This window comes from Micromonospora sp. NPDC051300 (genome assembly GCF_044455315.1).
In the GTDB taxonomy this organism is placed as follows: Bacteria; Actinomycetota; Actinomycetes; order Mycobacteriales; family Micromonosporaceae; genus Micromonospora; species Micromonospora robiginosa.
On sequence record NZ_JBITEP010000015.1, the window covers coordinates 60,998 to 114,462 of the forward strand.

Genomic DNA, 53,465 nt, shown 5'->3' on the forward strand with positions numbered 1-53,465 from the left:
GGGACGTCCTCGCCGTGCCAGAGCACCAGCCGGCTGCCGTCGCAGACGACGACCTCCTGCCACACCCCGTTGACCTCGTTGACGAAGCGTTCCAGAGTGAAGCCGAGCACCGAGGCGCCCCGCAGCACCCCACCGAGCGCCTCCAGGGCGATGTCCGGGTCACGCAGGTAGGCCCGGGCGGCCGACTCCAGGTCGGCGTAGGGCGACCAGTCGGGGAAGACGGCGGGCATCTCGCCGTTGCCGTAGCCGGGACTGCTCACGCCACCTCCCGTCGGCCCGCGCCGCCGTCGCCGGGGCGGACGCCCCGACCGCCCCGCGCCCCGATCCGCTCCCTCATGCTTACCGTCTCCGGTGTCGTCGTCCCCACGGGCACACATGATTCCCCCGCCCGCGGTGGTTCGCGCGCCGGGGGTCAGGACTCCTCGGGTTCCTCCGCCGACCGGGCCGCCGCGGCGGCGCGCAGGGCGTCCCGGCGCTGCGCGTACGCCTCGGCGCCCTTGCTGGGCTTGCGGCGGCGCGGCGGCGCGGTGACCCCGGGGGCGAGCTTGCGCGCGGAGACCAGGAACGCGGTGTGCGCGATCATGCGGTGGTCGGGCCGGACCGCCAGCCCCTCGGCGTGCCAGTCGCGGACCATCGACTCCCAGGCGCGCGGCTCGGTCCAGCCGCCGCGCTCGCGCAGCGCCTCGACCAGCTCGGAGAGCTGCGGGGTGGTGGCCACGTAGCCGATCAGCACGCCGCCGGGGACCAGGGCCCGCTCGACCATGTCGAGCATCTCCCACGGGGTGAGCATGTCCAGGATGATCCGGTCGAAGCCGGTCTCGGCGCAGGTGGCGACGTCGCCGACGTGCAGCCGCCACGCCGGGTGCGGGCCGTTGAAGAACGCCTCGACGTTGCGCCGGGCGATCTGGGCGAAGTCGTCGCGCAGCTCGAAGGAGTGCAGCTCACCCTCGGTGCCGACGGCGCGCAGCAGCGAGCAGGACAGCGCGCCCGAGCCGGCGCCGGCCTCCAGCACCTTGGCGCCCGGGAAGATGTCGCCCATGGCGACGATCTGCGCGGAGTCCTTCGGGTAGATCACCTGGGCGCCGCGTGGCATGGAGAGCACGTAGTCCGACAGCAGCGGCCGCAGCGCGAGGAAGGCGGTGCCGCCGCCGGCGGTGGTGACCACGCTGCCGTCGGGCAGGCCGATCAGCGTGTCGTGCTTGAGGATGCCCCGGTGGGTGTGGAACTCCTTGCCGGGCTCCAGCGTCACGGTGTGCATCCGGCCCTTCGGGTCGGTCAGCTGGACCCGGTCGCCGGGCCGGAACGGCCCGCGGTGCACCGGAGGCAGCGCCGGGACGGTGGAGAGCTCTGCGGTCACGTGTTCGTCTTCCGTTTCGGTTCGAGGAGCTGGGCGAGATCCGCGATGTGCAGCACGCCGACCACATCTTCGCCTGCCGTCACCGGGTACTGCGCGCCCGGGTGGGTGCGGACGGTCTCCAGGACCCGTTCGCCGTCCGCCGCGACCGGCAGGGTGGGCAGGTCGGCGAGGCCGCGGGCCACCTCGTCCACCGCGAGCCACGGCCGCCGGTCCGGGGGTACGGCGGCGGCGCGGGCCGGGTCGACGAGTGCCAGCGTACGGCCGGTGGAGTCGACGACGGCGAGCGCCGCGTCGGGTGTGCCGGCCTCGTCGCGGCGGCGTTGCGCCTCGGCCAGCGGGGTGCCGGTGGGCACCGGCAGCAGCGGGCGGGCCAGCCGGGACAGGTCGACCAGGTGCAGCCGGCGGCCGATGCGGGCCAGCCGGATGGACTGCCCGGCGCCGCGCCACAGCGTCAACGCGACAAGCAGGAGCAGCGGCAGGGCCAGCGGGGCGAGCGCCCGCCGCAGGGTGAGCACCACCACCAGGGCGAGCGTGCCGAGGGCGACCGCCCGGCCGACCCAGCCGGCCACCTCGGTGCCCCGGTGCCGGTCGCGGGTGAGCGCCCAGACCGCCGCGCGCAGCGCGCGCCCGCCGTCCAGCGGCAGGCCGGGCAGGCTGTTGAAGATCGCCACCACCACGTTGCTGACCGCGAGCTGGAAGGCGAGCTGGTGGCCGAGCGTGCCGGCGGGCAGGGTGAGCGTGGCGGCGACCGCGCCGGCGCCGAGCACCGCGGACACGGCCGGCCCGGCCAGGGAGATCAGCAGCTCGATCCGGGGGGTCGGGGCGTCGCGGTCCATCTCGGTGTAGCCGCCGAGCAGCTCCAGCGTGATCCCCCGCACACCGATGCCGTAGCGGCGGGCGGTGAGCGCGTGGCCCAGCTCGTGCAGCAGCACGGAGCCGAGCAGCGAGACCACGAAGCCGAGGCCGACCAGGTAGCCGCCGAGCTGCCCGAGGTCGAGCTGGCGGCGGGCCAGGGCCGCGTAGAGCACGGTGACCACGACCGTGAGCAGCAGCATCGAGGCGTCGGCGCGCAGCGGCACGCCGAAGACCCGGCCGAGGCTGAGCCCGCGCCGGCGCGGTCGTCGGGTCCGCCGCTGCACTCCGGCGATGCTACGCGGGACGGATCATGACCCGGTGCGGCGACCGCGGCGGTGTCACACCGGTGGCCTAACCTTCCGGACATGACGGCGGAATCGGTGATCGACGCGCAGGGCGAGCAGACGGTGGCGCGGGCGCCGGGCACGGTGCGGGCGTCGCTGTCGCCGTCGCGCGCGGCCGACTTCAAGACCTGCCCGCTGCTCTACCGCTTCCGCAGCATCGACCGGCTGCCCGAGCGCCCCACCGTCGAGCAGGCCCGGGGCACGCTGGTGCACGCGGTGCTGGAGCGGCTGTTCGACCTGCCGGCCCCGGCGCGCACCCCGGAGTCGGCCGGCGACCTGGTCTCCCCGCAGTGGGATCGGCTGGTCACCGAGGAGCCGGAGCTGGCGACGTTGTTCGCCGACGGCGACGCGGTCGGCCTGGACGGTTTCCTCCGCTCGGCGGCCGGGCTGTTGGAGGGCTACTTCGCGGTGGAGGACCCGCGCCGGCTGGAGCCGGCCGAGCGCGAGGCGCTGATCTCCGCGGTGGTCGACGACGAGCTGCTCATCCGGGGCTATCTCGACCGCCTCGACGTGGCGCCGGACGGCGCGCTGCGGGTGGTCGACTACAAGACCGGCGGCGCGCCGCGCGAGGCGTTCGAGGCGCGGGCGCTGTTCCAGCTCAAGTTCTACGCGCTGGTGCTGTGGCGCACCCGGGGCGTGGTGCCGCGGGTGCTGCGCCTGCTCTACCTCAAGGACGCCGAGGTCTGCGACTACGCCCCCGACGCCGAGGAGCTGGTCCGCTTCGAGCGCACGGTGGTGGCGTTGTGGCGGGCGATCGAGCAGGCCACCGCCCGGCAGGATTTCCGGCCCCGGCCGAGCCGGCTCTGCGACTGGTGCAGCCACCAGTCGCGGTGCCCGAGCTTCGGCGGCACCCCGCCGCCGTTCCCGGTGGCCGCCGCGCCCGACCCGCTCGTCGACGCCCGCTCCCGGCCGGCCACCCCGGGGGCCGACGAGTGAGGCTCCTCCTCGGGGAGGAGACGGGGTTCGGCTGCGGCGACGACGAGGCGGGCGGCGCGGCGGCCTAGCGTCGCAGGCATGACCGACCGGTTACCGGCCCGGCGGATGCGGGACACGCTGCTCACCGCCGCGCTGGCCTACGCGCTGGGCCGCGCGACGCAGGCCCGACGGGCCGCCCGGGCGCGCTCGCGGGCCGGCGCCGGGGCGGGGGTGCTCGCCGAGGAGCGGCGTCGGATCGCCGGGGAGCTGCACGACCTGGTGGCCCACCAGGTCGCCGCGATGGAGGTGCTGGCCGCCGGCGCGCGCCGGGCGCTGCGCCGCGATCCCGGTGCGGCGGACGGGGCGCTGGCCGCGGTCGAGGACACCGGCCGGGCGGCCCTGCGCGAGCTGCACCGCCTGCTGCGCGTGCTGCGCGCCGACGCCGGTCCGGCGGCCGACCTGGCGCCGCAGCCCGGCCTGGCCGGCATCGCCACGCTGGTCGGCGCGGCCCGCGACGCCGGGCTGCCGGTCACGGTGCGCACTCGTGGCGCGCTCGGGCCGGTGCCGGACGGGGTGGCGCTGGCCGCGTACCGGGTGGTGCAGGAGGCGCTGCGCAACGTGCTGCGGCACGCCGGCCCGGCCACCGCGCTGGTCCGGCTCGCCGCCGGCGAGGGCTCGCTGACGGTGGAGGTGACCGACACCGGGCGCGGCCCGGGACCGACCGACCGGATCGGGCACGGCCTGGTCGGTATGCGGGAGCGGGTGGCCCTCTACGGTGGGATCCTGCGGACCGGCCCGACGCCGGGCGGCGGTTTCCGGGTGTACGCCCGGATCCCGCTGGACCCGGCCGGCCCGGTCCCGGCCCGACCGCCCGGCCCGACGAGGGGACACCCATGACCGACGCCGCCGCGACCCGACCGGTGCGGGTGCTGCTCGCCGACGACCAGCCACTGCTGCGGACCGGGTTCCGGATGGTGCTCGGCGTCGAGGACGACCTGGACATCGTGGGTGAGGCCGGCGACGGCGCGGAGGCGGTGGAGCTGTCCCGGCGGCTGCTGCCGGACGTGGTGCTGATGGACATCCGGATGCCACGGATGGACGGGGTGGCCGCGACCCGGGCGATCGTGGACGCCCGGCTGCCGGTGCGGGTGCTGGTGCTGACCACGTTCGAGCTGGACGAGTACGTGGTCGGGGCGTTGCGCGCCGGGGCGAGCGGGTTCCTGGCCAAGGACGTGCCGGCGGAGGACCTGGTCACCGCGATCCGGACGGTGGCGGCCGGGGAGGCGGTGGTGGCGCCGCGGATCCTGCGCCGGCTGCTGGACCGCTTCGCCGACGTGCTGCCCGACCCGGCGACCGCCGCGCCGCCGGTGCTGGACGCGCTGACCGACCGGGAGCGGGAGGTGCTGGTGCAGGTGGCGCGCGGGCTGTCCAACGCGGAGATCGCCCGCGAGCTGTCGGTCAGCGAGACCACGGTCAAGACCCACGTCGGGCACATGTTGACCAAGCTGCGGCTGCGCGACCGGGTGCAGGCCGTGGTGCTGGCGTACGAGACGGGGCTGGTCCGGCCCGGCAAATAGGTGGCGGCGCTCACGTACCGTGACCAACGGCGGCGGTACGGGGTTGACCATGACGCGACGTGAGGTCCTACCGTCGGCGCCGCCGGCCGGTCAGGGATCACCCTGACCCGTTCTGGGGGGCGACCCCCACCAGAAGTTCGGCACGGATTCCGCCCGGGGTCGGACGGATTCCCGACCGGCGGCACCGAGGATGGAACCGCCGCACCGACCAGCGGGGGCGGTGCGGATCTCGAAGGCAGACGGAAGAGGTAGATGACGTGACCGCGACGGTAGGCCGGCAGGCGCAGGCCGCGGCCCGGGCGAACGACGTGTGGAAGGTGTACGGCAGCGGCGAGGCGCAGGTCATCGCGCTGCGGGGGGTGAGCGCCGAGTTCGAACGCGGCCGGTTCACCGCGATCATGGGGCCGTCCGGCTCGGGCAAGTCGACGCTGATGCACTGCCTCGCCGGCCTGGACTCGGTGACCCGGGGCACCGTGATGATCGGCGAGACGACGGTGACCGGGCTGAACGACTCCGGCCTGACGAAGCTGCGCCGCGACAAGGTGGGCTTCATCTTCCAGCAGTTCAACCTGCTGCCCACGCTCACCGCGCAGGAGAACATCCTGCTGCCGCTCTCCATCGCCGGGCGCAAGCCGGACCCGGCCTGGTACGACACGGTGATCGACACGGTCGGGCTGCGGGACCGGCTCGGGCACCGCCCGGCCCAGCTCTCCGGCGGCCAGCAGCAGCGGGTGGCGTGCGCGCGGGCGCTCGTCGCCCGACCCGAGGTGATCTTCGCGGACGAGCCGACCGGCAACCTGGACTCCCGGTCCGGCGCCGAGGTGCTCGCCTTCCTGCGCGACTCGGTGCGCGAGCACGGCCAGACCATCGTCATGGTCACCCACGACCCGACCGCCGCCGCGTACGCCGACCGGGTGGTCTTCCTCGCCGACGGGCAGATCGTCTCGGAGCTGGTCGAGCCGACCGCCGAGACGGTGCTGGACACCATGAAGAAGCTGGACGCCCCGGTCGAGGTGGGCAACTGATGTTGCGGGCAACGCTGAAGAGCCTGCTGGCGCGCAAGCTGCGCCTGCTCCTGTCCGGCCTGGCGGTGGTGCTCGGCGTCATGTTCGTCTCCGGCGCGTTCGTGCTCACCGACACGCTCGGGCGCTCCTTCGACGCGGTCTTCGCCGACGCCTACGCCGACATCGACGTGAACGTGGCGGCGAAGCCGAAGGTCGAGGTCTCCGAGGCCGAGGGCGAGCAGGTGGCCGCCCCGGTGCCGGCGTCGCTCGTGGACCGGGTGAAGGCGGTGCCCGGCGCGGCGGACGTGCGCGGCGTGGTCGCCACCGACGGCGCCCGGCTGATCGGCAGCAACGGCAAGGTGGTCACCTCGTTCGGGCCGCCGCAGCTCGGCGAGAACTGGCTCGGCGAGGGTGACCTGGTGAAGCTGCGCGAGGGGCGCGGCCCGCAGGCCGACGACGAGATCGTGGTCAACGCCGCGCTGGCGAAGGCGGCGAACGTGAAGGTCGGCGACCGGGTCGGCGTGCTGACGCTGGCGCCGAAGAAGGAGTTCACGCTGGTCGGCGTGTTCGGCTACAGCGGCGGCCGGGACTCCGTCGGCGGCGCGAACGAGGTCGCCTTCACCACCCCTGTGGCGCAGCGGCTGATGCTCGGCAAGCCGGACGTGTTCTCCAACATCAGCGCGCGGGCCGCCGACGGCACCACGCCGGAGGCGCTGCGCGACGAGGTGTCCCGCGCGCTCGGCGGCGCCTACGACGTGAAGACCGGCAAGCAGCTCGCCGACAGCGCCTCGGCCGGGTTGAAGGAGGGGCTGTCCTTCTTCAACAAGATCCTGCTCGGGTTCGCCGCGGTGGCGCTGCTGGTGGGCACGTTCCTGATCCTCAACACGTTCTCCATCATCGTGGCCCAGCGCACCCGCGAGCTGGCCCTGATGCGGGCCATCGGCGCGAGCGGCCGGCAGGTCATCGGCTCGGTGGTGCTGGAGGCGGTGGCGGTCGGCCTGATCGCCTCGGTGCTCGGGCTGGCCGCCGGCATCGGGGTGGGCGCGCTGCTGGCGTACCTGTTCGGGAAGCTGGCCGGCGGTCTGAGCCTGGCCGGGCTCGGCGTGCCGGCGGCGGCGGTGATCGGCGCGTTCGGCGTCGGTCTGGTCATCACGGTGGTCGCGGCGCTGTTGCCGGCGCTGCGGGCCGCGCGCATCCCGCCGATCGCGGCGATGCAGGACGTGGCGACGCCGGACCGGCCGCTGACCAAGGTGACGATCGGCGGCGCGGTGGTCACCGGCATCGGCGCGGTGCTGCTCTTCCTCGGCCTCAGCGGCAACGCCGGCGGCAACACCCTCGCGACGATCCTCGGCGGCGTGCTGTTCGCGTTCATCGGGGTGGCGCTGCTGACGCCGGTGATCAGCCGGCCGGTGGTGTCGCTGCTCGGCACGATCTTCTCCTGGTCGGTGCCGGGGAAACTGGGCCGGCTCAACTCGGGCCGCAACCCGCGCCGCACCGCGATCACCGCCGCCGCGCTGATGGTCGGCATCGCGCTGGTGACAGGCGTGACGGTGATCCTGGACTCGGCGAAGGGCAGCATCAGCGCGCTCGCCGAGGACACCATCAAGGCCGAGCTGGTGATCTCCGGCGCCTCGTCCGGGCCGCGCCCGGCGAGCTTCGACGCGGCGGTGCTGGAGAAGACCGCGGCGATCCCCGGGGTGCGGCTGGTCGACGGCGAGTACGGCGACATGGCCACCGTCGGCGGCGAGCGCACCTGGGTGGCGGCGTCCAGCAACGTGGCCGCGCTGGAGCAGATCTTCGGGGCGAAGGCCACCTCCGGTGACATCGGCCGACTGGCCCCGGACCAGATGCTGCTCAGCTCGGACACCGCGAAGGCGCGCAAGCTGACCGTCGGGTCGTCCGTGCCGGTGCAACTGTCGCGCGGCGACACCCGCACCTACACGGTCAGCGGCATCTACGAGAGTTCCCAGCTCACCAACCCGGTGGTGCTGCCACCGCAGGCGACCGCCGACTTCGCCATCCCGCAGCCCATCCAGGGCTTCGTGCAGCTCGACCCGGGCACCTCGGTCGGCGCGGTGCAGCCGCAGGTCGAGCGGTTGCTGGCGGACAGCCCCGAGGTGTCGGTGGCGGACCGGGCGGCGTTCATCAAGCAGCAGACCAGCCAGCTCGACACCCCGCTGCGGATGATCCAGATCCTGTTGGCGCTGGCCATCGTGATCGCGGTGCTGGGCATCATCAACACGCTCGCGCTGTCGGTGCTGGAGCGGACCCGCGAGCTGGGTCTGCTGCGGGCGATCGGCCTGCGCCGGGCGCAGACGATGCGGATGATCACCGTCGAGGCGGTGGTGATCTCGATCTTCGGCGCGCTGCTCGGCGTCGTGGTCGGCACCGGCCTCGGCGCTGCGGTGGTCCGGGCGCTCAAGGACGAGGGGATCACCGACCTGGTCCTGCCCTGGGGCCAGATGGTGACGTTCCTGGTACTGGCGGCGATCATCGGCGTGGTGGCGGCGGTGCTGCCGGCGATCCGCGCCGCCCGGATCAACGTGCTCGGCGCGATCGCCCACGACTGAGGTGCAAGGAAGGGCCCCTTCTTAACGCCTGGCGTTGAGAAGGGGCCCTTCCTTACCGGTCGAGCAGGGCGGCGAGCAGCTCCAGGTCCGCCGCGGTGAGGCTCTCCAGTTGGTGCACGCCGTCGGTCGGCGGCAGCGGCACCTCGGCCGGTACGGCCAGCACCGCCGCGCCGGCGGCCAGCGCGCTCGCCACCCCGGTCGGCGAGTCCTCGATCGCCACGCACCGCTCGACCGGCACGCCGAGCAGCTTCGCGGCGGTCAGGTAGGGCTCCGGGTGCGGCTTGGCCTCGCCCACCTCGTCGCCGCAGACCACCGCGTCGAAGCTGTCCCGCCCCAGCGTGTCCAGGGCGACCTCGACAAGCGGCCGGCCGCTGGAGGTGACCAGGGCGGTGGGGATGCCGGCGGCCCGCACCGCGCGCAGCAACGCCAACGCGCCGGGGCGCCACCGCAGGCCGGTGCGGAACAGGTCCAGGATCCGGGCGCTGATCCAGTCGGCGCTGGCCTGCGGGTCCCGCTCCGGCTGCCCCAGGTCGTCGTGCACGATCCGCATGGCGTCGGCCATCGAGGTGCCGATGATCGCCTGCCGGGCCGCCTCGGACAGGGTGCCGCCGTACACGGCGGCCAGCTCCTGCAACGCGACGTCCCACAGCTTCTCGCTGTCGACCAGGGTGCCGTCCATGTCGAAGAGCACGGCGGCGGGGTGTGGGCTGCTCAGCGGGGGCCTCCTTCGATGGGCGTACCCCGCCGATCCTGCCAGCCGGCCCCGACCCGGCCGGCGCCGTACCCGATCGGGGTGACCTGCGGCATCACCGGAGGCCGCAGGCGTCCAGCGAGTTCTCGTAGCCGGCGAAGAACTTCTCCGAGCGCTGTTCGGCGGTGCCGTGCGCGCCCTCGGCGAACCAGGGCTGATCCGGGTCGTCACCGACCGCCAGCAACCCTTCCCGGAACTCGTCCAGGTCGCCGTCCTCCAGCTTCAGCGTCCCGGCGCGCACGCTGTCGCCGAGGTACGCCCCGGCCATGCAGTCGGCCTGCAGTTCCTGCTGAATGGTGAAGTTGTAGCGGATGCCGAGGCGGGTCTGCACGCCGTGGGCGTACTCGTGGCCCAGCAGGTAGAACAGGAACGCGTCGCCGATCTGCCGGAACGCCGACACCGACCAGTTGACGTCGTAGGCGATGAAGTCGCCGGCGGAGCAGTAGACCGCGTTGTTGCGCGGCAGGCCCTGCCCGCCGCAGGACACCTCGCCGGCCCGGGTGTAGGCCACCACCCGGCGGATCGGCCGGAACTGTTCGCCGGAGGCGCGGAACTGCGCGGTCCAGTACTGCTCGGCGCCGGCGACCGCGTCGGAGAAGTCCTGCTTGAACTCGGCGACGCTGGTGGTCCCGTCCGCCCGGGTGGTCTCCGCGCCCGGTGACGCCGGTCGCCCGCTCTGCCGCGGCGCCGGCTGCTGCGGCTCACCCTGGTCGAGCCCGCCGCCCATGCACCCGGCCGCCACCACCGCGGCCACCAGCAGCCCGGCGAGCGGCCCGAGCCGCCGTCGTCCCGCGCTGTCCCCCACGACCACCTCCGGTTGTCCGAGCCCGTGTCCCGCCGCAGTACCCCGGTTGCCACCCGCTCTCACGCATCGGCGGGGGCGATCGTTCATCAGGTGTCCACGGCGGTGAACAGCAGCAGCGCCCGACCGGGGTCGAGGAACACCTCGGTGGTCCCCGCGTCGTGGTCGGCGCTGCGCTCCCAACGCACGCCGTCCGGCACGTACCCGGCAAGCGCCGGCCAGACCGCGGGCGCCGCGCCGGTCACCGGCGCCCAGGTGTACGCGGCGGCCAGCGCCCGCGCGTCGGCCGGCGCGAGCCGCACCACGCCCTGGTAGCGCCGGTCGGTCGGGCCGGGGGCGCGGGAGCAGGCGAAGCTCGGGTAGTCGACCTGCCAGTGGATCTCGGGGTAGGCCCCGATCCCCGGCACGTCCTGCTCGGTCCACCGCCGGTCGGTGCGGACCTCGGCCTCCTCGGCGGCGACCCGCGCCGCGCAGGCGGTGTCCTCGCCGTCTCCGGCGCGCAGCAGCCAGAGCACGCCGCCACACGCGGCGAGCAGGGCGACGGCGAGGCCGGCGGCGAGCACGAGGAACCAGGATCGACGGGTCACGGCGGCAGGGTAACCGCCGCCGGCCACCCTGGACCCGCCCCGGTACAGTCCCCGCCGTGAATCCTGACGTGAGCCTCGCCAGCGTCGTCTACTGGCGACGCAGCCTGTGGAACGGCACACGCTGCGTACCGGTGCTGATGACCCTGGACCAGGGCTGGCTGCGGGCGCGCGACCGTGCGGGCGCCGAGGTGTTCGCCGTGCCCGCCGGTCAGGTGCAGGGCCGGTTGAGCCGGCTGGGCACGCTGCTGCTGACCGTGGCCGGCCGGCGGTACGCGATAGTCGGGCGCGGTTCCGACGTCTCGCCGTCGCCCAGCGCCGACCAGCGGCGCGCGCGCGACGAGTTCTGGGCCCACCGGCCGGAGCCGGGCGGCGACGGGCCGGGCTTCCTCGACGCGGTGTTCAACGGGGCCGCCTCGTTCCACACCCGGTCCTGGCGGGACGCGCTGGCCCGGGCGGGCGCGGCGGTGCGCTGACCCGGGCGCTCCGCCCGGGTCAGTCCAGTCCGCGCATGATGTGCGGCTCGCCGTCGTCGTCGCCGAAGCAGCGGTGCAGCACCTGGGCGCGGGCCCACAGGTCCAGGCTGCTCGGTGGGCCGATCTGCGCCGGCCGGGGCGGCCCGGTCAGCGCGTGCGCCTGCTCCGGCGGCACCTTCGTCGTCACCTGGTCGGCCATTTCCGCCCCTCTCGTCGCACCCATGCTCGCCCGGCGGCGTCTCGGCCGCGTCAACCGGACGGCGCGGACGGGGACGCGGCGCTCGGCGGGCCGGCGTCGGCCGTACTCCGGTGACGGTAGCCCGCCGCACCGGCCGGCACACCCCTTATTCCCCACGCCGTCGCAGGTAGTGGGGGTGATGGCCGGTGAATGTTCACGGAAACCGGACTGGACCTTCACTTCCATGTCTGTCTATATGGAGGGACTGGAGCGTCAATCCCGTCCGGATGGAGTCCCATGTCCCGCACCCTGCGCGCCACGGCCACCAGCCTCGCCGCGATCACGGCCGCCACCCTCGGCCTCGCCCAACCCGCCCCCGCCGCCGGCTACTCCGCCCCGCTCACCACCGCGGTCGCCGGCCTGCCGGTCGCCACCGAGGTGCGCACCGGCTACAGCCGGGACCTCTTCCCGCACTGGATCGACGCGGACGGCGACGGCTGCAACACCCGCAACGAGGTGCTCTACGCCGAGGCCACCACGAAGCCCACGATCAGCGGCACCTGCACGCTCTCCGGCGGCCGCTGGTACTCCTACTACGACAACGCCACCTGGACCGCCACCGGCGACCTGGACATCGACCACATGGTCCCGCTCGCCGAGGCGTGGGACTCCGGCGCACGGAACTGGTCCACCAGCCGCCGCCAGGCGTACGCGAACGACCTGGGCGACGCGCGCGCCCTGGCCGCGGTGACCGACAACGTCAACCAGTCCAAGGGCGACCAGGACCCGGGGACCTGGCTGCCGCCGTACGCCTCGGCCCGCTGCCGCTACGTCGGCGAGTGGGTGGCCGTGAAGATCCGCTGGCGGCTGACCGTGGACAGCGCGGAGAAGAGCGCGCTGACCAGTTGGGCGAACAACTGCCCGGCCGCCACGATCTCGGTCACCTACGCGTACTGAGGACTCCGCGCGCCTGGGCCCCGGCGGGGCTCAGGCGTCCTCCTCGGCGAGCGCGCGGCGCAGCAGGCGCAGCAGGTCGGCGCGGTCGGCGGCGGGCAGGCCGGCCCAGCAGCGCTCCAACGCCTCGTCGGCGACCCGGTGACCGGCCTGGAGCACGCGTCGCCCGGCCGGCGTGAGGTGGTGCGGGATGCGCCGGCCACGCCCGGCGCGCCGCTCGACCAGCCCCTGCGCGACGAGCCGCGCGGCGAGCGCGCCGAAGGCCTGTTCGGTCTGGAACGTCGCGGCGGCGAGTTCGCGCGCCGACGCGCCGGGCGACCGGTCGACCGCCCGCAGGGCGTCCCACTGGGCGAGCGTGGTGCCCACCTCAATCAGGCCGGCCTCCAGGGCCCGGTGCTGCCGGTACTGGACCTGCTTGACGGTGCGGGCGAGCTGTTGCAGTTCGTGCACCGGACCATCCTAGCCCCTCAACTCAACTAGCTTAAATAAGCTTCTTTAGTTAGAGTGGCGGCATGACTTCCCTCGCGGACCACCCCGACCTCACCCTGACCGTCTCCGAGGCCGGCCACGGCCGCCCCGTCCTGCTCCTGCACGGCGGCGGCGGACCGGCCACCGTGAGCGCCCTCGGCCACCACCTGGCCCGGCGCGCGCACACCCTCACCCCGACGCATCCCGGCTGGGACGGCGCCGACCGGCCGTCCTGGCTCACCGGCATCGACGACCTCGCCATGGCCTACCTGCACCTGCTGCACGACCGCGGGCTGCGCGACGTGCTCGTCGTCGGCTCCTCGCTCGGTGGCTGGATCGCCGCCGAGATGGCCGTCCGGGACACCGCCGGCCTGGTCAGCGGCCTGGTCCTCGTCGACGCGGTCGGCATCGACGTGCCCGGCGAGCCCATCCAGGACTTCTTCACCCTCGACCCGCCGACCCTCGGCGCGTACACCTGGCACGACCCCGAGCGGTTCCGCGTCGACCCGAGCACCGTCACGCCGCAGCAGCAGGCGCGGCAGGCGGCCAACCGCGAGACCATGCGGGTGCTTGTCGGCGACCCCTACATGCACGACCCGAAGCTGCGCCGCCGGCTCGCCCGGGTCCGGGTACCCGCCCTGCTGCTCTGGGGCGCGAGCGACCGGATCGTCACCCCCGCCTACGGCGCGGCGTACGCGGCGGCGTTCGGCGACGGCCGGTTGGTGGTCGTACCCGAGGCCGGGCACCTGCCGCACGTGGAGAACCCGACCGCGACGCTGCCCCACCTGGACGCGTGGCTCGACCGGCGCCGGGAATCCGGGGCATGACCGGCGACGAGGCGCCGACGGTACGGTCGGACGCATGACGGTCGCCCGCTCCATCCTGCTGTTCCTGGTCGCCGCGCTGGCCGAGATCGGCGGCGCCTGGCTGGTCTGGCAGGGCTGGCGGGAGAACCGCGGGCTGCTCTGGGTGGCCGGCGGGATCATCGCGCTGGGCCTCTACGGCTTCGTGGCCACGTTTCAGCCCGATCCGAACTTCGGGCGCATCCTTGCCGCCTACGGCGGCGTCTTCGTCGCCGGCTCGCTGGCCTGGGGCATGCTCGTCGACAGGTTCCGGCCCGACCGCTACGACCTGGCCGGCGCGGCCGTCTGCCTGGTCGGCGTCGCGATCATCATGTACGCGCCGCGCGCGAGCTGACGATCGATGCTGTTCGCCCCGCGCGCGATGGAGCTGTCCTTCCGGCACGGCGACGACACGCTTGTCGGCGACCTGGTCCGGCCGCCCTGGCCCGGACCGTACCCGGCGGTGGTGTTCGTCGAAGGCTCTGGCCCGGGCGGGTGCGACCAGCGCGACTGGCAGATCCGGCTGGCCGCCGCCGGCCTCGCCAGCCTCGCCTACGACAAGCCCGGTTCCGGTGCCTCCACCGGCGACTGGACCCGGCAGAGCCTGCCCGGGCGGGCCGGCGAGACCCTGGCCGCGGTGGGCGCCCTGCGGGCCCGGTCGGACGTGCGGGCCGTCGCGTTGGTCGGCCACAGCCAGGGCGGATGGGTGGCGCCGCTCGCCGCGGCCCACTCCCCCGCCGCGGTCGACGCGGTGGTCATCGTGTCCGGCCCGGCGGTCGGGGTGGTGGCGCAGGAGGAGTACCGGCTGCGGCGCCAACTCGTCGCGGCCGGTTTCACCGAGGACGACGCCGGTCGGGCGGTGGCGCTGCTGCACGAGCAGGTCGGCCGGGTCCGGGCCGGCGACGACCCGGCCGACGTGCACGCCGCGCAGGCCCGGTGGCACGACGCGCCCTGGTATCCGCTGCTCGCCGGCACCTCGCCCGCGTCGATCGGCTTCCTCGCCGGCATCGCCGACCACGACCCGGAGCCGCCGCTGGCCGCCCTGCGCTGCCCGCTTCTGGCGATCTTCGGCGCGGTCGACGCGCAGGTCCCGGTCGAGGCAAGCGGGCGCGCCCTGGACCGGGTCCTCGGCGACGCCGGGCACGCCGACCACACGGTCGTGGTGTTCCCGGACGCCGACCACGGCATCCGGGTGGCCGGAGCGCGGGCGCCCGGCTTCGACGAGCTGGTGGCGACCTGGCTGCGGGACCGCCTGTCCCCGAGCCCCGGCACGCCCGGTCCGGCGTCGAGCGGCCCGTCCTGACCGCTCGACGCCGGCGGGGTCGACCTAGCCGGCCGCCGCCGTCTCGTCGAGCGCGGCGACCTCCCGGACCGCCGCGACGACGGCAGGGGCGTCCTTCTTGAGCAGCGCGCCGTGGTTGCTGGCGACCTTGGCGCTGATCCGGATGTTCGGGTTGCGGGCGGTCACCCCGTCGAGGCTGGCGCGGATGCGTTCCTGCTCGTCGCCGCGGCTGCCGAGGGAGGTGCCCGAGGCGACCACGTAGCGCACCGGGACGGTGATCCGGTCGAGCACCGGGCCCAGCTCGCGTTCCCGGGACAGCCGGCCCAGCTCGATGTTGCTCTCGGCCTGCTGCGCGGCGCTCATCCGCGGGGTCAGGCCGGTCGGGCGCAGCAGCGGCGTGAACCAGCCCAGCCGCCTGAACAGCGTGCGGATGCGCACCTCCATGGCCTCGTCCAGCCAGTCGTGCGGGAAGGCGCCGTCGACCAGGACCGCCCCCACCGTACGGTCGGGGTGGTGCGCGGCCCAGTGCGCGGCGACGACGGCGCCGTAGGACCAGCCGACGAGCAGCGCCCGGTCCACGCCGCGGGCGGCGAGCACGGCGTCGACGTCGCGCACGGCGGCGGCGAAGGAGTAGTCCGCCGACCGCTCCGACCGGCCGCGCGCCCGTTCGTCGTAGGTGATGTGCCGCCAGCCGTCGCCCAGGCCGGCGACGACGCGCCGCCAGTAGCCCTGGGTGGCGAACTGGCCGTTGAGGTAGAGCACCGGCACGCCGGGGCCGCCGGTGTCGGTGACCGCCAGCGCGGTGTCCTCGACGGGCACGGTTCCGGTCCACGCGTTCTTCGTCATGGTTCTGCTCCTGAGGTGGGGTGGGGTGGGGTGGGTCAGAGGCTGCGGGCGGTGATGTCGCCGTGCGAGGTGGTGGCGCGGATGTCGAGCACCGGTGCGCCGTCGTTGCGCAGGGCGTTGCTGACCCGGCCGTGGTCGGTGCCGGCGTCCAGGGTGGCCGGGACCCCGCCGGCGGCGGCGACCGTGATGTCGCCGGCGCAGGTGCGCAGCACGAGCGTGCCGCGTACCGCCTCGGCGATCCGGATGTCGCCGCGCGCGGTGCTGATCTCCGCGGCGCCGGCGAGCCGGCCGATCTCGATGTCGCCGTCGGTCGCGGTCAGGTGGGCGCTCGCGGCCTCGTCGATCTTGACCTGGCGGTACCCGCCGTCGACGGTGACGTCGCCGAGGCGGCCGACGCCGCGCACCTCGACGGCGCCGGAGGTGACCTGGACGCGGGAGCCGGCGGGCAGGCGCACGGTGACCTCCACGGACCCGGCGGCCCCGACGAGCCGGTTGGTGGCCGCCGGGATCCGGACCCGCAGGACGCCGTCGGCGTAGCCGACGACCGCCTGCCCGGCGGTGCGGGCATCGCGGTCGCTCGCGGCGTCGGCGGGTCGGACCTCGACCGTGGTGTCGGCGCGGTCCGCGCCGATGACCTGGATCCGCCCGGCGGGCACGTCCAGGACGGCGGAGATGGGGGCGGGGGTGATGAACGTCTGCATCGTGCTCTCCCGGTGCGCGGAATCTGTTTCCCAACACCGGAAACGCTACGTTGCTTTCCATTGGCCGGCAACAGACTCGTTGCCCTGTGCGGCCGTTTTGGCACTTGGGAGGTGGTGCAATCATTGCAACGACCCTGAATCGAATGCAATGAGGAAGCCGCAGGCCCGTTGCAATGGTGGAAGTCGAACGCTATGGTCGGTCGTGGATGCCGCAGAGAGGGGCCGCCGGATGCCGGGAGGCAGACTCACCCAGCACGAACGCCACCAGATCGCCGCCGGGCTGGCCGACAGCCTCGCCTACGCGGAGATCGCCCGGCGCCTCGACCGCCCGACCTCGACAGTCACCCGGGAGGTGATGCGCAACGGCGGTCCCACCGGCTACCGCGCCGAGCTGGCCCACCGCGCCACCGAACGTCGGGCCCGGCGGCGCACCGCCGCCACGCGCCGCGAAGGACCACCCGACCCGGACGACGCGGCGATGACCGAGTACGCGGAAACCCTGACCACGGTCCTCATGGCCTCGGGCCTGCCGACCATGGCGGCCCGCGTGCTGACCTGCCTGTTCACCACCGACGCGGCAAGCCTCACCGCGGCGGACCTGACCCGACGCCTCCAGGTCAGCCCCGCCTCGATCTCCAAGGCGATCACGTTCCTGGAGGGGCAGAGCCTGGTCCGCCGGGAACGCGACGACCGTCGCCGGGAGCGGTACGTCGTCGACGACGACCTCTTCTACCAGGCGACCGTCGCCAGCGCGCGCGCCAACGACCAGCTCGTCGCCGTGGCACGGCAGGGCGTCGCCCTGCTCGGACCGGGCAGCCCGGCCGCCGCCCGCCTGGAGAACATCGCCCGCTTCATGGACTTCATCAGCGAGAGCATCACCCGCGCCGCCGAGCAGGCCCGCGAGATTCTCCGAAGCGCCCGCTAGGTCAGCACGACGCGGGCGGGATGCTCTGCTCGTACTGGAAGACGTTGTGCGGGTCGTAGACCGCCTTGATCCGGCGCAACCGCTCCACGTTCGGCCCCCAGTACGCGCTCTCCCACTCCTGCATGCCGATGTTCGGCACGTTGACGTAGGCGCCGTCCACGTAGGGGCGCAACGCCTGGCTGAACTCGGCGATCCACGCCTGGGCGGCCGGGGTGAGGGCGTCGCCGCTGTCCGGCACGCCCCGGGTCCCCCAGCCCGCGCCCGGCTCGGAATAGAAGATCGCGTCGCGGTGCGGGAACGCCGACCCGCCGACCGGCTGCTTCGCCTGCGCGCCGACGCCGAACGCCTGGGTGAAGAAGTTGCTGTCCTCGGTGGGCGCGACCGCCATGAAGCTGCGGACGACCTCGATCGCCTCGGGTGGGAACGGCCGGCGGGTGAACTGGGAGAAGAACTTCCAGTTCGCCGGCTCGTCCTGGGTCGGGATCTGGAACCCGGCGTAGATCTCACCCCAGCCGCCGAGCTGCACGGTCACCTGCGGGCTGCCGACCGACAGCACCGGCGCCAGCAACCTCCGCACCTCCGCGTCGCTGTCCTCGACGAGCACGCCGAACAGCAGAAGCTGCGACTTGTGGATCTCCAACTGCGAGCCGAGGCGCACGTCGGTGAACGGCGCGGTGCGCTGCCACCTGTCGAAGACCTCCCCCAGGTCGTCCAGCCCCGACCAGGTGGCCTGGAGATAGGCCACGCCGCGCAGCGGCGCCACCCGGTAGGTCAGCGAGGTGACGATGCCGAAGTTGCCGTTGCCCGCCCCGCGCAACGCCCAGAGCAGGTCCCGGCGATTCCGCAGGTCCACCTGGATGGCCTTGGCGCCGTTCGCGCCGGATGCGACGACGATCTCCGCCCCGATCAGGTTGTCGCAGGCCATGCCGAGCCAGCGGGTGAGGAAGCCGAAGCCACCACCCAGCGTCGCGCCGGACAGGCCCACGCTCCCCTCCGTACCCGTGGTCACCGCGAGGCCCTGCTGGGCGAGCGCGGTGACGGCCTCCAACTGGTTGAGCCCGGCGCCGACCCGCGCGGTGAGCGCGGCCCGGTCGATGTCGGCCGACTTCAGCTCACTGACGTCGATGACGATGCCGTTGTCCACGTTCGACCAGCCCTCCAGGCTGTGCCGGCCGCTGCGCACCCGCAGCGCGACGTCGTTCTGCCGGGACCAGGCGAGCGCGTTCACCACGTCCTGGGTGTTCTGCGCGAACACGATGACCAGCGGGTTCCGCACGAACAACTCGTCCCAGCCGAGGCTCGCGGACGGGTAGTCGGGGTCACCGAAGCGCACGATCCGGCCGGTCAACTGCGCCGGTGGGCACTCGGCCCAGATCGGCGCCCCCGAGCCGTCGGTGTCGGTGGCGGCCTGGGCGGCCCCGGCGAGCACGGTCGGTGCGACGACCGCCCCGGCGCCGACGGCCGCGGTGGCCTGGAGCAGCGTACGTCGAGAGATGTCGGGCATGGTCGTCGCCTTCCGGTCGGGCCGACGGGCCTCGGACCCGTGCCGGCGTGCGACCTCACGCTAAGACCGGACACTTCTTCACATAACCGGAAGAGGAGGGCGAAACCCGTCCGAGTGACCATCGCCGTCAGGGGTCGAGGGCCTCCCGCGCCGCGTCCAGGAAGGCCAGCCGGGGCCGCTCCCACAGGTCCCGCGCGCTCTGCCCCGCCGGCACGCCCTCCCACACCGCGCCGTTGAGCACCAGGAAGTAGACCCGGACGGCGTCGTGGACCGCGATCGGGAACAGCAGCCGGATCATCCGCTCCGCGACCCAGAGCTGGTTCATCACCGCCTGGGTCCGCGTCGGCCACTCCTCCCCGTCCTCCCACCGGTCCGGCCGGGTGAGCGCACACCGCTCCGCGTCCGCCGCCACCCCGACGAACCGCTCCAGCAACGCGAGCCGCTCGGCCCGCCGGCTCTCCGCCAGGGCGAGCGCCTGCCGGCGCTGCTCGGTACGCGCCGCCTGCCGCTGGGTGGAGTGCTGCACCAGATAGGAGAGTCCCCCGCCGATCGCCACGCCGCCCAGCGACGTCACCGCCGTCCACACCTCGACCGCCACGCACGCATGGTGCCCACGGTGACGGACGCTGTCCATCCCGTATCGGCGGCAGCCGGCGCTGGCGCGCATGCCGTAGCGTCGATCGCATGACGACGGTGGTGGTGTCGGTCGCGGTGCTCCTGGTGCTGGTGCTCACCGTGGTCGCCTTCGTGAGTCGGCGGGACCGCGATCGGCTTTCGTCCGAGGAGGACCGGGCGGCGGTCCGGCACGCCGGCGCCGACCAGCGTCGACACGAGGCGGAACGACACCTCGCGTCGGGCCTCGCCGAGCGGCACCGCAATCCCCCCAGCACGTGAGCCGCCCTGGTGAGGACGTTCGCGTCACTTGGCGTTGAAGTAGTTCGCCTCCGGGTGGTGCACCACGATCGCGTCGGTGGCCTGCTCCGGGACGAGCTGGAACTCCTCCGACAACTGCACCCCGATCCGCTCCGCCCCCAGCAACCCGACGATCTTCGCCCGGTCCTCCAGGTCCGGGCAGGCCGGATAGCCGAACGCGTACCGGCAGCCCCGGTAGTCGGTGCGCAGCAGGCCGGCCAGGTCGGCCGGGTCGTCGTCGGCGACCGTCCCCCCGCCCGACAGCACCAGCTCGGCCCGGATCCGCCGGTGCCAGTACTCCGCCAGCGCCTCGGTGAGCTGCACCGACAGGCCGTGCACCTCCAGGTAGTCGCGGTATTCGTTGGCCTCGAACATCTTCGCGGTGTATTCGCTGATCGGCTGCCCGACGGTGACCAGTTGCAGCGCCACCACGTCGAGCTGGTCGCCCTGCGGCCGGAAGAAGTCGGCCAGGCACAGCCGGCGCTCCTGCCGCTGCCGGGGGAACGAGAACCGGGCCCGCTCGCTGTGCCCGTTCTCGTCCAGCAGCACCAGGTCGTTGCCCTCGGAGTAGGCCGGGAAGTAGCCGTACACCACGGCCGCCTCCAACACCTGGTCCGAGATCAGCCGGTCCAGCCAGTAGCGCAGCCGGGGCCGGCCCTCGGTCTCCACCAGCTCCTCGTAGGACGGGCCCTTGCCGCCGCGGGCGCCGCGCAGCCCCCACTGGCCGAGGAACGTGGCCCGCTCGTCGAGCAGCGCCGCGTAGTCGGCAAGCGGCACGCCCTTGACCACCCGGGTGCCGAAGAACGGCGGGGTGGGCACCGCCACGTCCGGGGCGACGTCGGAGCGGACCGACGCGTCGTCCAGCTCGGGCAGCGCCTCGCGGACCTGCGCCCGCTGCCGCTCCCGGCGCTCCCGGCGGGCCGCCAGCGCGGCCTCCCGCTCCGGGTCGACCACCGGGGCGCCGCCGCGCTTGGCGGCCATCACCCGGTCCATCAGGGACAGCCCCTCGAACGCGTCGCGGGCGTAGTGCACCTGACCGGGGTAGATCGACCGCAGGTCGTCCTCCACGTACGCCCGGGTCAGCGCCGCCCCGCCGAGCAGCACCGGCCAGCGCTCGGCGACGCCGCGCGAGGCCATCTCGGCCAGGTTCTCCTTCATGATGACAGTGCTCTTGACCAGCAGCCCGGACATGCCGATCGCGTCGGCGCGGTGCTCCTCGGCGGCGTCGAGGATCGCGGTGATCGGCTGCTTGATGCCGATGTTGACCACGTCGTAGCCGTTGTTGGACAGGATGATGTCGACCAGGTTCTTGCCGATGTCGTGCACGTCGCCCTTCACGGTGGCGAGCACGATCCGGCCCTTGCCGTCGTCGTCGGCCTTCTCCATGTGCGGTTCCAGGTAGGCCACCGCGGTCTTCATCACCTCGGCCGACTGGAGCACGAACGGCAACTGCATCTGGCCCGAGCCGAACAGCTCGCCGACCACCTTCATGCCGTCGAGCAGCAGGTCGTTGATGATGGACAGCGGCGTGCGCCCCTCGGCCATCGCGGTGTCCAGGTCGGCCTCGAGGCCGTTGCGCTCCCCGTCGATGATCCGCCGCTTCAGCCGTTCCTCCAGCGGCAGCGCGGCCAACTCCTCGGCTCGGGTGGCCCGCGCCGACGCCGCGTCGACGCCCTCGAACACCTCGATGAACCGCTGCACCGGGTCGTAGCCCTCGCGGCGGCGGTCGTAGACCAGGTCGAGCGCCACCTCACGCTGCTCGTCCGGGATCTTCGACATTGGCAGGATCTTGCTGGCGTGCACGATGGCCGAGCTGAGGCCGGCCTGGACGCACTCGTGCAGGAACACCGAGTTGAGCACCTGGCGAGCTGCCGGGTTGAGGCCGAACGAGACGTTCGAGATGCCGGCGGTGAAGTTGACCCCCGGGTACTCGGCGGTGATCTCGCGGATCGCCTCGATCGTCTCGATGCCGTCGCGGCGCGTCTCCTCCTGCCCGGTGGCGATCGGGAACGTCAACGCGTCGATGAGGATGTCCTCCCGACGCAGCCCCCACCGGCCGGTCAGGTCGTCGATCAGCCGGCGGGCCACCCGGACCTTCCACTCCCGGCTGCGGGCCTGGCCCTCCTCGTCGATGAGCAGCGCCACGACGGCGGCGCCGTGCTCCCTGACCACCGGCATGATCCGCGCGTAGCGGGAGTCGGGACCGTCGCCGTCCTCGAAGTTCACCGAGTTGACCACGCACCGCCCGCCGAGCATCTCCAGCCCGGCCTCGATCACCGCCGGCTCGGTGGAGTCCAGCACGATCGGCAGCGTGGACGCGGTGGCGAACCGGCCGGCCAGCTCGCGCATGTCCTGCGTGCCGTCGCGGCCGACGTAGTCGACGCAGAGGTCGAGCAGGTGCGAGCCGTCGCGGGCCTGGTTGCGGGCGATCTCCACACAGGCCTGCCAGTCGGCGGCCAGCATCGCCTCGCGGAACGCCTTGGAGCCGTTGGCGTTGGTGCGCTCCCCCACCATCAGGACGCTGGCGTCCTGCGCGAACGGCACGTGGTGGTAGATCGAGGAGACACCGGCCTCCGGCTCGGGCTCGCGGGCCACCGGACGACGCCCGCCGAGCCGCTCGACAAGCACCCGGATGTGCTCCGGCGTGGTGCCGCAGCAGCCGCCGATCAGCCCCACGCCGTAGTCGTCGACGAACTGCTCCAGCGCGTCGGCCATCTCGTCCGGGCCGAGCGGGAAGTAGGCGCCGTCGGCGGTCAGCACCGGCAGGCCGGCGTTCGGCATCACCGACACCGGGATGCGTGAGTGGCGGGACAGGTAGCGCAGGTGCTCGCCCATCTCCGCCGGGCCGGTGGAGCAGTTGAGCCCGATCAGGTCGACCCCGAGCGGCTCGATCGCGGTCAGCGCCGCGCCGATCTCGCTGCCTAGCAGCATGGTGCCGGTGGTCTCCACGGCCACCTGGCAGATGATCGGCACGTCCCGGCCCGCCTCGGCGCGGGCCCGCTTCGAGCCGACCGCCGCGGCCTTGACCTGAAGCAGGTCCTGGCAGGTCTCGATGATGAGCGCGTCCGCGCCGCCGGCGATCAGGCCGGCGGCGTTCTCCTGGTACGCGTCGCGCAGCGAGGCGTAGCTCGCGTGACCCAGGGTCGGCAGCTTGGTGCCCGGTCCCATCGAACCCAGCACGAACCGCGGCCGCTCCGGCGTCGCGTAGGCGTCGGCGGCCTCCCGGGCGATCCGCGCGCCCGCCTCGGACAGCTCCCGGATGCGCTCGGCGATGCCGTACTCGGCGAGGTTGGGCAGGTTGGCGCCGAACGTGTTGGTCTCCACGCAGTCCGCGCCGGCGGCGAGGTAGGCCTCGTGAACACCGCGGACCACGTCCGGCCGGGTGACGTTGAGGATCTCGTTGCAGCCCTCGAGGCCGTCGAAGTCGTCGAGGGTGAGGTCGGCCGCCTGGAGCATCGTCCCCATGGCCCCGTCGGCGATCAGGATCCGGTCCGCCAGTAGGTCACGCAACGAAGTAGGCACACGGTCAGGTTAGTGCGCTCGGCTGTCGGACGGTCACCCCAATGACGCGTTCCCTCATACTGTCGGCCGGATCACCCGTACCTTTCATCCGGTTCGACCGGGTGGTCCGGCCGGGCGACCGGCGCGGCCGACGGGCCGCCTCCGTCGGCGGCACGTAGGCTGGCGGACGTGAAGGACATCAGGGAGGCGACCGTGCGACGGGGCGGCACCGCTCCCGACGAGCAGGGTGAGGTGACGGCGTGACCGAGTTCGACGGGCTGCCGGTACTGCGCTCGCCGGTCGCCATCGCGGCCTTCGAGGGCTGGAACGACGCCGCGGACGCCTCCACCGCCGCCGTGGAGCATCTGGAACAGGTCTGGCAGTCCCGGCAGGTGACCGAGCTGGACCCGGAGGACTTCTACGACTTCCAGGTGAGCCGGCCGACCATCACCATGGCCGACGGGGAGACCCGCCGGGTCGAGTGGCCCACCACCCGGTTCATGGTGGCCAGCCCGGAGGGCACCGAGCGGGACGTGGTGCTGATTCGGGGCATCGAGCCGAGCATGCGCTGGCGCACCTTCTGCGAGCAGGTGCTGGAGATCTGCCACAGCCTGGAGGTGGAGCGGGTGGTGCTGCTCGGCGCGTTGCTGGCCGACGTGCCCTACACCCGACCGCTGCCGATCAGCGGCAGCGCGTCGGACGCCGACGCGGCGAAGCGCTACCAGCTCACCCCGACCCGCTACGACGGCCCGACCGGCATCGTCGGCGTGCTGCACGACGCGTGCACCCGGGCCGAGGTCGACGCCGTGTCGTTCTGGGTGCACGTGCCGCACTACGCCAACAACCCGCCCTGCCCCAAGGCCACCCTGGCGCTGCTGCACCGGGTCGAGGAGGTGCTCGACCTGCCGGTGCCGATGGCCGACCTGGCCGAGGAGGCCGCCGAGTGGGAGCAGCGGGTGCGCAGCGCCGCCGAGCAGGACGCCGAACTCGGCGAATACGTTCGTGAGCTGGAGGAACGCGTCGGCGACGCGGGCATCACCCCGTTGACCGGGGACGAGATCGCCCAGGAGTTCGAGAAGTACCTGCGCCGCCGGGGTGGTTCCGCCGGGCCGACCGCCGGCTCCTGGTAGCTGTTTCCCCCGAAGCCGGGCCCCCTTCGTCGGGGCCCGGCTTCTTCGTGTCCGGGGTGGCGCGGTCACCTCCCGTAGGGCATCCTAGGAACCTAGCTGTCATGAGGAGGCGGGCATGCAGATCAACCCGGGGGCGGCCGAGTTCCCGCACCGGCAGATCGCCGCGCAGCTCAAGGCCCAGGTGCGCCGCGGCGACTGGGGCCCCGGCGAGCGGCTGCCGTCCATCCCGGCCATCGCCGAGATGTTCGGCGTCGCCAAGCAGACCGTCCAACGCGCCGTCGACCAGCTCCGGGTCGAGGGCATCCTGATCACCAAACCCGGCTCCGGTACGTACGTCCGGGGCACCCGCCGCCGGCTCAACCGCCTCTCCCGGGGCCGGTACGGCGGCTTCCGCGGTTACCACACGGACCTGGCCGCCCGGTACCGCCAACAGCTCGTCTCGGTCGGCCGCGCCGCCGCCCCGGCCGAGGTCGCCGACGCGTTCGGCGTTCCCGACGGCACCGAGCTGCTCTGCCGGCGGCACCTGGTCCGCACCGACGACTCCCCGGTCGAGGTCGGTGCCTCCTGGTTCCTGCCCGCCGACACCGCAGGCACCTCGCTGGAGCGGGCCGAGGCGTTCGGCCGGCCGCTCTACCAGGAGGCCGAGGAGGCCACCGGCCGGCGGTACGCCACCGCGACGGACACGATAAGCGCCCGCCAGCCCAGCCGGGATGAGGCGGAGATCCTGCAGATCCGCCCGGACACCCCGGTGCTGCACCTGCTGCACGTCGCGTACGACGAGCGGCACAAGCCGATCGAGGTCGCCCAGGCCACCTGGCCGGGCCCGATGACCACCCTCACCGAGGAGTACAAGATCCCCGCGCCGGCTCCCGAGCAGGACCCAGACCCGGGCCTGGTCCTGGGCTGAGCGCCTTGTGTGCCCGCGGCCCTGACCGGTCTGCCGGCCCGCTCAACGGGCAGGTGTTGAGCGGGGCCCCCTCCTCTACGGAATGCGTCAAGAGGGGGCCCCTCCTTACAGCCGGATGCCGAGCAGGGCGTCCAGGGTGTCGGCGAACAGGCGCGGCGCGTCGGCGTCGGAGGCGTCGCCGGCCAGGGTGCGCTCGGCCCAGGCGTCGGCCACCGCCAACGCGCCGGGCGTGTCGAGGTCGTCGGCGAGCCGGTCGCGTACCCCGGCCAGCAACGCCTCGCCGGAAGGGCCGGCGGGCGCGGCGGCGGCCCGGCGCCAGCGGGCCAGCCGCTCCAACGCCTCGGCGAGCAGCTCGTCGGTCCAGGACCTGTCGCTGCGGTAGTGGCCGGCGAGCAGCGCCAGCCGCACGGCCATCGGGTCGACCCGGTCGGCCCGCAGCCGGGAGACGAAGACCAGGTTCCCCTTGGACTTGGACATCTTCTCGCCGTCCAGGCCGATCATGCCGGCGTGCACGTAGTGGTCGGCGAACGGCGTCTCGCCGGTCAGCCGCTCGGCGTGCGCGGCGGAGCACTCGTGGTGCGGGAAGATCAGGTCGTTGCCGCCGCCCTGCACCGAGATGCGGTCGCCGAGCAGGTTCAGCGCGATGACCGTGCACTCGATGTGCCAGCCCGGGCGGCCCGGGCCCAACTCGCCGCCCGGCCAGGACGGCTCGCCCTCGCGGGCGCCGCGCCACAGCAGCGGGTCGAGCGGGTCCCGCTTGCCGGCGCGGTCCGGGTCGCCGCCGCGCTCCGGGAAGATCTCCAGCATCTCGGCACGGGACATGTTGGACTCGTAGCCGAACGCGGGCGCGGCGGAGACGTCGAAGTAGACGTCTCCGGTGCCGTCGTCGAGCCGGTACGCCGCGCCGTCCTTGAGCAGCACGAGCACCTTGTCGGCGATGTCCGGGATCGACTCGACCGCGCCGACGTAGTGCGCCGGCGGGATCATCCGCAGCGCCTCCATGTCCTCGCGGAACAGCGCGGTCTCCCGCATGGCCAGGACCTTCCAGTCCTCGCCGTCGCGCTCGGCGCGCTCCAGCAGCGGGTCGTCGATGTCCGTCACGTTCTGCACGTAGCGCACGGTCAGGCCGGCGTCGCGCCACATCCGCTGCACCAGGTCGAAAGTGATCATGGTGGCGGCGTGCCCGAGATGGGTGGCGTCGTACGGGGTGATGCCGCAGACGTACATCGAGGCGACGCCGTCGGGCCGGGACGGGTGCGGGCCCTGCCGCGCCGAGTCGTACAACCTCAGTGGCACGCCCTCGCCCGGCAGCCGTGGCACCTCGTGTCCCGCCCAAGACTCCATGACCGCCAGCCTAACGATCCGTCAGGCGCGCCGGAGCCGGCCCACGGGTGATCAACGCGACAGCGGCTCACATGGGTGGCCAGGGCATCGCCGGCCACTCCTCCGGGGGCAGCGGGAACCGGCAGGTGTCGCGCAGCAGGTCCACCCGGGCCGCCACCGCCCTGACCTCACCGAGGGTGAGGTGCTCGGCCAACTCCTCGCCGAGCGCGCCGTCGAGGCGGGCGGCCAGCCCGTCGAGCATCTCGACCGCGTCCGGCGGGAGGCGGCGGCCGGCCCAGCCCCAGAGCACGGTGCGCAGCTTCTCCTCCACGTGGAAGCTGACCCCGTGGTCCACCCCGTAGATGCGGTCGTCCGCGCCGACGAGCACGTGCCCGCCCTTGCGGTCGGCGTTGTTGATCACCGCGTCCAGGACGGCCAACCGGGCCAGCCGCGGGTCGTCGGCGTGCGCCAGCGCGTACGCCGCGCCGTCGTCGTCGCGCGCCGCGGCGACCGGGAACCAGCGCGGCGGCACCGCCTCGGCGGGCACGAAGCCGACAAGCGGCTCGGCGTCGGCCGGCTCGTCGATCCAGAGCTGGCAGGAGCCGGGGCCGAACGGGCCGTCCCGCAGCACTGTCGGCGGCACCAGGTCCCACCCGGTGGCCCGGGAGACCAAATAGGCGGCGACCTCGCGGCCGGCCAGCGTGCCGTCCGGGAAGTCCCAGAGCGGGCGCTCGCCGCGCACCGGCTTGTAGACGCAGTGCGCGCTCACCTCACCGAGGGCGATGACGGCACGCAACGTCGCGTTCGAGGCGTCGACGAGCCGCCCCTCCAGGGTGAGCTCACCGTCGGCGAGCAACCGCAGCGCCTCGGCGCCGTCCTGTCGGGGCTGCAGTTCCGACGAGGTCACCGGTGATAGCCGTTGTGCCGGGGGCAGAGGTGGCCGGCCGGGTCGAGCGGCTGGCCGCAGAGCGGGCAGGGCGGCCGGCCGGCGTTGACGACCCGCTTGGCGCGCTCGATGAACTCCCGGGTCGCCTCCGGGGTCAGCCGCACCCGGAGCCGGTCGAGGTCGTCGTCCGGCTCGTCCGGCTCCTCGTCGATCTCCACCTCGTCGTCGTCCGCGTCACCCAGCTCGACCTCGACCTCCGCCTCGCCCACGGCGATCGCCTCGATCACCACGGTGGCGGTGTCCACGTCGAAGGCCAGGCCCAACGTGCCGACCCGGAACTCCTCGTCGACCGGGGTGTCCAGCGGCTCGTTGTCGCCCAGCGCGATCGGCGCCGACTCCGGCAGCTTCACCCCGAACCGGCGTTGCGCCTCGGTGAGCAACTCCTCCAGCTTCTCGGCGAGCAGCGACACCTGGACCTTCTCCAGCGCGACGCTGACCAGCCGGCCGCCGCCACGCGCCTGGAGGAAGAACGTGCGCTCCCCCGGCGGGCCGACCGTTCCGGCGACGAACCGCTCCGGCGGCTCGAACGCGTGCACCTGGTGCGTCATACCCACGACCCTATCCGGCGCGCGGAAACACCGCGCAGCCCACCGACGCCGAATCCGCCCAGAGCGCAACGTGCCGCGCCGGGCCCGCCGCACGCGGTCACGACGTCCCCGCCCCCGCGCCACCGCCGACCGCCGCGTCCGACTCGGCGGCGCGCGCCGGCCGCCGTCGCCGCTTGCGCGGCGGCGGGACCAGCGCCGACAGGTCGCCGCCGGTGTCGTTGAGCCGGACCAGGAACGGCCGCAGCGGCGTGTAGCGGATCGCCGTCACCGACGCCGGGTCGGCCACGATCCGTTGGAAGAGATCCAGGTGTACGCCGAGCGCGTCGGCCACGATCGCCTTGATCACGTCGCCGTGGCTGCACGCCAGCCAGACCGCCTCCGGCCCGTGCTCGGCGGTGACCCGCGCGTCCCACGCCCGCACCGCGGCGACCGCCCGCGCGGACATCGCCGCCATCGACTCCCCCTCCGGGAAGGCGGCGGCGCTGGGATGCTGCTGGACGACCGGCCAGAGCGGCTCCTTGGCCAGCTTCTTGAGCGCCTGCCCCTCCCAGGCGCCGTAGCCGCACTCGATCAGCCCGTCCTCGACCACCGGTTCGGCCTGCGGCAACGCCAGCTCCAGGGTCTGCCGGCAGCGGATCAGCGGGCTGGTCACCACCGCGGCGAGCGGCAGCCCGGCGAGCCGGCCGCCGACCGCGGTCGCCTGGGCCCGCCCGGTGTCGTCCAGCTCGACCGGTTGCCGCCCGGCCAGCCCACCGTCGGCGTTCGCGGTGGTCCGGCCGTGTCGCAGAAGCAGAAGGGTCGCCACGCCCACCACCCTAGGCCGTGCCACCTCGCGCGACCGGCCCCCACCACCACAGCCCCGCCCGCACTCCCCCGCCCCCACCCCACCGCCTCGACCGGCTCCGTCGCCCGGAGTAGTTGACCATGAAGCGAGCCGCCAAAAATCGGACATCATCCACCGCCAACTTCATGATCGACCGAGTCGGGCGTCCGGTGCGGGGCGCATGTGCCGCACGAGACGCCCACGGAAGCCGACGAGTCCGCCCACCCTGCGCGAGCGGCAAGGACCAACGGCCACCCACCCACCGATCCGCCGATCGTGCACTTTCGGCCCGCCCATAGCGGAATGATTCGGGCGTTTGCAGGGCCGCGAGTGCAAGATCGGCGGAGGCGCGGGGCGGGGGCGGGAGGGTAGGGGCGGGACGGCAGGGCGAGGGTGGGGACTTCTTTCCTTCCACCGCTGGCCCCGGCCGACCTGAACCGCACAACCCACGCATCACATACCCCGGGTGGGCGGTATGTCCGGTGCGGAGGTGGTCGGGGACACCCGCCGGGTGGAATGGGTCCGGGGGCGGGGGCGTTATACCCGGTGCACGGCTGAGCAGCGGAAACACCCGCCACCGGATCCTGGATCCGGGGAATGACGGTGGGGCGCCGGTCGTTGCACATGGTTCCGCCGCCACGACGAGGCCCCCGCCCCGTGAGCCGACGGAGTCCCCCGCGAGAGCGCCTGACGGTGCTCGCACACCCCCCGGTGTGTCGAACCCCCGAATGGAGCCCCCCCATGAACACCATGCTGCGCAAGAGCATTCTCGGTATCGCCGGTCTGACCGTCGCCGGTGGCCTGGCCGCCGGCCCGCTCAACCACCAGGACGGCACCCCGACCGCCCGCGACGTGGCGGTCACCGCGCAGGCCGATCCCGCCGCGCTCGTCCCGCACGGCGTGCAGGGCGCGCAGTCTCGCATCGACCTCAACGACGAGCAGACCGCCAACGTGAAGGCGATCGTCGCCGCCACCAAGAAGGCCGGCATGGACGAGCGCGCCGCGGTCGTCTCGATCGCCACCAGCCTGCAGGAGTCGAAGCTGGAGAACCTCGGCCACCTCGGCGACCGCAACGACCACGACTCGCTGGGCCTGTTCCAGCAGCGCCCGTCCAGTGGTTGGGGCACGCCGGAGCAGATCACCGACCCCGAGTACTCCACGCTCGCGTTCCTCAAGGGCCTCAAGCAGGTCGACGGCTGGCAGGACATGCCGCTGACCCAGGCCGCGCAGACCGTTCAGGTCAGCGCGTACCCGGACGCGTACGCGCAGTGGGAGCAGCAGGCCGCCGACCTGGTCGCCCAGCACTGGAACAGCTGACCGACCGCGCGAAGGCCGGCACCCCGTGACGGGGTGCCGGCCTTCGTCGTGTCGCCGGGATCAGGTGGCGCTGATCGTGCCGGTGAGCAGCAGGCAGAGCACCAGCGTGCCGAGCGCCACCCGGTAGAGCACGAACAGGTAGAGCGTGTGGTGCGCGACGTAGCGCAGCAGCCAGGCGATGGCCGCGTAGCCGATGGCGAACGCGATCACCGTGGCCACCACCATCTGTGCCACGCTCGGCGCGGCGGTGCCGGGCGCGGACGGCTCGAAGACGTCCGGCAGGCTGAACACGCCGGAGATCACGACGGCCGGGATGGCCAGCAGGAACGAGTAGCGCGCCGCCGTCTCCCGGGTCAGGTTGAGGAACAGGCCGACGGTGAGCGTGCCGCCCGAGCGGGAGACGCCGGGGATGAGCGCCATGGCCTGTCCCAGGCCCATCGCCACGCCGTCGCGCATCCGGAAGTTCTCCAGCGTGCGGGTCTGCCGTCCGAAGTACTCGGCGAACGCCAGCACCAGGGCGAAGAAGATCAGCGTGAACGAGATCAGGTAGAGGTTGCGGCCGGCGGTGCGGATCTGGTCCTTGAACAGCAGCCCCAGGATCCCGATCGGGATGGTGCCGACGATGACGTACCAGCCCATCCGGTAGTCGAGGCTGGACCGTACCGAGCGGTCGACCAGGCCCAGGCACCAGGTGCGGACGATCCGCCAGATATCCTTGAAGAAGTAGATCAGCACGGCGGCCTCGGTGCCGAGCTGGGTGACCGCGGTGAACGACGCGCCCGCGTCCCGGCCGAAGAAGATCGCCGACGTGATCCGCAGGTGGCCGGACGACGACACCGGCAGGAACTCCGTCAGCCCCTGGACGATGCCCAGGACGATGGCCTCGACCCAGGTCACTCGCCGACCCCGGACAGCTCCAGCGCCTCGGCCACGGTGCGCAGCGTCGCCACGCCGCTGTCCCGGTCCGCCACGAACAGCGACACCGACAGGGTGGTCACGCCCGAGGCGGCGTACTCCCGCATCCGCTCGGCGATGCGCTCCTTCGGGCCGAGCAGCGAGGTGCGGTCGATGAACTCCATCGGCACCGCGGCGGCCGCGTCGCGCTGCCGCTTGGCCAGGTAGAGCTCCTGGACCTCGCGGGCCGCGTCGCCGTAGCCCATCCGGGTGGCGAGCTGGTTGTAGAAGTTCTGCTTCCGGCTGCCCATCCCGCCCACGTAGAGCGCGGCGTACCAGCGGACCAGCTCGGCGCAGGTGGCGACGTCGTCGCCGACCACCACCGGCACCGACGGGACCACGTCGAAGCCGGCCAGGTCCTTGCCGGCGGCGGCCCGCCCGGCCCGGATCGCGGCGAGGTGCTCCTCGGCGAACTCCGGGGCGTAGAAGACGGCCAGCCAGCCGTCGGCGATCTCGCCGGCCAGCTCCAGGTTCTTCGGCCCGACGGCGGCCAGGTAGATCGGGATGTGCGCGCGCGGCGGGTGGAAGCTGAGCCGCAGCGCCTTGCCCGGGCCGTCCGGCAGCGGCAGCGTGTGGTGCTCGCCGTCGTACGCGACCTCCTTGCGAGCCACCGCGAGCTTGACGATGTCGACGTACTCCCGGGTGCGCGACAGCGGCTTGGCGAACCGGACGCCGTGCCAGCCCTCGGAGACCTGCGGGCCGGAGACGCCGAGGCCGAGCCGGAATCGGCCGCCGGAGAGCGTGTCGATTGTCGCGGCGGTCATCGCGGTCATCGCCGGGGTGCGCGCCGGGATCTGCATGACGGCGGAGCCGAGGTCGATCCGCTGCGTCTGCCCGGCCATCCAGGCGAGCATGCTCGGCGAGTCGGAGCCGTACGCCTCCGCGGCCCACACCACCGAGTAGCCGAGCCGGTCCGCCTCCTGGGCGAACGCCAGGTGGTCGGCGGGCGTGCTCCACGCCGTCTGGTATCCGAGGTTGAGCCCGAGTCGCACTGGTCCTCCCACCGTCCGCACCACAGGTCGCATCAGGTTACGCAATGCCGGTGCCGCCACCGACGACCGGCTCGCCCCGAACACGTCACACCGCTCTGCGCTCGCGCGGGAAGTTGACTACGGCGAGGATATCCGTGACGCCGGGATCGAAATAAGGTTCACCCATGCAACAGCGACCGCTCGGCCGAAGCGGGCTGGCGGTTTCGCGGCTCGCGCTCGGCACCATGACCTGGGGACGGGACACCGACGCCGACGACGCGGCCGCCCAGCTGAAGAGCTACCTCGACGCGGGCGGCAACCTCGTCGACACCGCCGACGTGTACGCCGACGGCGACGCCGAGTCGGTGATCGGCTCCCTGCTGGGCAGCCTGGTCGACCGCGACGACCTGCTCATCGCCACCAAGGCGGGGCTGCGGCCGGGCAGCGGACGCCGCCGCGACGGCTCCCGCGGGCACCTGCTGCGCACGCTTGACGCCTCGCTGCGCCGGCTCGGCACCGACCACGTCGACCTGTGGCAGGTGCACGGCTACGACCCGGACACCCCGCTGGAGGAGACGCTCACCGCGCTCGACCACGCCGTGTCCAGCGGCAGGGCGCGCTACGTCGGGGTGTCGAACTTCGCCGGCTGGCAGACCGCCCGGGCCGCCGCCTGGCAGGCCGCCTGGCCGGGGCGCGCGCCGGTGGTCGCCGCCCAGGTGGAGTACTCGCTGCTGGAACGCGGCATCGAGCGCGAGGTGTTGCCGGCCTGCGCCGGGATGGGGCTGGGCGTGCTGCCCTGGTCGCCGCTGGGCCGGGGGGTGCTCACCGGCAAGTACCGCAACGGCCGGCCGGCCGACTCGCGCGCGGTGTCGCCGCACTTCGAGCGCTTCGTCGGCACCTACCTGGAGCCGCGCTGCTCCAGCATCGTGGAGGCGGTGGCCATCGCCGCCGGCGGGCTCGGCGTGTCGCCGACGGAGGTGGCGCTGGCCTGGGTGCGGGACCGGCCCGGGGTGACCGCGCCGATCCTCGGCGCCCGCACGGTCGGGCAGCTCCTCGGCGCGCTCCAGGTGGAGCGGATGACCCTGCCGGACGAGATCGTCACGGCGTTGGACGACGTCTCCGCGGTGCCGGTCGGCTACCCGGAGCGTGACGGCTGAGCGGCCCTGCCCCGGCGACGCGATCCGGGTCACCGTCGGGGGGTGGCGAAGGGCCCGCGAGCTGGGCAGCATAGGAGCCATGGACTACGAATACGCGCCGCTGCGGTTGCCCTCGAACGTCGATCGGTTGACCGCCGCGGCGCAGCTGGCGATCCAGGCGGAGTTCTCCGGCTGGGAGTTGGCCCGGGTGCGGCTCTACCGGGACGGCACGCGGCAGGTGATGCTGCGCCGTCGCGTGGTGAACAAGCCGCAGCCGGGCCTGTCCTACTGACCGGAGTCCCGCCCCGGGGCCGCGCACGCGGTGCGGTCCCGGGGCGGACACGGCCTAGTGGGCGTGGTCGTGCTCCTCGTCCGATTCCAGGAACGGGTGCTCGTCGAGGCGGCCGACCAGCCGGTCGTCCACGGCCGGCTGGAACGGGCCCACCGGGTCGTCGTCGTCGAACGACTCCAGGTCGACGGGCGTGCCGACCTCGCTGACCATGACCACGCCGTCGAGCGGCTCCAGCTCGGGCACGTCGAGCGCGGAGAGCGAGCCGTCGCCGCTCTGCAGCAGCTCCAGCACCGCCTCGCCGACGCCCTCCACCGGCGCCGGCTCGTCCTCCTCGGGGGTGCCCTCCCGGCGGGCCGCCTCGGCCACCCGCAGCAGCGCGGCGATGCTGGGCACCCGGTAGTCGCGCCGCTGCCGCACCGAGATCACCCGGGGGTGCGGGTCGGTGGGCTCGCCGCCCTCGACCGCGCCGAAACGCTCGTCCGCCTCGTCCGGATCGATCGACTCGACGTCCCAGGGCGTCACCTCGCCGAACGCGTCGAGCAGCTGCTCGTCGTAGGCGAACGAGGCGTTGTTCAACGCGACGTACGCCTGCCAGACGGCGTCGTCGTCGATCCGGCCCTGGGCGGCCCGGACGGCGGCCAGGTGGGCACGGGCGGCGTCGATCACCCGCTCGAGGGCGGCGTCCAGCTCAGCGTGCTGGTCGGTCATGTGAGGCAGTCCCTTCGCGATGGGGGCAGGTCCGCGCCGACGGCGCCGCGGCGGGCGCGGTCAGCAGTTGCGGAGGAAGCGGTCGAGAACCCGCACGCCGAACTGTAGTCCGTCCAGCGGGACGCGCTCGTCGATGCCGTGGAACAGGCCGGAGAAATTGAGGTCGGCCGGCAGCCGCAGCGGCGCGAAGCCGAAGCAGCGGATGCCGAGCGGGGAGAACGCCTTGGCGTCGGTGCCGCCGGAGAGCATGTAGGGCACCGGGTGCGCCCCCGGGTCCTCGGCGCGCAGCGCGGCCGACATCTGGTCGACCAGGTCGCCGTCGAACGTGGTCTCCAGGGCCGGCTGGCGCTGGACGTACTCGATGGCGATGTCCGGGCCGACCAGCTCGCGCAGCTGCCGCTCCAGCTCCTCGCTCTGCCCGGGCAGGCTGCGGCAGTCGATGGTGGCGGTGGCCCGCCCCGGGATAACGTTGTCCTTGTAGCCGGCGGCCAGCCGGGTCGGGTTGGCGGTGTTGCGGACGGTCGCGCCGATGATGTTGGCGATCGGGCCGAGCTTGGCGATCGCGGTCTCCGGGTCGTCCGGGTCGATCTCGATGCCGAGCACGTCGGAGACCTCGGCCAGGAACGCCCGCACGGTGTCGGTCATGATCACCGGGAACCGGTGCCGGCCGATCCGGGCGACCGCCTCGGCGAGCGCGGTCACCGCGTTGTCGTCGTGCACCATCGAGCCGTGCCCGGGCCGGCCCTTGGCGTGCAGGCGCAGCCAGTCGATGCCCTTCTCGGCGGTCTCGATGAGGTAGAGCCGGCGGGACTCGTCGACGGAGTAGGAGAAGCCGCCGACCTCGCCGATGGCCTCGGTGCAGCCGTCGAAGAGTCCGCGGTGGCGCTGGGCGAGGAAGTGCGCGCCGTAGTCGCTGCCGGCCTCCTCGTCGGCGGTGAAGGCGAGCACCACGTCGCGGCGGGGCCGGACGCCGGTGCGCTGCCAGCCACGCACCACGGCGAGCACCATGGCGTCGAAGTCCTTCATGTCGATCGCGCCGCGCCCCCACAGGTAGCCGTCGCGGATCTCGCCGGAGAACGGGTGCACCGACCACTCGTCCGGGTCGGCGGGCACCACGTCGAGGTGGCCGTGCACGAGCAGCGCGTCGCGGCCCGGCTCGGTGCCGGGGATCCGGGCGACCAGGTTGGCCCGGCCGGGGGCGGACTCGTGGATCTCGGCGTCGACGCCGACCTCGGCGAGCTTCTCCGCGACGTACTCCGCGGCGCGCCGCTCGCCCGCGCTGGTGTCGTTGTCCCCGGTGTTGGTGGTGTCGATGCGCAGCAGGTCCCGGCAGAGGTCCACGACCTCGTCGGTGGGCTCGGGTGAGGCGGAGGTCGTCATCGGTTCCTTATACCAGCCGGACGGCCCGCGACGGCCGGCGCGGTGCGGCCCGGTTTCGCGCGGCGCGCGACCGGGTAACGCCGAACATCGATTCCGGCCACCCCTGCCGGCCCCCACGAGGAGGGCACCATGACCGTCCCCCTGCCGCCGCTCCCGCCCGCCGCCGACGACGCGTACCGGCCGGGTGGGCGGAGCCTGGCCGACCTCGTGGACGCCGAGCACCGCACCCTGCTGGAGCTGGCCGACCGGGTGACCGAGCCGGGGCTGGACCCGGCCGGCCGGCGCCGGGTGCTCGACGTGCTGACCGCGGCGGTGTCGCGGCACCTCTCCGCCGAGGAGCAGTATCTCTTCCCGGCCGCCCGCGCCGCGGTGCCGGAGAGCGGCGAGCTGGTCGCCCGGGAGATCGAGGCGGACGCCGCGCTGCTGACCGCGTTGAAGCGGTTGTCCGGCCCGGACGACGCGGTGGTCGCCGACGTGGCCGAGCGGGTCCGCCGGCACGTCAGCCGGGTCGCCGCGCTGGTCACGCCGCTGCGCGAGGTGGCCAGCGACGCCGAGCTGATCCGGTTGGGCAACCGGTGGGAGATCGCCGAGGAGGCGGCGCCGACCCGCCCGCACCCGGGCACCCCGGCCACCCCGCCCTGGAACAAGATCGTCGAGCCGGCGGTGGGGGTGCTGGACAAGGTGCGCGACGCGGTCACCGGGCGGCGCACCCGGCTGGCCGACCTGGAGCATCGCCGGGACGCCTGAGCCGATCCGCCCCTTCCCGGACACCCGTTCGTGGTCCTACCGTCACGTTATGAATCTGGAGCTGCGACACCTGCGGGTGGTCTGCGCGATCGCCGAGACGGGGAGCGTCACCAAGGCGGCCTCCCTGCTCGGCCTGGCCCAGCCGGCGCTGACCGCCCAGCTCCAGCGGATCGAGCGGGTGCTCGGCGGGCCGCTGTTCGAGCGGGACCGCCGGGGCGCCCGGCCCACCGCGCTGGGTGAGCTGGTGCTGGACCGGGCCCGGGTGCTGCTGCCGGCGATGAAGGGGCTGCAGGACGAGGCGGCCCGGCTGGCCGGCGCGGGCGACCCGCTGCGCCGCTACCGCTTCGGCGGGGTGAACAGCCCGATCCTGGGCCGGCTGGTGCACCGGCTCGCCGCCGAGCGCGCCGACGCGCAGATCACCACGTACGCGTCCTGGTCGGTGGACGAGCTGGCCCAGATGGTGGCCGGCGGCCGGCTCGACTTCGCGCTCACCGGCGTGTGCGGGGACGCCGCGCCGTCGCCGGTGTTCGGGCTGAGCTGGCGGGAGGTGGCCGTCGACCCGGTCTTCGTGCTGCTGCCGCAGACCCACCCGCTGGCCGGTCGGGACGAGGTCGACCTGGTCGACCTGCGGCGCGAGCAGTGGGTGGCGGCGCCGGGCGACGGCTGCTTCGGCGACTGCTTCGCCGCCGCCTGCGCGCGCGCCGGCTTCACCCCCCGCAAGGTGTACGAGGCCGACGTGCGGGCCGCGCTGGACCTGGTCGACGCGGGCACGGCGGTGGCGCTGTGCCAGGCCACCTTCCGGCCGGTGACCGGGCTGGTCACCCGCCGGCTGGCCGGCGCCCCGCTGCGCTGGCGGCTGCTGTTCGGCTGGCACCCGGACGCGCCGGCCGCGGCGGTAGCGGAGCCGGTGCTGGAGACGGCGGTGGCGGCGTACACCGACGCGCTGGCCAACCACCCGGACTATCTGGCCTGGCTGCTGGCCCACCCCGACTTCGGGGTGCAGCCGCACGGCGCGGGCGGGGTGCGAACCGCCTGAACGCGGGTATCTCGGCGGCATGACTGATCTGTATCCGGCCGCCGACGACCGGGAGCTGCTGCGTCGAGCGGCCACCGCGCACACCGCCGCCGCCGCCGACGTGGAAGCGTTCCTGCGCCGCCTGCCGGAGGTGCCGGACCCGGCCGACGTCACCGAGTACGCCGACCTGCTCAGCCGGGAGGAGCGGGCCCGGGCGGACCGGCAGGCCGCCGCCGACGCCGCCGGGCTGCGACTGCCCAGCATGGAGTCCGAGTAGGACGCCGGCGCCCGGGCACCCACCGCCCGGGCGCCGGCGTCGGGCTCAGCGTTCGACGAGCACGTCGTGGCCGAGGTCGAGCAGCGCGTGCCGCCACTCGTCGTCGGCGTTGCCCCGGCCCGGCTTCTCCGCGGTCAGCTCCCGGATCCGGCTGATCGCCTCCCGCATCACCTCGATGTCCTCCGGGGTGAGGTCGACCTTGCGCTTGCGCAGCACGGCGAGGATGTGCCGCCCGGGCTCGGGCAGGTCCAGGTCCGGGTCGGGGCCGAACGCCTCCTCCCCCGACCCGCGGGTCAGCAGCCACTGTCGTAGCTGCTCGGAGGGCACGTTCACCTCGGCGTGGAAGTCGTCCCAGATCACCTCGACCTCGGGGTCGAGTCGCGCCTCGCGTACCATCACGCCTCCTCTCCCGGCGGCGGCCCGGACTCCTCCGGATCGCCCTCGCCGTGCGGTGTCTGCTGGGTGAGACCTTCCGGCGGCACCCGGACCCGGGACGGGTTCGCCGTGGGCGCCGCCTCGATCGGTTCGCCGGCCGCGGTGTCCTCCCGGGTCTCCTCGGGTTCGGTCATGTCCGCCCTCCGATCCGTGCGCGGTGGGCCGGGCCGGCCCGCCGAGGGTGGCCGTACCGTTCATCGCGGATGGGACGTGGTGGCGGCCGTGTATCCGCGCTCACCGGCGGACACCTCGAAGACGAGCTGGTCGTCGCGGGCGTCCACGGTGACCTTCTGCCCCGGCGAGATCTCGTTCTCCAGCAGCATCCGGGACAGCCGGTTGTCGACCTCGCGCTGGATCACCCGGCGCAACGGGCGGGCCCCGAACTCCGGCTGGTAGCCGTGCTCGGCGAGCCAGTCGACGCCGGCGGTGCTGATCTCCACCTGGATGTCCTGGGCGTGCAGCCGGCGGCGGGTCTCCTCCAGCAGCAGGCCGGTGATCTCGCGCAACTGCTCGGCCTCCAGCCGCTGGAAGATGATGATCTCGTCGACCCGGTTGAGGAACTCGGGGCGGAAGTTCTCCTGCAGCCGGCGCATCAACCGTTCCCGCAGCTCGGTGGACTCCTGCTGGCCCGGCTCGCCGGTGGCGAAGCCGACCGTGCGCTGGGCCCCGGTGATCAGCTCCGAGCCGAGGTTGCTCGTCATGATCAGGACGGTGTTCTTGAAGTTCACGGTCCGGCCCTGGCTGTCGGTGAGCCGGCCGTCGTCGAGCACCTGGAGCAGGATGTTGAAGACGTCGGGATGCGCCTTCTCGATCTCGTCCAGCAGCACCACCGCGTACGGGCGGCGGCGGACCGCCTCGGTGAGCTGGCCGGCCTCCTCGTAGCCGACGTAGCCGGGCGGGGCGCCGACCAGCCGGCTGACGGTGTGCCGCTCCTGGAACTCGCTCATGTCCACCCGGACCATCCGGTCCGCCTCGCCGAACAGCGCCTCGGCGAGCGCCCGGGCCAGCTCGGTCTTGCCGACGCCGGTGGGGCCGAGGAACAGGAAGCTGCCCATCGGCCGGTTCGGGTCGGCCAGCCCGGTCCGCGAGCGGCGCACCGCCTCGGACACCGCGCCCACCGCGTCGTCCTGCCCGATCACCTTCTCGTGCAGGTGCCCCTCCAGGCGCAGCAGGCGGTCGCGTTCCTCCTCGGTGAGCTGGGTGACCGGGATGCCGGTGGCCCGGGACACCACCTCGGCGATCTCCTTCGTGCCGACCTCGGGCACGTGGTTGGGGCCCTCGTCGCCGCGGGCGCGGCGGATCTGGTCCTCCAGCTCGGCGAGCCGGTCGCGCAGCGAGGAGGCCCGCTCGTACTGCTCGTCGGAGACCGCCTGCTCCTTGTCCCGGCGCACCTCGTCGAGCTGCTGTTCCAGGTCGCGCACGTCGGAGGCGGGGGTGCGGGTGCGCAGCCGCACCCGGGCGCCGGCCTGGTCGATCAGGTCGATCGCCTTGTCCGGCAGGAACCTGTCGGTGACGTACCTGTCGGACAGCTCGGCGGCGGCGACCACCGCCTCGTCGGTGAACCGGACCTGGTGGTGCGCCTCGTAGCGGTCGCGCAGGCCGCGCAGGATGGCGACGGTGTCCTCGACGGTCGGCTCGGGCACCAGCACCGGCTGGAACCGGCGGGCCAGGGCGGCGTCCTTCTCGATGCTGCGCCGGTACTCGTCGAGCGTGGTCGCCCCGATCACCCGCAGCTCACCGCGGGCCAGCGCCGGCTTGAGCATGTTGGACGCGTCCATCCCGCCCTCGCTGCCCGCGCCGCCGGCGCCGACCAGGGTGTGGATCTCGTCCAGGAAGACGATCAGCTCGTCGCGGTGGGCGCGGATCTCGTCGATCACCTTCTTCAGGCGTTCCTCGAAGTCGCCCCGGTAGCGGGTGCCGGCGACCAGGCCGGCCAGGTCGAGCTGGACCACGCGCTTGCCGATGAGCGTCTGCGGCACGTCGCCGTCGCAGATCCGCTCGGCCAGCCCCTCCACGATGGCGGTCTTGCCGACGCCGGCCTCGCCGATCAGCACCGGGTTGTTCTTGGTCCGCCGGGACAGGATCTCCACCGCCTGCTCGATCTCGTCCGCCCGGCCGATCACCGGGTCGATCTGGTCCATCCGGGCCAGCTCGGTGAGGTCCTGCCCGTACTGGTCGAGGGTGGGCGTGCCGCGGTCCGGGCGCGGCCCGTTCGCCGCGCCCCGCTCGGCGCTGGCCGCCTGCAACGACTCCGGTTGGATCCGGCCGGCGGCGAGCATCCGGCCGGCCGGCGACTCCGGGTTCAGCGGCAGCGCCATCAGGATGTGCTCGGGTCCGATGTAGTTGGCGCCCATCGCCCGGGAGAGCTGGTGCGCGTCCAGCAGCGCCCGCTTCGCGGCCGGGGTGAGCGACAGGTTCGGCGGCACCTCGCCGCCCGGCGCGCCCTCCGCGCGCCCGCCGAGCGCGTTGACCAGCGCGTCCGGGTCGGCGCCGGCGCGCCGGACCAGGTCCCGCAGCGGCTCGCGCTGCAACGCGGCCCAGAGCAGGTGGTCGGTGTCCAGGTCGTTGCTGTGTTTCTGGGCGGCGCGCCGGGCCGCGTCGGCGAGCATCTCCCGGGCGTCCGCGGTCATCAGGCGGGTGATGTCGACGCGGTGGGCGGGCCGGCGCCCACCCTCGCCCCGACCGAAGTAGCGGGCCAGGAACTCGTCCCACGGGTCGTTGCCGAAGTCACCGGGTCCCATCATCTTCGTCCTCCGCAGTCGGTCGGCACGACCGGGACGCGACGGGGCGCGGCGCGGTCGGCGGTGGCTACCCGGCGGGATGCGCGACAAACGCGACACCGGTGGCAGGCTGGGGGCATGGAGAGCCGAGCGCTGCTTGTCGTCGATGGGGCGAACGTGGTCGGGTCGCGGCCGGACGGCTGGTGGCGGGACCGGGCCGGCGCGGCGGTGCGGCTGCGCGACGCGCTCGCGCCGCTGGCCGCCGCCGGCCTGCCCCCGGAGCTGCCACCGCCGGTGCAGGTGGTGCTGGTCGTGGAGGGCGCGGCCCGGCACGTCGCGCCGGCGCCCGACGTCGACGTGGTGTCCGCCGCCGGGTCCGGCGACGACACGGTGGTCGAGCTGGTCGCCGCCGCGGCGGACCGGCGCCGGGTGGTGGTCACCGCCGACCGGGAGCTGCGGGCCCGGGTGACCGCGCTGGGCGCGGAGGTACGCGGACCGCGCTGGCTGGGCCGCTGACGCCGGTCCCGTGGGCGGGACCCGGCCGTCCGCGGGTGGGACCGGCGGACCCGCCCAGGCGTGGTCTTCGCGCACGTCAGCGCCGTAACCGGACACCGGGGCAGGAACGACGCGTGGGTGGATGTTCGCCCAACCGTCGGGATGCGTTGTAATGGAGATCTCCCTTGCCCCCAGGAGGTCCCCGTGGCGAGCGTCGCCGAGCTGAAGGCCGCCATCGATGTCGCTCTCCAGCAGATCGGTGACGGCCAGACAGCGGTGCAGGCCGCCGGCGAGAAGTTGGCCGAGGCGCAGCAGACGCTTGCCGGCGCGCTGGAGGGCAGCGGCCACGAGACGGTCGAGGCGGCGCAGGCCTCGCTGACCCAGGCCAGCCAGGAGCTGGAGGAATGCCTCGCCGCGACACTGGTGGCGGTGGAGCAGGCGCAGCTCTACGTCGCGACGCTCTGAGGGGCCGGCCGTGTCCATCGTCGAGGACATCGGCGCGCAGGTCCGCGCCGCCGCCGAGGAGCTGCCGCTGGCGCAGCTCGCCGCCGCGCTGGAGAAGCTCGGCCAGGCCGAGGAACGACTGCGCTGGGTGCGCCAGGAGTCGGCCGACCCGATGGGGGTGCCGGAGCTGACCTCGGCCACCGAGCACGCCGAGACCGCCGGCTACGCGCTGCGGGTGGCGCAGGAGCAGCTCAGCGCGTACCTGGCCGCGATCGGGCTGGCCGCCGACGGCACGCCCACCGCGCCGGCGGGCGAGCGGCGGCCCCGGCACGACGCGCCGCGCGGCGAGGCGCCGCCGACGCCCGGCGCGGCCGCCGCGCAGGACGAGCCGCCCGCGGTGCGCCGCTGGTGGGCGGTCCGGGTGGCGGAGCTGACCGGCGGGCGGGAGGGCGCCCCGGACGAGCCGGACCAGCGGGTCGAGGACTCCCGCGAGCTGCTGCGCCGGGTGGTGGTCGGGATCCGCTCCGGCGACCGGGACCGGCTGCACGCCGAGCTGCGCCGGGCCCACGCCGACGTCGGGCTGGGGATGGCCGCGATCGCCCCGCCGATGCTGCGCGACCTGGCCGGGGAACTGCTCGGCCACCCACCCCGCGCGGACGACCTGGGCCGGCTGCGCCGCGAGCTGGACGGGCGGGTCCGCGACCTGCTGCCCGGGCTGCCGCCGCCGGTGCTGGACACGCTGCTCACCCGGGTCTGCCGGATGCCGCCGCCGCGCCGCGACGACGGGCCGGAGCAACCGCACGCCGCCGACCCGGCGGTCACCGCCGGGGTGCTCGCCGGCGTGCTGCTCGACCGGCTCGGCCGGGACCTGCCGAAGGACACCGAGGAACGGGAGCCGTCGCGTGGCTGACGTCCGCGCCCAACTGGTCACCCGCGTGCGGGGGATGCTCTCCGAGGCGCTGGGGGCCACCCGTACCCGGCTGGCCGCCGCCGACGCCGACCTGACCGCCGGGCGGGAGCGGCTGGACCGGACCCGCCGCGCCGCCGCGGCGGTGCCGGCCCGGGTCGGCGCGGCGCGTGACCGGCGGCTCGCCGAGATCGACGCCCGGCACGCCGCCCGCCTGGCCGAGCTGGCGCGCCGCGCCGCCGACGCGGCGCGGCGGGAGGCGCCCGGCGCGGCGTCCGAGCCCTGGGACCGCTGGCGGACCACGCCCGCCGGCCGGGCCGAGCCGCCGGGCGCGTTCCGGATCGGCACGGTACGCATCGCCGGCGCGGAGCCGGTGCCGGCGCTGGTCCCGCTGCTCGACGCCGGGCACGCGCACCTGGCCGGCGGCGACCGCGACGGCCTGGCCTCGGTGGTGCCCGCGCTGCTGCTGCGTTCCGTCGGCCGGGCCGACCCGGGCGCGGTGCGGGTGTACGGCTACGACCCGGAACACCTGGGCGGCGGGCTGGCCGGGTTCGCGCCGCTCGGCACCGCCGGCCTGCTCACCTCCGTCGGCCCCGGCGGGCTGGGCCGGCTGCTGGACGACCTGGTGGAGCAGATCCGCCGGATCAACGCGACGGTGCTGGCCGGCGAGTACGCGTCGCTGCGCGAGCTGGCCGCCGCCACCGGGCGCCGGCCGGAGCCGTGGCGGGTGGCGGTGCTGCTCGGCGGCGACGAGTTGTCCCGGCACGAGCGGGGCCAGCTCGACCGGGTGGTCCGCACCGGGGCGGCCTGCGGCGTGCACCTGGTGGTCCGCGGCACCGACCTGCCCGACGACCCGACGGTCACCCGGATCGTGGTCGAGGAGGACGACGCCCGGATCGCCGGGCTGCCGGTGGTGCTCGACGCCCCGCCGCCGGCCGCCCTGGTCACCGAGACGTGCCGCGCGGTCGCCTCCCGGGTCGCCGCCGGCCCTCCGCCGACACCCTTCACCGACCTGCTCCCCCCGCCCGACGAATACTGGCGGGAGGATTCGGCGCACGGCCTCAGCGCCCCGATCGGCGAGGGCCCGCACGGGCGGCCGGTGCTGCTCACGCTCGGCGACTACCCGCCGCACGCGTTGATCGGCGGGCCGTCCGGCACCGGCAAGACCAACCTGATCTTCGCCTGGATCGGCGCGCTCGCCGCCCGCTACTCCCCCGCCGAGCTGGAGTTCTATCTGCTCGACTTCAAGGAGGGGGTGTCCTTCGCCCGGTTCGCCAAGGGCCGGCGCGACCCGAGCTGGCTGCCGCACATGCGCCTGGTCGGGATCAACGTCAACACCGACCGCGAGTTCGGCCTGGCCCTGCTCCGCTTCCTCGCCGAGGAGCTGCGCCGGCGGGCCGACGCGGCGAAGAAGCACGAGGTCACCAAGCTGGCCGAGCTGCGCGCGGTGGACCCCACCGGGCACTGGCCGCGCATCGTCGCGGTGGTCGACGAGTTCCAGGCGCTGCTCGCCGGCCGGGACGTGGTCGCCCGGGAGGCCGCCGACCTGCTGGAGGACCTGGCCCGGCGGGGCCGTTCGCAGGGCATCCACCTGGTGCTCGCCTCGCAGGACGTGCGCGGCATCGAGGCGTTGTGGGGCCGGCCCGCCCTGGTCGCCCAGTTCACCCTGCGCATCGCGCTGCCCAAGGCGCTGCGCATCCTGGCCGAACGCAACGACGCCGCGCAGTCGCTGCCCCGCCACCACGCCGTGGTCAACGCCGAGTCCGGCCTGGCCGAGGGGAACGAGGTGGCGCGCATCCCGTCGGCGAGCGACTGGGAGACGTGGAGCGAGTTGCAGCACCGGCTGTGGCGGATGCGCCCGCAGGACGCCGCGCCGGCCCGGCTCTTCGACGGCGACGCGATCCCCCGGCTGGCCGAGGCGCCGGACTTCCGTGCCCTGACCGCCCCCGAGCAGGGCGTGCCGCGCAGCCCGGTGGCGCTGCTCGGCGAGATCATCGACGTGCAGTCCCGCTCGGCGGCGCTACGGCTGCCCCGGGCCCCGGGGCGCAACCTCGCGGTGCTGGGCACCCGGGTGGACGAGGCGTGCGCGGTGCTCGACGCCGCCGCCCGCTCGCTGGCCCGGCAGTACGCCCCGGGCGCCGCCCGCTTCTCCATCGCCTGCCTCGACCAGGACGCCGACCCGGCCGCCCGCGCGCTCTACGAGGACCTGCCCGGCGAGCCGTCCTGGTACGACGAGGAGACGGTGCCCGAGCTGATGGCCGAGGTGGGCGACGGGCTGGCCGCGCCGGGCACCCCGCGTACGCCGCACTTCCTGCTGCTCTACGCGGTGGACGCGGCGGCCGGGGCGCTCGCCGGCAAGGCGGGCACCCGCACCGGGTTGGAGCAGTTGCGCCGGATCCTGCACGACGGGCCGGAGCGGCGCACCCACGTGCTGGCGTGGTGGCGGGGCGTGGCCCGGATGCGTGCCGACCTGGGTGGCGCCGGCGCCCGCACGGACCAGATCGGGGCCTGGGTGGCGCTCGACGTGCAGGGCGGTGAGCTGGGCTCCTCGCTCTACCCCGGCAGCGGCGGGCCGGACTGGTATCCCCGGCCGTGGCGCGGTCTCTACTTCGACCGCGCGGTGCACCGCACCGGACAGGTGATCATCCCTTATGGTCCGTCCCGATGAACGAACCGGTCTCCAGTGAGACGTACCGCGCCCAGATCCGCCGCCTCGCCGAGCTCACCGCCCGGGTGTCCGCCCAGCGGGCCGAGGCGCACACCTGGCACGCGCAGCAGGTGACCGCCGCCGAGCGGGCGGTGGCCGACGCGGCCGAGCAGGTGCGACGCGCCCGGGCGGAGGTGGACGAGGCGCAGCGGATGGTGGAGCGGGTCGACGGCGAGGTCGCCCACCTGTGGGCGCAGGTGCGGTCCCGGGTCGGTGGGGGCGCCCGACGCCTGGGCGACCCGCCGGGGCCGGTACGCGGGGCCGCCGGTGACCCGGTGCCGCTGCTGCGCGGCGTGCGCGAGCTGCTGGAGCGCACCGGCCAGCCGGGTGAGCTGCCCGGCTCGGTGAACCCGCTGCTGATCGCGTGCGGGGTGGGCGGCGCGCTGGTGGCATACCTGCTGGGCATCGGCGCGCGGGCGTTGGGCGCCGGCTCGGGCGGCGACCTGGCGGTCGGCCTACCGGTGCTGGCGCTGGTGGTGACGCTGCTCGGGCCGCTGGTCGGGTTGGCGCCGGCCCGGCTGCTGGCCGACCGCCGGCACGCGGTGCTGACCCCGCGCCCGATGATCCTGGTGGCCGCCAGCGGCCTGGCGACCACCCTGCTCCTGCTGGCGGTCACCTACACCCGCTGACGCGGGCCGGCCCCGACGTGCCGGGGCCGGCGCCGGGCGGGGTCAGGCGGGGACCAGGACCGCCTCGCGGAGCAGGCGGCGGGTGAGGACCAGGCGGTCGGCGTCGTCGTCGAGGCCGGGCAGGTCGCCGACCCGGTTCACCTCGCCGGCGAGCAGCGCGCGCAGCGCCGGCTCGCAGGTGCCGGGCAGGGTGAGCGTGCGGTCGACCAGGCGCAGCGTGACGCGGCCATCCCCGGTCGGGGCGAGCTGCCAGCGCAGGCCGCCGCGCGGCGCGACCCGGCTGTCCGGGTGGAGCCGGGCCAGCGCCTCGGCCTGCGCGAGGGGGCGGATCGGCGCCGGTCGGGCGGCCGGCCACACCCGGGCCCGCAGCCGCGCGGCCACCGCCGCCGGGTCGGCCCGCAGCAGCCAGTCGCGCAGCGCCTCGACGGTCTCGGTGAGCTCCGGCTCGATCGCCTCCGCGTCGGCCAGGTCCAGGCCGAACGGCAGGCCGGCGCGCAGCCGGGCGTCCTCGGCGGCGAGCGCCGCCAGTTCCTCCACCAGGGCGTAGCGGGTGAGCGCCCGGATCCCCACGGTCAGGTGCAGCGAGCTGGACTCCTGCGCCTGGGCGCTGTGCAGCCAGCCGCGCGGCAGGTAGAGCGCGTCGCCCGGTTCGAGCACGACGTCCAGCGCGGGCCGGCCCTCGGCGGTGGCGGAGACCTCGTCGGCCCGGCCGCCCCACGGCTGGCGCTCCAGCGGGTCGGTGAGCACCGGCGGGTGGATCCGCCAGCGCTTGCGGCCGTCGACCTGGAGCACGAACACGTCGTGGGTGTCGTAGTGGGTGGCGAAGCCCTGGCTGCCGGCCGGGGTCAGGTAGGCGTTGACCTGCAGCGGCTGGGCCACCGCCGCGCCCAGGTCGCGGGCCAGGTCGACGAGCGCCGGCCAGGTGCGGTGCAGGCCCTGCAGCACCAGTGTGGCGCCGTCGGCGTAGAGCGCCAGGACCTTCTCGTCGAGCACCTGGTCGCCGATCTCGGCGCCGGCACCACCGCCGCCGGTGTAACGCGCCGCCGGCACGAGCTGGCCGTCCTTGGCCACCCGCAGGAACGGGGTACGCAGGCCGCGCCGGCTGAGCAGCTCGTCGGCGTCGGCGGGGCTGAGCAGGTCGGTGAAGCCGTGCGGGTTGGGCAGATCGGCGGCCCGGGACAGCAGCGGGCTGCGCCCCCAGTGGTCGGCGGCGAACTTGGCCGGTTCGACGGCCACGCACCGGACCAGCGCCGCGGCGGCGGGGGACGGCACCGCCGGGTGGCCGTGGCCACCCGGCGGGTCGACGTGCGTGGTGCTCATGTGTCAGGCGCTGCCGTCGGCGCCGCCGTCGTGCTGACCGGGGGTCGCGCCGCCGTCGGCCGGACCCTCCGCGCTGCCGTCCGCGCCGCCGTCGTGCTGGCCCGGGGTCGCGCCGCCGTCGGCCGGACCCTCCGCGCTGCCGTCCGCGCCGCCGTCGTGCTGGCCCGGGGTCGCGCCGCCGTCGGCCGGACCCTCCGCGCCACCGTCCGCGCCGCCGTCGTGCTGGCCCGGGGTCGCGCCGCCGTCGGCCGGACCCTCCGCGCCACCGTCCGCGCCGCCGTCGTGCTGGCCGGGGGTGGCACCGCCGTCGGCCGGGCCCTCCAGGCCGCCGCCGCCGTTGGTCTGGATGTCGTCGTCGTTCAATGCCATGGGTGCTCCCTCGGTGTGCCGCCCCGCGTGTTCCCGGGGTCCGTCTTCAGCGGGGGGTACCCCACGCCCGATCTTCTCTAACCACACGGTAGACGCCCGGACCGGCGCGCACCGACGGTTCGCGCCCGGACGGCGGCCGGGGCCGGTCGGTGCCAGGATGGGGCCGGAGGAGACGCGCGAGGAGGTAGGCACGTGGCGCAGCCGGAACCGCTCACCCCGCTGACCGAGGACTGGCACCGGGCGCTGGCCGTGGTGGCCCACCCGGACGACCTGGAGTTCGGCGCCGCCGCCGCGGTCGCCCGCTGGACGCGCCAGGGCAAGGAGGTCGTCTACTGCCTGCTCACCAGCGGTGAGGCCGGGATCGACGGGATGCCGCCGGAGCGCAGCCGGGTGCTGCGCGAGGAGGAGCAGCGCGCGTCCGCCGCCGTGGTCGGGGTGTCCGCGGTCGAGTTCCTCGGGCTGCCCGACGGGCTGCTGGAGTACGGCGTGCCGCTGCGCCGGGCGATCGCCGGGGTGGTCCGCCGGCACCGGCCCGACGTGGTGCTCACGAACAACTTCCGGGAGACCTGGGACGGCGAGTACGCGCTCAACCAGGCCGACCACATCGCCTGCGGCCGGGCCACCCTGGACGCGGTCCGCGACGCCGGCAACCGGTGGATCTTCCCGGAGCAGCTCGGCGGCGGGACCGAGCCGTGGTCCCGGGTGCGCGAGGTGTGGGCGCCGGATCACCTGTGGCCCGGCACGGGGTGGACGTGACGGACAGCTTCGACGCCGGGGTGGCGTCGTTGCGGGCGCACGGCGCCTACCTGAGCGGGCTCGGCGACGGCGGCTTCGACGCCGAGGAGTTCCTGGAGGGGATGGCCCGGCCCGCCGGCGCCCGGCTCGGCGTCCGCTACGGCGCCGCGTTCGAGGTGTTCCGGATCGACCTGGCCTGACGGCCGCGGCCCGCCCCACCGCACCGGCGGGACGGGCCGAGGCGGGACCGGTCAGGGAATGAGCTGACCGAGGCCCTGCGGCATGTTCGACTTCACGTCCTGCCACTCGCCCTGCGATACGTGCCGGCGCAGGGTGTCCAGCACGACCTGGGTCACCCGCTGCGGACCACCCTCGACGTCGTACGGGAAGCCCTGGCGGACCTCGTAGAGGAAGTCGTCGCGGTTGAGCTTGATCGGCACGTTCTCCGGTTGCCAACCGTCGAAGTAGATGCCCCGCAGCAGGACCGGCAACTGCTGGGCGAACTCGGCGCTCTCGCCCACCGGCATCCGGTCACGCAGCAGGTGCAGCACCGTGCGCAACGCCGCGTACGACTGGTTGCGCCGCTCCGGCGGCCAGCCGTAGGCCGACTCGATCTCCTTCAGGATCACGTTCGTCTTGTCCAGTGAGGACTCGAACGCGGACATCAGGTGTTCAGCCATCCCGCTCACCCCCGGGCGTCGGTCTCCCAGCGTCGGTCGTCGGCGCGTCGCGGCGGGCCGCTGGGCCCCCGCCACAGCCGGGTCGGGCTGAACCGGCTGTGCCGCCCGCCCCGCTCCCGCGGGACGTCGGAGTTGCCGACCACGTGCAGGACGCCACCGCGGCGTCGATCCGCCACCACCCGTACCGTCATGACCCACCTCCTGGTCGCCGCGCGGTCGGTGGTCCGCGCGTCGGGTCCATGCTGCGCGGCGGGTGGGTGAGCCGGCCTCACCCGCAGCGGGTGAGGCGGGCTCAGCGGGCCAGCAGGTCGACGAGCGTGGTGGCGTTGCGCTGGGCGTTGTCCCGGAAGCAGTTGTTCATCAATACGTGCGTCTGCTCGGCCCGGTCGGCCAGCTCGCGCAGCTTCGGCGCCCAGTCGCGCAGTTCCCGGTCGGAGTAGTCGTAGCCGAACTTCTCGTGGATGTCCTTGCTGGTCCACCTGTCGCTGTGCCCGTGGAACCGGACCACCGCGAGGTCCGCGGTGGCGGCCAGCACCGGGGGTACGGACGACCGGTGCCCCTGCGGCATGTCCACGCAGACGAACGGCAGGTCGTGCCCGCGCAGGAAGTCGAGCGTCTCGTCGGCGTTGTCGCCGTCGAACCAGGAGGCGTGCCGGAACTCGAAGACCGGCCGCAGCGGCGCGCACCGCCGGGCCACCTCGAGCAGGTACTGCTTGTTGTCCCGCTTGATGGTGAACCAGGGCGGGAACTGGAACAGCAGCGCGCCGAGCTTGCCGGCGTCGACGAGCGGGTCCAGCGCGGACAGGAAGCGCGTCCAGACCTCCTCGTACGCCTGCGCCGGCAGGTCGCCCGGGTAGACGCTGCGCTTCTCCGTCTCCGGGCGCAGGTCCTTGTAGAGCGCGGAGACCCGGGTCGGGTGACCGGTCAGCAGGCTGAACGCCTTGACGTTGAAGGTGAACCCCGGCGGGGTGCGCTCCGCCCACAGTCGCGCGGTGCGCTCGGCGGGCGGTGAGTAGTAGGTCGCGTCCACCTCGACAAGCGGGAACCGCCGGGCGTAGTAGGACAGCCGGCGCTCCGGGGTGTCGGCGTCCGCCGGATACCAGCCGGAGTCGAGCAGGGTCCGGTCGGTCCACGACGCGGTGCCGACCTTGATCTCACCCATGCGTGCCGACCGGCGCGGCGGGGCTGGGCGGCTCAGGCCGCCCGCCGCTCCCGGGTCTGCTTGCAGGCCACGCAGGACGTGGCGGACGGGAAGATCTCCAGCCGCTCGACCGGGATCGGCGCGGTGCAGCCCTCGCAGAAGCCGTAGGTGCCCTCGTCGAGGCGGGCCAGCGCGCGCTCGAACTGGGCGCGCCGCTCCAGGATGGTGCGCAGCAGGGACTGCGCGGTGTCCCGCTCGGCGGTCTTGGTGCCGCTGTCGGCCTGGTCGTCGCCGGCGGTGTCGCCGACCTCGACCAGCCGCAGCACCTGGCTCTGCATGACCGCCTGGTCGTACTCCGCGGTCAGCTCGTCGTACCGGGACCGCAGGGACTGCCGGATCTGGTCGACCTCCGCCTGGGAGCGGACGGTGGTCGTCGTGTCGTGGACGAGCATCGCTGCCTGCCTTTCCTGCAGTCTCACGCCGGGTCCTCCGGGGCGGGACGCGCCGGAGGACCCGGTTGACGGACGTCGGATGCGCGGGCGGGATCACCCGTGCTCTGTGAGCCGGGCGATTACCCCTGCCTCCGGCGGGCCAAACCGGAGACTTCCTGGCACTTTCCGGTGAGTTCGTCCGGCCTGGTCAGGGCCGTTCCACGAGGGCCGGGTGGCGGGGGTCGTCGGCGCGCACCACCACGTCGGCGAAGGAGGCCGGGTCGACCTCGTCGGCGTAGCGGGCGAAGGCCGGCAGGGTCCAGCGCCGGGCCGGGTCCGTGCGCCGCTCCAGCGCCGCCGGGGAGAGCACCAGGTGGACGGTCAGGTCGAACGGCAGTGTGCCGCCGAGCAGCAGCGCGCCGCTGACCAGGACCACCCCGCCGGGCGGCAGGTCCCGGTAGGCGGCCCGGCTGGCCCGGTCGGCGTCGGCGTCCCACAGCGACGGCAGCAGCCGCCCGCTGCCGTGCGGGCCGGCCGGGTCGAGCACCTCGCGGCGCAGCCCGGGTTCGTCGAGCCAGCCCTCGTAGTAGGCGTCCGGGTTGGTGCGCCCCTGCTCCAGGCGCACCGAGGCGGGACGCAGGAAGTCGTCGGCCCGGACGTGCAGCGCCGGCCGGCCGGCGGCCCGCAGCGGGTCGACGAGGGCGTCGGCGAGGGCGTCCGGCGCGGCGGCCGGCGGGCCGTCGACGGCCACCCGCAGCCGGCCGGGCGTCTCGGCGTCGGCGAGACGCGCGGCCAGCTCGGCGACGAGCAGGTCGGGGCTGATCGGGCGGACGGCCATCCGACCATCCTGCCCGGCCGGTCGGGCCGGCTCACCTCGTGGTCGGGTCCGGGCGGTCGGGGCTCCGTCCGGCGGGCGGCCGAGGGCGGCGGGCGGTCAGCCGGTGCGGTCGATGGTCACCCGCGCGTCGTCGGCGAGCCGGTAGCCGACGCCGTAGACGGTGGTGACCAGCGGGACGTCCACGCCCACCTTGCCGCGCAGCCGGCGCACGTGCACGTCGACGGTGCGGACGCCGGCGTGTTCGTACCCCCAGACCGCGTTGAGCAGTTGCAGCCGGGTGAACACCCGGCGCGGGTGGGCGACCAGGTGCAGCAGCAGGTCGAACTCCAGCCGGGTCAGCGGCAGCGGCTCGCCGTCGCGCAGCACCGACCGGGAGGACGCCAGGATGTGCAGGGCCGGGATGGTCGGGGCGAGCGGGCGCGCCGGGGCGCGGCCGGCCGGCACCTCGGGCCGGCGGTCCACCGCCGCGGTGCCGGTGCTGACCACCGCGTCGCCTCGTTCGAGCAGCTCCCGCGCGGCGTCGAGAAGCCGACGGGCGGCCGGGACGAGCGACTCCTCACAGGCGAGCGGGATGTTCAGGGTCACCGTGAGCACGGGGGTGGCCGTGTTGGCGGGGCGACGCTGGCCGCCGGGCGGACGGCCGGGGACCGCGGGTTGGGACGTATGCCATCCGGCGCGCGACGAGGCGGGGCTGACCGACATGGTCCTCCTTGGCTGGTCCGGGTATCTCCCCACGGCCCGGGACGCCGCTTCATCGATGCTTCCCGGCGCTCGCGTGAGGGTCAAGGGGCCACTGCGTTGCATGAATGTGACAATTGACGAACGCATCGGAGCCGGGTGCTCGCTCTGCGTACGATGCTCGTTGATTAGAGCAGAGCGGCCGGACGAGGCGGCACCGGGGGTCCCCGGGCGGTTCACAATGGCGCCCCGAGGCGCGAACGTGAACGCGGCGTGCCCGGTCACCGGGCACGCCGCGGGTCGGCCGCGACCGGCTCAGGCGTCCCGGTCCACCTCGATCGGGGCGTCGTCGGCGAGCCGGTAGCCGACGCCGTACACGGTGGTCACCAGCGGCGTGTCCGGCCCGAACTTGGCGCGCAGCCGGCGCACGTGCACGTCCACGGTCCGGGCCACCGCGTGCTCGTAGCCCCAGACGTTCGCGAGCAGTTGCAGCCGGGTGAACACCCGGCGGGGATGCTCGGCGAGAAATAGCAGCAGGTCGTACTCGATGCGGGTCAGGCTGACCTCGACGCCGCCGTGCCGGACCCGGCGGGTGCCGGTGAGGATGCGCACGCCGCCGGGCTCCCCCGGCGGGGTCACCGGACGGGGCCCGGCCGGCGGCGCGGCGGGACGGCGCAGGTCCCGCACGGCCCGGACGGCCCGGCGCTCGTCCGGTCGGACCAGGCCCTCGCCGGTGGCGGCGAGCTCGTCCAGCAGGTCGACCAGCCGGGCCAGGCCGGGCGTCAGCGGGCCGGCGCCCAGGTCGAGCGTGATGGTCAGCGTCGGTGCGGTACGCGGCCGGGGCGGCAGCGTCCGGTCGGGACGGCCCGATCGGGCCGGACGGGTGTCGAGGGCGACGACGGACATGGGAGCCTCCTGTGCGGGCGGTCGCCCCGCCCCGCCGGGTGCGGCGGGACGGTCAGCGGAGCGCGCGGCCGGCGGTGACCGGGGGCGCGGTGGACGAGGGTCGGTGCGGCGGGGTGGGGCCGAGGGTGGGCAGGCCGGCGATGCGCCAGGCGGCGAAGCCGCCGACCACGTCGGTGGCCCTGGCCAGGCCGATGTCCTGCAACGCGGC

The 53,465-nt window shown here is 74.3% G+C and carries 60 protein-coding genes and 1 pseudogene (2 of these 61 running past the window's edge); 27 read left to right on the top strand and 34 right to left on the bottom strand.

What is annotated here, in order from left to right; translation table 11 throughout:
• The 3 genes from ACIA5A_RS18235 to ACIA5A_RS18245 all read right to left on the bottom strand — a co-directional run.
• Positions 1–260, bottom strand: the 5' portion of a protein-coding gene (locus tag ACIA5A_RS18235; RefSeq protein WP_181568142.1) for a hypothetical protein. 313 nt of this gene lie to the left of the window's left edge; 260 of the gene's 573 nt are visible here — the first part of the coding sequence; its start codon is at positions 258–260; its stop codon lies beyond the left edge, outside the window.
• A gap of 152 nt (positions 261–412) precedes the next feature.
• Entirely contained in the window at positions 413–1,357 is a 945-nt protein-coding gene (locus tag ACIA5A_RS18240; protein WP_396763251.1) for a tRNA (adenine-N1)-methyltransferase, read from the bottom strand.
• Entirely contained in the window at positions 1,354–2,412 is a 1,059-nt protein-coding gene (locus ACIA5A_RS18245; protein WP_396763480.1) for a M50 family metallopeptidase, read from the bottom strand. The genes ACIA5A_RS18240 and ACIA5A_RS18245 overlap by 4 nt, the downstream gene beginning before the upstream one ends.
• Before the next feature lie 165 nt (positions 2,413–2,577).
• On the opposite strand from ACIA5A_RS18245, the gene ACIA5A_RS18250 reads away from it, so the two are divergent.
• From ACIA5A_RS18250 to ACIA5A_RS18270, 5 genes are all read left to right on the top strand, one after another.
• Entirely contained in the window at positions 2,578–3,492 is a 915-nt protein-coding gene (locus tag ACIA5A_RS18250; protein WP_396763254.1) for a RecB family exonuclease, read from the top strand.
• 78 nt (positions 3,493–3,570) lie between these two features.
• Positions 3,571–4,368: a sensor histidine kinase gene (locus ACIA5A_RS18255; protein ID WP_396763257.1), complete on the top strand. Its 798-nt coding sequence runs from the start codon at positions 3,571–3,573 to the stop codon at positions 4,366–4,368.
• Positions 4,365–5,048 carry a response regulator gene (locus tag ACIA5A_RS18260; protein WP_396763260.1) on the top strand — a complete coding sequence of 228 codons (684 nt, stop codon included), beginning with the start codon at positions 4,365–4,367 and terminating at the stop codon, positions 5,046–5,048. The genes ACIA5A_RS18255 and ACIA5A_RS18260 overlap by 4 nt, the downstream gene beginning before the upstream one ends.
• Positions 5,049–5,305: 257 nt before the next feature.
• Positions 5,306–6,073 carry an ABC transporter ATP-binding protein gene (locus tag ACIA5A_RS18265; protein WP_396763263.1) on the top strand — a complete coding sequence of 256 codons (768 nt, stop codon included), beginning with the start codon at positions 5,306–5,308 and terminating at the stop codon, positions 6,071–6,073.
• Positions 6,073–8,622 (top strand): ABC transporter permease, encoded by a 2,550-nt coding sequence (locus ACIA5A_RS18270; RefSeq protein ID WP_396763266.1) that lies wholly within the window; start codon positions 6,073–6,075, stop codon positions 8,620–8,622. The genes ACIA5A_RS18265 and ACIA5A_RS18270 overlap by 1 nt, the downstream gene beginning before the upstream one ends.
• 52 nt (positions 8,623–8,674) lie before the next feature.
• Here ACIA5A_RS18270 and ACIA5A_RS18275 read toward each other — a convergent pair whose 3' ends face one another.
• The 3 genes from ACIA5A_RS18275 to ACIA5A_RS18285 form a co-directional block, all read right to left on the bottom strand.
• The gene (locus tag ACIA5A_RS18275) at positions 8,675–9,313 is read right to left on the bottom strand and encodes an HAD family hydrolase (RefSeq protein WP_396763268.1); all 639 of its coding nucleotides are present in this window, start codon (positions 9,311–9,313) and stop codon (positions 8,675–8,677) included.
• Between the two features lie 115 nt (positions 9,314–9,428).
• Positions 9,429–10,178, bottom strand: coding sequence for a neutral zinc metallopeptidase (locus ACIA5A_RS18280; protein WP_396763271.1), 750 nt, complete (start codon positions 10,176–10,178; stop codon positions 9,429–9,431).
• An 86-nt stretch (positions 10,179–10,264) separates the two neighbouring features.
• Positions 10,265–10,762: a hypothetical protein gene (locus tag ACIA5A_RS18285; protein WP_396763274.1), complete on the bottom strand. Its 498-nt coding sequence runs from the start codon at positions 10,760–10,762 to the stop codon at positions 10,265–10,267.
• 56 nt (positions 10,763–10,818) lie between these two features.
• Here ACIA5A_RS18285 and ACIA5A_RS18290 point away from each other — a divergent pair, with 56 nt between their 5' ends.
• Positions 10,819–11,235: a hypothetical protein gene (locus ACIA5A_RS18290; RefSeq protein ID WP_396763277.1), complete on the top strand. Its 417-nt coding sequence runs from the start codon at positions 10,819–10,821 to the stop codon at positions 11,233–11,235.
• 19 nt (positions 11,236–11,254) lie between these two features.
• Here ACIA5A_RS18290 and ACIA5A_RS18295 read toward each other — a convergent pair whose 3' ends face one another.
• Positions 11,255–11,434 (bottom strand): hypothetical protein, encoded by a 180-nt coding sequence (locus tag ACIA5A_RS18295; RefSeq protein WP_396763280.1) that lies wholly within the window; start codon positions 11,432–11,434, stop codon positions 11,255–11,257.
• A 276-nt stretch (positions 11,435–11,710) separates the two neighbouring features.
• Here ACIA5A_RS18295 and ACIA5A_RS18300 point away from each other — a divergent pair, with 276 nt between their 5' ends.
• Positions 11,711–12,370: an HNH endonuclease family protein gene (locus ACIA5A_RS18300; protein ID WP_396763283.1), complete on the top strand. Its 660-nt coding sequence runs from the start codon at positions 11,711–11,713 to the stop codon at positions 12,368–12,370.
• A gap of 30 nt (positions 12,371–12,400) precedes the next feature.
• Here the strand turns inward: ACIA5A_RS18300 and ACIA5A_RS18305 are convergent, their stop codons facing one another.
• Entirely contained in the window at positions 12,401–12,817 is a 417-nt protein-coding gene (locus ACIA5A_RS18305; RefSeq protein ID WP_396763285.1) for a MarR family winged helix-turn-helix transcriptional regulator, read from the bottom strand.
• Positions 12,818–12,879: 62 nt separating this feature from the next.
• Between ACIA5A_RS18305 and ACIA5A_RS18310 the strand changes: the two genes are divergently transcribed.
• The 3 genes from ACIA5A_RS18310 to ACIA5A_RS18320 are packed head-to-tail and all read left to right on the top strand — an operon-like array spanning position 12,880 to position 14,980.
• A complete protein-coding gene (locus ACIA5A_RS18310) occupies positions 12,880–13,662 on the top strand; it encodes an alpha/beta fold hydrolase (RefSeq protein WP_396763288.1) in 783 nt (260 codons plus the stop codon).
• Between the two features lie 34 nt (positions 13,663–13,696).
• Positions 13,697–14,032: a YnfA family protein gene (locus tag ACIA5A_RS18315; RefSeq protein WP_396763291.1), complete on the top strand. Its 336-nt coding sequence runs from the start codon at positions 13,697–13,699 to the stop codon at positions 14,030–14,032.
• 6 nt (positions 14,033–14,038) lie between these two features.
• Positions 14,039–14,980 carry an alpha/beta hydrolase family protein gene (locus tag ACIA5A_RS18320; protein WP_396763294.1) on the top strand — a complete coding sequence of 314 codons (942 nt, stop codon included), beginning with the start codon at positions 14,039–14,041 and terminating at the stop codon, positions 14,978–14,980.
• A gap of 24 nt (positions 14,981–15,004) precedes the next feature.
• Here the strand turns inward: ACIA5A_RS18320 and ACIA5A_RS18325 are convergent, their stop codons facing one another.
• Both ACIA5A_RS18325 and ACIA5A_RS18330 read right to left on the bottom strand, forming a co-directional pair.
• Positions 15,005–15,805 carry an alpha/beta fold hydrolase gene (locus tag ACIA5A_RS18325; RefSeq protein ID WP_396763297.1) on the bottom strand — a complete coding sequence of 267 codons (801 nt, stop codon included), beginning with the start codon at positions 15,803–15,805 and terminating at the stop codon, positions 15,005–15,007.
• A gap of 35 nt (positions 15,806–15,840) precedes the next feature.
• Positions 15,841–16,506, bottom strand: coding sequence for a DUF4097 family beta strand repeat-containing protein (locus tag ACIA5A_RS18330; protein ID WP_396763300.1), 666 nt, complete (start codon positions 16,504–16,506; stop codon positions 15,841–15,843).
• Positions 16,507–16,735: 229 nt separating this feature from the next.
• Here ACIA5A_RS18330 and ACIA5A_RS18335 point away from each other — a divergent pair, with 229 nt between their 5' ends.
• Positions 16,736–17,431, top strand: a complete 696-nt coding sequence (locus ACIA5A_RS18335; RefSeq protein ID WP_396763303.1) for a helix-turn-helix domain-containing protein — start codon at positions 16,736–16,738, stop codon at positions 17,429–17,431.
• Between the two features lies 1 nt (position 17,432).
• On the opposite strand, the gene ACIA5A_RS18340 is transcribed toward ACIA5A_RS18335, so the two are convergent.
• Entirely contained in the window at positions 17,433–18,935 is a 1,503-nt protein-coding gene (locus tag ACIA5A_RS18340; protein WP_396763305.1) for an FAD-binding oxidoreductase, read from the bottom strand.
• A 127-nt stretch (positions 18,936–19,062) separates the two neighbouring features.
• Complete coding sequence (locus ACIA5A_RS18345; protein WP_396763308.1) at positions 19,063–19,533, bottom strand: hypothetical protein; 471 nt, start codon at positions 19,531–19,533, stop codon at positions 19,063–19,065.
• An 86-nt stretch (positions 19,534–19,619) separates the two neighbouring features.
• Here ACIA5A_RS18345 and ACIA5A_RS18350 point away from each other — a divergent pair, with 86 nt between their 5' ends.
• Positions 19,620–19,829, top strand: coding sequence for a hypothetical protein (locus ACIA5A_RS18350; protein WP_396763311.1), 210 nt, complete (start codon positions 19,620–19,622; stop codon positions 19,827–19,829).
• Positions 19,830–19,853: 24 nt separating this feature from the next.
• Here the strand turns inward: ACIA5A_RS18350 and metH are convergent, their stop codons facing one another.
• A complete protein-coding gene (gene metH, locus ACIA5A_RS18355; RefSeq protein WP_396763483.1) occupies positions 19,854–23,357 on the bottom strand; it encodes a methionine synthase in 3,504 nt (1,167 codons plus the stop codon).
• A 251-nt stretch (positions 23,358–23,608) separates the two neighbouring features.
• Here metH and ACIA5A_RS18360 point away from each other — a divergent pair, with 251 nt between their 5' ends.
• Positions 23,609–24,478 carry a PAC2 family protein gene (locus ACIA5A_RS18360; RefSeq protein ID WP_089157832.1) on the top strand — a complete coding sequence of 290 codons (870 nt, stop codon included), beginning with the start codon at positions 23,609–23,611 and terminating at the stop codon, positions 24,476–24,478.
• Between the two features lie 115 nt (positions 24,479–24,593).
• A complete protein-coding gene (locus ACIA5A_RS18365) occupies positions 24,594–25,385 on the top strand; it encodes a GntR family transcriptional regulator (RefSeq protein ID WP_396763315.1) in 792 nt (263 codons plus the stop codon).
• Positions 25,386–25,490: 105 nt separating this feature from the next.
• Here the strand turns inward: ACIA5A_RS18365 and mshC are convergent, their stop codons facing one another.
• The 4 genes from mshC to ACIA5A_RS18385 form a co-directional block, all read right to left on the bottom strand.
• Positions 25,491–26,729: a cysteine--1-D-myo-inosityl 2-amino-2-deoxy-alpha-D-glucopyranoside ligase gene (mshC, locus tag ACIA5A_RS18370; protein ID WP_396763318.1), complete on the bottom strand. Its 1,239-nt coding sequence runs from the start codon at positions 26,727–26,729 to the stop codon at positions 25,491–25,493.
• Between the two features lie 67 nt (positions 26,730–26,796).
• Positions 26,797–27,615: an SCO1664 family protein gene (locus ACIA5A_RS18375; protein WP_396763321.1), complete on the bottom strand. Its 819-nt coding sequence runs from the start codon at positions 27,613–27,615 to the stop codon at positions 26,797–26,799.
• Complete coding sequence (locus ACIA5A_RS18380) at positions 27,612–28,202, bottom strand: DUF3090 domain-containing protein (RefSeq protein WP_181568112.1); 591 nt, start codon at positions 28,200–28,202, stop codon at positions 27,612–27,614. Before ACIA5A_RS18380 ends, ACIA5A_RS18375 begins: the two co-directional genes overlap by 4 nt.
• Before the next feature lie 97 nt (positions 28,203–28,299).
• Positions 28,300–29,016, bottom strand: coding sequence for an MSMEG_4193 family putative phosphomutase (locus tag ACIA5A_RS18385; protein WP_396763324.1), 717 nt, complete (start codon positions 29,014–29,016; stop codon positions 28,300–28,302).
• 750 nt (positions 29,017–29,766) lie between these two features.
• Between ACIA5A_RS18385 and ACIA5A_RS18390 the strand changes: the two genes are divergently transcribed.
• A complete protein-coding gene (locus ACIA5A_RS18390; protein ID WP_396763327.1) occupies positions 29,767–30,342 on the top strand; it encodes a hypothetical protein in 576 nt (191 codons plus the stop codon).
• A 60-nt stretch (positions 30,343–30,402) separates the two neighbouring features.
• On the opposite strand, the gene ACIA5A_RS18395 is transcribed toward ACIA5A_RS18390, so the two are convergent.
• Entirely contained in the window at positions 30,403–31,239 is an 837-nt protein-coding gene (locus tag ACIA5A_RS18395) for an undecaprenyl-diphosphate phosphatase (RefSeq protein WP_396763330.1), read from the bottom strand.
• Positions 31,236–32,288, bottom strand: a complete 1,053-nt coding sequence (locus ACIA5A_RS18400; protein ID WP_396763486.1) for an LLM class F420-dependent oxidoreductase — start codon at positions 32,286–32,288, stop codon at positions 31,236–31,238. Before ACIA5A_RS18400 ends, ACIA5A_RS18395 begins: the two co-directional genes overlap by 4 nt.
• Positions 32,289–32,452: 164 nt before the next feature.
• Here ACIA5A_RS18400 and ACIA5A_RS18405 point away from each other — a divergent pair, with 164 nt between their 5' ends.
• Entirely contained in the window at positions 32,453–33,424 is a 972-nt protein-coding gene (locus ACIA5A_RS18405; protein ID WP_396763333.1) for an aldo/keto reductase, read from the top strand.
• 79 nt (positions 33,425–33,503) lie between these two features.
• Positions 33,504–33,695, top strand: a complete 192-nt coding sequence (locus ACIA5A_RS18410; protein ID WP_107155556.1) for a DUF5703 family protein — start codon at positions 33,504–33,506, stop codon at positions 33,693–33,695.
• A 54-nt stretch (positions 33,696–33,749) separates the two neighbouring features.
• Here the strand turns inward: ACIA5A_RS18410 and ACIA5A_RS18415 are convergent, their stop codons facing one another.
• Both ACIA5A_RS18415 and ACIA5A_RS18420 read right to left on the bottom strand, forming a co-directional pair.
• Positions 33,750–34,403: a hypothetical protein gene (locus ACIA5A_RS18415; RefSeq protein ID WP_396763337.1), complete on the bottom strand. Its 654-nt coding sequence runs from the start codon at positions 34,401–34,403 to the stop codon at positions 33,750–33,752.
• Between the two features lie 60 nt (positions 34,404–34,463).
• Complete coding sequence (locus ACIA5A_RS18420) at positions 34,464–35,783, bottom strand: M20/M25/M40 family metallo-hydrolase (protein ID WP_396763340.1); 1,320 nt, start codon at positions 35,781–35,783, stop codon at positions 34,464–34,466.
• Between the two features lie 129 nt (positions 35,784–35,912).
• Here ACIA5A_RS18420 and ACIA5A_RS18425 point away from each other — a divergent pair, with 129 nt between their 5' ends.
• Genes ACIA5A_RS18425 through ACIA5A_RS18435 form a run of 3 tightly spaced genes read left to right on the top strand, consistent with a single transcriptional unit; the run spans position 35,913 to position 37,822 of the window.
• Complete coding sequence (locus tag ACIA5A_RS18425) at positions 35,913–36,530, top strand: hemerythrin domain-containing protein (protein WP_396763343.1); 618 nt, start codon at positions 35,913–35,915, stop codon at positions 36,528–36,530.
• A gap of 49 nt (positions 36,531–36,579) precedes the next feature.
• On the top strand, positions 36,580–37,566 hold the full coding sequence (locus tag ACIA5A_RS18430) for a LysR substrate-binding domain-containing protein (RefSeq protein ID WP_396763346.1): 987 nt from the start codon (positions 36,580–36,582) through the stop codon (positions 37,564–37,566).
• Positions 37,567–37,585: 19 nt separating this feature from the next.
• Positions 37,586–37,822, top strand: coding sequence for a hypothetical protein (locus ACIA5A_RS18435; protein WP_396763349.1), 237 nt, complete (start codon positions 37,586–37,588; stop codon positions 37,820–37,822).
• Between the two features lie 45 nt (positions 37,823–37,867).
• On the opposite strand, the gene ACIA5A_RS18440 is transcribed toward ACIA5A_RS18435, so the two are convergent.
• From ACIA5A_RS18440 to ACIA5A_RS18450, 3 genes are read right to left on the bottom strand one after another with little or no spacing between them, the layout of a single operon-like run.
• Positions 37,868–38,218, bottom strand: coding sequence for a DUF3140 domain-containing protein (locus tag ACIA5A_RS18440; protein WP_396763352.1), 351 nt, complete (start codon positions 38,216–38,218; stop codon positions 37,868–37,870).
• Positions 38,218–38,391 (bottom strand): hypothetical protein, encoded by a 174-nt coding sequence (locus ACIA5A_RS18445; protein ID WP_181568101.1) that lies wholly within the window; start codon positions 38,389–38,391, stop codon positions 38,218–38,220. The genes ACIA5A_RS18440 and ACIA5A_RS18445 overlap by 1 nt, the downstream gene beginning before the upstream one ends.
• Before the next feature lie 60 nt (positions 38,392–38,451).
• A complete protein-coding gene (locus tag ACIA5A_RS18450) occupies positions 38,452–41,001 on the bottom strand; it encodes an ATP-dependent Clp protease ATP-binding subunit (RefSeq protein ID WP_396763355.1) in 2,550 nt (849 codons plus the stop codon).
• Between the two features lie 114 nt (positions 41,002–41,115).
• On the opposite strand from ACIA5A_RS18450, the gene ACIA5A_RS18455 reads away from it, so the two are divergent.
• The 5 genes from ACIA5A_RS18455 (at position 41,116) to ACIA5A_RS18475 (ending at position 46,159) form a co-directional block, all read left to right on the top strand.
• On the top strand, positions 41,116–41,493 hold the full coding sequence (locus ACIA5A_RS18455; protein WP_396763358.1) for a hypothetical protein: 378 nt from the start codon (positions 41,116–41,118) through the stop codon (positions 41,491–41,493).
• Between the two features lie 183 nt (positions 41,494–41,676).
• Entirely contained in the window at positions 41,677–41,937 is a 261-nt protein-coding gene (locus tag ACIA5A_RS18460) for a hypothetical protein (RefSeq protein ID WP_030504016.1), read from the top strand.
• Positions 41,938–41,947: 10 nt separating this feature from the next.
• Complete coding sequence (locus tag ACIA5A_RS18465) at positions 41,948–42,826, top strand: hypothetical protein (RefSeq protein WP_396763362.1); 879 nt, start codon at positions 41,948–41,950, stop codon at positions 42,824–42,826.
• Positions 42,819–45,491: an FtsK/SpoIIIE domain-containing protein gene (locus ACIA5A_RS18470; RefSeq protein WP_396763364.1), complete on the top strand. Its 2,673-nt coding sequence runs from the start codon at positions 42,819–42,821 to the stop codon at positions 45,489–45,491. Before ACIA5A_RS18465 ends, ACIA5A_RS18470 begins: the two co-directional genes overlap by 8 nt.
• Positions 45,488–46,159, top strand: a complete 672-nt coding sequence (locus ACIA5A_RS18475; RefSeq protein ID WP_396763367.1) for a hypothetical protein — start codon at positions 45,488–45,490, stop codon at positions 46,157–46,159. Before ACIA5A_RS18470 ends, ACIA5A_RS18475 begins: the two co-directional genes overlap by 4 nt.
• Before the next feature lie 42 nt (positions 46,160–46,201).
• On the opposite strand, the gene ACIA5A_RS18480 is transcribed toward ACIA5A_RS18475, so the two are convergent.
• Together ACIA5A_RS18480 and ACIA5A_RS18485 are read right to left on the bottom strand one after the other, a co-directional pair.
• Positions 46,202–47,479 carry a cupin domain-containing protein gene (locus ACIA5A_RS18480; protein WP_396763370.1) on the bottom strand — a complete coding sequence of 426 codons (1,278 nt, stop codon included), beginning with the start codon at positions 47,477–47,479 and terminating at the stop codon, positions 46,202–46,204.
• A 69-nt stretch (positions 47,480–47,548) separates the two neighbouring features.
• A pseudogene (locus tag ACIA5A_RS18485) lies at positions 47,549–47,848 on the bottom strand (hypothetical protein); the annotation flags it as partial.
• A 192-nt stretch (positions 47,849–48,040) separates the two neighbouring features.
• Here ACIA5A_RS18485 and ACIA5A_RS18490 point away from each other — a divergent pair.
• Together ACIA5A_RS18490 and ACIA5A_RS18495 are read left to right on the top strand one after the other, a co-directional pair.
• Positions 48,041–48,604 (top strand): PIG-L deacetylase family protein, encoded by a 564-nt coding sequence (locus ACIA5A_RS18490; protein WP_396763373.1) that lies wholly within the window; start codon positions 48,041–48,043, stop codon positions 48,602–48,604.
• Positions 48,601–48,783: a hypothetical protein gene (locus tag ACIA5A_RS18495; RefSeq protein WP_396763376.1), complete on the top strand. Its 183-nt coding sequence runs from the start codon at positions 48,601–48,603 to the stop codon at positions 48,781–48,783. The genes ACIA5A_RS18490 and ACIA5A_RS18495 overlap by 4 nt, the downstream gene beginning before the upstream one ends.
• A gap of 51 nt (positions 48,784–48,834) precedes the next feature.
• Here ACIA5A_RS18495 and ACIA5A_RS18500 read toward each other — a convergent pair whose 3' ends face one another.
• From ACIA5A_RS18500 to ACIA5A_RS18535, 8 genes are all read right to left on the bottom strand, one after another.
• The gene (locus ACIA5A_RS18500) at positions 48,835–49,263 is read right to left on the bottom strand and encodes a DUF2267 domain-containing protein (RefSeq protein WP_396763378.1); all 429 of its coding nucleotides are present in this window, start codon (positions 49,261–49,263) and stop codon (positions 48,835–48,837) included.
• 5 nt (positions 49,264–49,268) lie between these two features.
• Positions 49,269–49,454, bottom strand: a complete 186-nt coding sequence (locus tag ACIA5A_RS18505) for a hypothetical protein (protein WP_396763381.1) — start codon at positions 49,452–49,454, stop codon at positions 49,269–49,271.
• Between the two features lie 101 nt (positions 49,455–49,555).
• A complete protein-coding gene (locus tag ACIA5A_RS18510; protein WP_396763384.1) occupies positions 49,556–50,425 on the bottom strand; it encodes a DUF72 domain-containing protein in 870 nt (289 codons plus the stop codon).
• A gap of 32 nt (positions 50,426–50,457) precedes the next feature.
• Positions 50,458–50,856 carry a TraR/DksA family transcriptional regulator gene (locus tag ACIA5A_RS18515; RefSeq protein ID WP_396763488.1) on the bottom strand — a complete coding sequence of 133 codons (399 nt, stop codon included), beginning with the start codon at positions 50,854–50,856 and terminating at the stop codon, positions 50,458–50,460.
• A gap of 187 nt (positions 50,857–51,043) precedes the next feature.
• Entirely contained in the window at positions 51,044–51,673 is a 630-nt protein-coding gene (locus ACIA5A_RS18520) for a uridine kinase (RefSeq protein ID WP_396763386.1), read from the bottom strand.
• A 96-nt stretch (positions 51,674–51,769) separates the two neighbouring features.
• Positions 51,770–52,375, bottom strand: a complete 606-nt coding sequence (locus ACIA5A_RS18525; RefSeq protein ID WP_396763389.1) for a winged helix-turn-helix domain-containing protein — start codon at positions 52,373–52,375, stop codon at positions 51,770–51,772.
• A gap of 291 nt (positions 52,376–52,666) precedes the next feature.
• On the bottom strand, positions 52,667–53,257 hold the full coding sequence (locus ACIA5A_RS18530; protein ID WP_396763392.1) for a winged helix-turn-helix domain-containing protein: 591 nt from the start codon (positions 53,255–53,257) through the stop codon (positions 52,667–52,669).
• A gap of 52 nt (positions 53,258–53,309) precedes the next feature.
• Positions 53,310–53,465, bottom strand: the end of a protein-coding gene (locus ACIA5A_RS18535; RefSeq protein ID WP_396763393.1) for a rhodanese-like domain-containing protein. 336 nt of this gene lie beyond the right edge of the window; only the last 156 of its 492 coding nucleotides appear in the window; its start codon lies beyond the right edge, outside the window; its stop codon occupies positions 53,310–53,312.

Bases quoted from the DNA above. Each gene is read 5' to 3' on its own strand.
- ACIA5A_RS18245 (WP_396763480.1), bottom strand. From the start codon at position 2,412: ATGCTGCTGCTCACGGTCGTGGTCACCGTGCTCTACGCGGCCCTGGCC.
- ACIA5A_RS18250 (WP_396763254.1), top strand. From the start codon at position 2,578: ATGACGGCGGAATCGGTGATCGACGCGCAGGGCGAGCAGACGGTGGCG.
- ACIA5A_RS18255 (WP_396763257.1), top strand. From the start codon at position 3,571: ATGACCGACCGGTTACCGGCCCGGCGGATGCGGGACACGCTGCTCACC.
- ACIA5A_RS18260 (WP_396763260.1), top strand. From the start codon at position 4,365: ATGACCGACGCCGCCGCGACCCGACCGGTGCGGGTGCTGCTCGCCGAC.
- ACIA5A_RS18270 (WP_396763266.1), top strand. From the start codon at position 6,073: ATGTTGCGGGCAACGCTGAAGAGCCTGCTGGCGCGCAAGCTGCGCCTG.
- ACIA5A_RS18295 (WP_396763280.1), bottom strand. From the start codon at position 11,434: ATGGCCGACCAGGTGACGACGAAGGTGCCGCCGGAGCAGGCGCACGCG.
- ACIA5A_RS18300 (WP_396763283.1), top strand. From the start codon at position 11,711: ATGTCCCGCACCCTGCGCGCCACGGCCACCAGCCTCGCCGCGATCACG.
- ACIA5A_RS18310 (WP_396763288.1), top strand. From the start codon at position 12,880: ATGACTTCCCTCGCGGACCACCCCGACCTCACCCTGACCGTCTCCGAG.
- ACIA5A_RS18315 (WP_396763291.1), top strand. From the start codon at position 13,697: ATGACGGTCGCCCGCTCCATCCTGCTGTTCCTGGTCGCCGCGCTGGCC.
- ACIA5A_RS18320 (WP_396763294.1), top strand. From the start codon at position 14,039: ATGCTGTTCGCCCCGCGCGCGATGGAGCTGTCCTTCCGGCACGGCGAC.
- ACIA5A_RS18325 (WP_396763297.1), bottom strand. From the start codon at position 15,805: ATGACGAAGAACGCGTGGACCGGAACCGTGCCCGTCGAGGACACCGCG.
- ACIA5A_RS18330 (WP_396763300.1), bottom strand. From the start codon at position 16,506: ATGCAGACGTTCATCACCCCCGCCCCCATCTCCGCCGTCCTGGACGTG.
- ACIA5A_RS18335 (WP_396763303.1), top strand. From the start codon at position 16,736: ATGCCGGGAGGCAGACTCACCCAGCACGAACGCCACCAGATCGCCGCC.
- ACIA5A_RS18340 (WP_396763305.1), bottom strand. From the start codon at position 18,935: ATGCCCGACATCTCTCGACGTACGCTGCTCCAGGCCACCGCGGCCGTC.
- ACIA5A_RS18350 (WP_396763311.1), top strand. From the start codon at position 19,620: ATGACGACGGTGGTGGTGTCGGTCGCGGTGCTCCTGGTGCTGGTGCTC.
- ACIA5A_RS18365 (WP_396763315.1), top strand. From the start codon at position 24,594: ATGCAGATCAACCCGGGGGCGGCCGAGTTCCCGCACCGGCAGATCGCC.
- mshC (WP_396763318.1), bottom strand. From the start codon at position 26,729: ATGGAGTCTTGGGCGGGACACGAGGTGCCACGGCTGCCGGGCGAGGGC.
- ACIA5A_RS18380 (WP_181568112.1), bottom strand. From the start codon at position 28,202: ATGACGCACCAGGTGCACGCGTTCGAGCCGCCGGAGCGGTTCGTCGCC.
- ACIA5A_RS18390 (WP_396763327.1), top strand. From the start codon at position 29,767: ATGAACACCATGCTGCGCAAGAGCATTCTCGGTATCGCCGGTCTGACC.
- ACIA5A_RS18405 (WP_396763333.1), top strand. From the start codon at position 32,453: ATGCAACAGCGACCGCTCGGCCGAAGCGGGCTGGCGGTTTCGCGGCTC.
- ACIA5A_RS18410 (WP_107155556.1), top strand. From the start codon at position 33,504: ATGGACTACGAATACGCGCCGCTGCGGTTGCCCTCGAACGTCGATCGG.
- ACIA5A_RS18415 (WP_396763337.1), bottom strand. From the start codon at position 34,403: ATGACCGACCAGCACGCTGAGCTGGACGCCGCCCTCGAGCGGGTGATC.
- ACIA5A_RS18420 (WP_396763340.1), bottom strand. From the start codon at position 35,783: ATGACGACCTCCGCCTCACCCGAGCCCACCGACGAGGTCGTGGACCTC.
- ACIA5A_RS18425 (WP_396763343.1), top strand. From the start codon at position 35,913: ATGACCGTCCCCCTGCCGCCGCTCCCGCCCGCCGCCGACGACGCGTAC.
- ACIA5A_RS18430 (WP_396763346.1), top strand. From the start codon at position 36,580: ATGAATCTGGAGCTGCGACACCTGCGGGTGGTCTGCGCGATCGCCGAG.
- ACIA5A_RS18435 (WP_396763349.1), top strand. From the start codon at position 37,586: ATGACTGATCTGTATCCGGCCGCCGACGACCGGGAGCTGCTGCGTCGA.
- ACIA5A_RS18440 (WP_396763352.1), bottom strand. From the start codon at position 38,218: ATGGTACGCGAGGCGCGACTCGACCCCGAGGTCGAGGTGATCTGGGAC.
- ACIA5A_RS18445 (WP_181568101.1), bottom strand. From the start codon at position 38,391: ATGACCGAACCCGAGGAGACCCGGGAGGACACCGCGGCCGGCGAACCG.
- ACIA5A_RS18450 (WP_396763355.1), bottom strand. From the start codon at position 41,001: ATGATGGGACCCGGTGACTTCGGCAACGACCCGTGGGACGAGTTCCTG.
- ACIA5A_RS18455 (WP_396763358.1), top strand. From the start codon at position 41,116: ATGGAGAGCCGAGCGCTGCTTGTCGTCGATGGGGCGAACGTGGTCGGG.
- ACIA5A_RS18475 (WP_396763367.1), top strand. From the start codon at position 45,488: ATGAACGAACCGGTCTCCAGTGAGACGTACCGCGCCCAGATCCGCCGC.
- ACIA5A_RS18480 (WP_396763370.1), bottom strand. From the start codon at position 47,479: ATGAGCACCACGCACGTCGACCCGCCGGGTGGCCACGGCCACCCGGCG.
- ACIA5A_RS18500 (WP_396763378.1), bottom strand. From the start codon at position 49,263: ATGGCTGAACACCTGATGTCCGCGTTCGAGTCCTCACTGGACAAGACG.
- ACIA5A_RS18505 (WP_396763381.1), bottom strand. From the start codon at position 49,454: ATGACGGTACGGGTGGTGGCGGATCGACGCCGCGGTGGCGTCCTGCAC.
- ACIA5A_RS18510 (WP_396763384.1), bottom strand. From the start codon at position 50,425: ATGGGTGAGATCAAGGTCGGCACCGCGTCGTGGACCGACCGGACCCTG.
- ACIA5A_RS18515 (WP_396763488.1), bottom strand. From the start codon at position 50,856: ATGCTCGTCCACGACACGACGACCACCGTCCGCTCCCAGGCGGAGGTC.
- ACIA5A_RS18520 (WP_396763386.1), bottom strand. From the start codon at position 51,673: ATGGCCGTCCGCCCGATCAGCCCCGACCTGCTCGTCGCCGAGCTGGCC.
- ACIA5A_RS18525 (WP_396763389.1), bottom strand. From the start codon at position 52,375: ATGTCGGTCAGCCCCGCCTCGTCGCGCGCCGGATGGCATACGTCCCAA.
- ACIA5A_RS18530 (WP_396763392.1), bottom strand. From the start codon at position 53,257: ATGTCCGTCGTCGCCCTCGACACCCGTCCGGCCCGATCGGGCCGTCCC.